The organism is Enterococcus sp. ZQ21 (genome assembly GCF_030053755.1).
Taxonomy (GTDB): domain Bacteria; phylum Bacillota; class Bacilli; order Lactobacillales; family Enterococcaceae; genus Enterococcus_B; species Enterococcus_B lactis.
In genome coordinates, this window is sequence record NZ_CP125658.1 from 1,622,916 (window position 1) to 1,680,586 (window position 57,671).

Annotated in this window: 57 protein-coding genes and 1 pseudogene (2 of these 58 cut by a window edge); 9 read left to right on the forward strand and 49 right to left on the reverse strand. The window is 38.6% G+C overall.

Annotated elements, in window-relative coordinates:
• Positions 1-102, forward strand: partial view of a YitT family protein gene (locus QK255_RS07835; RefSeq protein ID WP_002290249.1) — the 3' end only. 567 nt of this gene lie to the left of the window's left edge; 102 of the gene's 669 nt are visible here — the last part of the coding sequence; its start codon lies beyond the left edge, outside the window; the stop codon is at positions 100-102.
• A gap of 290 nt (positions 103-392) precedes the next feature.
• Here the strand turns inward: QK255_RS07835 and QK255_RS07840 are convergent, their stop codons facing one another.
• The 4 genes from QK255_RS07840 to QK255_RS07855 form a co-directional block, all read right to left on the reverse strand.
• A complete protein-coding gene (locus QK255_RS07840; protein WP_002329107.1) occupies positions 393-1,133 on the reverse strand; it encodes a hypothetical protein in 741 nt (246 codons plus the stop codon).
• Positions 1,134-1,262: 129 nt separating this feature from the next.
• A complete protein-coding gene (locus tag QK255_RS07845) occupies positions 1,263-2,210 on the reverse strand; it encodes a LacI family DNA-binding transcriptional regulator (RefSeq protein WP_002290245.1) in 948 nt (315 codons plus the stop codon).
• A 135-nt stretch (positions 2,211-2,345) separates the two neighbouring features.
• The gene (locus QK255_RS07850; protein ID WP_002290243.1) at positions 2,346-3,104 is read right to left on the reverse strand and encodes an alpha/beta fold hydrolase; all 759 of its coding nucleotides are present in this window, start codon (positions 3,102-3,104) and stop codon (positions 2,346-2,348) included.
• Between the two features lie 3 nt (positions 3,105-3,107).
• A complete protein-coding gene (locus tag QK255_RS07855) occupies positions 3,108-3,497 on the reverse strand; it encodes a hypothetical protein (protein WP_002290241.1) in 390 nt (129 codons plus the stop codon).
• A gap of 134 nt (positions 3,498-3,631) precedes the next feature.
• Between QK255_RS07855 and QK255_RS07860 the strand changes: the two genes are divergently transcribed.
• Entirely contained in the window at positions 3,632-4,174 is a 543-nt protein-coding gene (locus QK255_RS07860; protein WP_002289260.1) for a DUF2179 domain-containing protein, read from the forward strand.
• A 147-nt stretch (positions 4,175-4,321) separates the two neighbouring features.
• Positions 4,322-4,954, forward strand: a complete 633-nt coding sequence (locus QK255_RS07865) for a hypothetical protein (RefSeq protein ID WP_002290239.1) — start codon at positions 4,322-4,324, stop codon at positions 4,952-4,954.
• A 137-nt stretch (positions 4,955-5,091) separates the two neighbouring features.
• On the opposite strand, the pseudogene QK255_RS07870 reads toward QK255_RS07865, so the two are convergent.
• From QK255_RS07870 to QK255_RS07905, 8 genes and pseudogenes are all read right to left on the reverse strand, one after another.
• Positions 5,092-5,301, reverse strand: a pseudogene (locus QK255_RS07870) (GNAT family N-acetyltransferase); the annotation flags it as partial.
• A gap of 84 nt (positions 5,302-5,385) precedes the next feature.
• The gene (locus tag QK255_RS07875; RefSeq protein ID WP_002290237.1) at positions 5,386-6,267 is read right to left on the reverse strand and encodes a DUF1803 domain-containing protein; all 882 of its coding nucleotides are present in this window, start codon (positions 6,265-6,267) and stop codon (positions 5,386-5,388) included.
• A 181-nt stretch (positions 6,268-6,448) separates the two neighbouring features.
• The gene (locus QK255_RS07880; RefSeq protein ID WP_002290236.1) at positions 6,449-7,375 is read right to left on the reverse strand and encodes a manganese-dependent inorganic pyrophosphatase; all 927 of its coding nucleotides are present in this window, start codon (positions 7,373-7,375) and stop codon (positions 6,449-6,451) included.
• Between the two features lie 84 nt (positions 7,376-7,459).
• A complete protein-coding gene (gene pflA, locus QK255_RS07885; RefSeq protein ID WP_002290235.1) occupies positions 7,460-8,221 on the reverse strand; it encodes a pyruvate formate-lyase-activating protein in 762 nt (253 codons plus the stop codon).
• A 243-nt stretch (positions 8,222-8,464) separates the two neighbouring features.
• A complete protein-coding gene (gene pflB / locus QK255_RS07890; RefSeq protein WP_002290234.1) occupies positions 8,465-10,696 on the reverse strand; it encodes a formate C-acetyltransferase in 2,232 nt (743 codons plus the stop codon).
• A 276-nt stretch (positions 10,697-10,972) separates the two neighbouring features.
• Entirely contained in the window at positions 10,973-13,423 is a 2,451-nt protein-coding gene (parC, locus tag QK255_RS07895) for a DNA topoisomerase IV subunit A (protein WP_002290233.1), read from the reverse strand.
• 11 nt (positions 13,424-13,434) lie between these two features.
• Positions 13,435-15,480, reverse strand: a complete 2,046-nt coding sequence (gene parE / locus QK255_RS07900) for a DNA topoisomerase IV subunit B (RefSeq protein ID WP_002329105.1) — start codon at positions 15,478-15,480, stop codon at positions 13,435-13,437.
• A gap of 165 nt (positions 15,481-15,645) precedes the next feature.
• Positions 15,646-16,080: a CoA-binding protein gene (locus tag QK255_RS07905; protein ID WP_002329104.1), complete on the reverse strand. Its 435-nt coding sequence runs from the start codon at positions 16,078-16,080 to the stop codon at positions 15,646-15,648.
• Positions 16,081-16,206: 126 nt separating this feature from the next.
• On the opposite strand from QK255_RS07905, the gene plsY reads away from it, so the two are divergent.
• A complete protein-coding gene (gene plsY / locus QK255_RS07910; protein WP_002290229.1) occupies positions 16,207-16,845 on the forward strand; it encodes a glycerol-3-phosphate 1-O-acyltransferase PlsY in 639 nt (212 codons plus the stop codon).
• Between the two features lie 144 nt (positions 16,846-16,989).
• Here the strand turns inward: plsY and QK255_RS07915 are convergent, their stop codons facing one another.
• The 10 genes from QK255_RS07915 to ylqF form a co-directional block, all read right to left on the reverse strand.
• Positions 16,990-17,865 carry an aldose 1-epimerase family protein gene (locus QK255_RS07915; protein WP_002290227.1) on the reverse strand — a complete coding sequence of 292 codons (876 nt, stop codon included), beginning with the start codon at positions 17,863-17,865 and terminating at the stop codon, positions 16,990-16,992.
• Positions 17,866-17,946: 81 nt separating this feature from the next.
• Positions 17,947-18,738, reverse strand: coding sequence for a GTP-sensing pleiotropic transcriptional regulator CodY (gene codY, locus QK255_RS07920; RefSeq protein WP_002290223.1), 792 nt, complete (start codon positions 18,736-18,738; stop codon positions 17,947-17,949).
• Positions 18,739-18,753: 15 nt separating this feature from the next.
• Entirely contained in the window at positions 18,754-20,154 is a 1,401-nt protein-coding gene (gene hslU, locus QK255_RS07925; protein ID WP_002290222.1) for an ATP-dependent protease ATPase subunit HslU, read from the reverse strand.
• Between the two features lie 13 nt (positions 20,155-20,167).
• Positions 20,168-20,716: an HslVU peptidase proteolytic subunit gene (gene hslV, locus QK255_RS07930; RefSeq protein WP_002290221.1), complete on the reverse strand. Its 549-nt coding sequence runs from the start codon at positions 20,714-20,716 to the stop codon at positions 20,168-20,170.
• A 35-nt stretch (positions 20,717-20,751) separates the two neighbouring features.
• Positions 20,752-21,657, reverse strand: coding sequence for a tyrosine recombinase XerC (gene xerC / locus QK255_RS07935; RefSeq protein WP_002290220.1), 906 nt, complete (start codon positions 21,655-21,657; stop codon positions 20,752-20,754).
• A gap of 197 nt (positions 21,658-21,854) precedes the next feature.
• A complete protein-coding gene (trmFO, locus tag QK255_RS07940) occupies positions 21,855-23,231 on the reverse strand; it encodes an FADH(2)-oxidizing methylenetetrahydrofolate--tRNA-(uracil(54)-C(5))-methyltransferase TrmFO (RefSeq protein ID WP_002372288.1) in 1,377 nt (458 codons plus the stop codon).
• Positions 23,200-25,278, reverse strand: a complete 2,079-nt coding sequence (gene topA, locus QK255_RS07945) for a type I DNA topoisomerase (RefSeq protein WP_002290218.1) — start codon at positions 25,276-25,278, stop codon at positions 23,200-23,202. The genes trmFO and topA overlap by 32 nt, the downstream gene beginning before the upstream one ends.
• A 121-nt stretch (positions 25,279-25,399) precedes the next feature.
• Positions 25,400-26,257 carry a DNA-processing protein DprA gene (gene dprA, locus QK255_RS07950; protein ID WP_002329103.1) on the reverse strand — a complete coding sequence of 286 codons (858 nt, stop codon included), beginning with the start codon at positions 26,255-26,257 and terminating at the stop codon, positions 25,400-25,402.
• Positions 26,258-26,312: 55 nt separating this feature from the next.
• The gene (rnhB, locus tag QK255_RS07955; protein ID WP_002290214.1) at positions 26,313-27,080 is read right to left on the reverse strand and encodes a ribonuclease HII; all 768 of its coding nucleotides are present in this window, start codon (positions 27,078-27,080) and stop codon (positions 26,313-26,315) included.
• On the reverse strand, positions 27,073-27,933 hold the full coding sequence (gene ylqF / locus QK255_RS07960) for a ribosome biogenesis GTPase YlqF (RefSeq protein ID WP_002309567.1): 861 nt from the start codon (positions 27,931-27,933) through the stop codon (positions 27,073-27,075). The genes rnhB and ylqF overlap by 8 nt, the downstream gene beginning before the upstream one ends.
• Before the next feature lie 260 nt (positions 27,934-28,193).
• Here ylqF and QK255_RS07965 point away from each other — a divergent pair, with 260 nt between their 5' ends.
• Positions 28,194-28,592: a VOC family protein gene (locus QK255_RS07965; protein WP_002290207.1), complete on the forward strand. Its 399-nt coding sequence runs from the start codon at positions 28,194-28,196 to the stop codon at positions 28,590-28,592.
• Between the two features lie 237 nt (positions 28,593-28,829).
• A complete protein-coding gene (locus tag QK255_RS07970) occupies positions 28,830-29,372 on the forward strand; it encodes a folate family ECF transporter S component (RefSeq protein ID WP_002329101.1) in 543 nt (180 codons plus the stop codon).
• Between the two features lie 87 nt (positions 29,373-29,459).
• Here the strand turns inward: QK255_RS07970 and lepB are convergent, their stop codons facing one another.
• The 6 genes from lepB to QK255_RS08000 all read right to left on the reverse strand — a co-directional run bounded on the left by lepB (position 29,460) and on the right by QK255_RS08000 (position 33,534).
• Positions 29,460-30,011 carry a signal peptidase I gene (gene lepB, locus QK255_RS07975; RefSeq protein WP_002290203.1) on the reverse strand — a complete coding sequence of 184 codons (552 nt, stop codon included), beginning with the start codon at positions 30,009-30,011 and terminating at the stop codon, positions 29,460-29,462.
• 149 nt (positions 30,012-30,160) lie between these two features.
• On the reverse strand, positions 30,161-30,388 hold the full coding sequence (locus tag QK255_RS07980) for a YozE family protein (protein WP_002290200.1): 228 nt from the start codon (positions 30,386-30,388) through the stop codon (positions 30,161-30,163).
• Positions 30,385-30,903 (reverse strand): peptide-methionine (S)-S-oxide reductase MsrA, encoded by a 519-nt coding sequence (msrA, locus tag QK255_RS07985; RefSeq protein ID WP_002288397.1) that lies wholly within the window; start codon positions 30,901-30,903, stop codon positions 30,385-30,387. The genes QK255_RS07980 and msrA overlap by 4 nt, the downstream gene beginning before the upstream one ends.
• Positions 30,904-30,922: 19 nt before the next feature.
• Positions 30,923-31,636 (reverse strand): YpmS family protein, encoded by a 714-nt coding sequence (locus tag QK255_RS07990; protein WP_002290198.1) that lies wholly within the window; start codon positions 31,634-31,636, stop codon positions 30,923-30,925.
• Between the two features lie 2 nt (positions 31,637-31,638).
• The gene (locus tag QK255_RS07995) at positions 31,639-32,535 is read right to left on the reverse strand and encodes an SGNH/GDSL hydrolase family protein (protein ID WP_002288395.1); all 897 of its coding nucleotides are present in this window, start codon (positions 32,533-32,535) and stop codon (positions 31,639-31,641) included.
• A gap of 156 nt (positions 32,536-32,691) precedes the next feature.
• Positions 32,692-33,534: a DegV family protein gene (locus QK255_RS08000; RefSeq protein WP_002290196.1), complete on the reverse strand. Its 843-nt coding sequence runs from the start codon at positions 33,532-33,534 to the stop codon at positions 32,692-32,694.
• Between the two features lie 129 nt (positions 33,535-33,663).
• On the opposite strand from QK255_RS08000, the gene trhA reads away from it, so the two are divergent.
• A complete protein-coding gene (gene trhA, locus QK255_RS08005) occupies positions 33,664-34,317 on the forward strand; it encodes a PAQR family membrane homeostasis protein TrhA (protein WP_002290194.1) in 654 nt (217 codons plus the stop codon).
• 63 nt (positions 34,318-34,380) lie between these two features.
• Here trhA and QK255_RS08010 read toward each other — a convergent pair whose 3' ends face one another.
• The 8 genes from QK255_RS08010 to QK255_RS08045 all read right to left on the reverse strand — a co-directional run bounded on the left by QK255_RS08010 (position 34,381) and on the right by QK255_RS08045 (position 43,011).
• A complete protein-coding gene (locus tag QK255_RS08010; protein WP_002290193.1) occupies positions 34,381-34,899 on the reverse strand; it encodes a dihydrofolate reductase in 519 nt (172 codons plus the stop codon).
• A 19-nt stretch (positions 34,900-34,918) separates the two neighbouring features.
• Complete coding sequence (locus QK255_RS08015; RefSeq protein WP_002290192.1) at positions 34,919-35,866, reverse strand: thymidylate synthase; 948 nt, start codon at positions 35,864-35,866, stop codon at positions 34,919-34,921.
• A gap of 11 nt (positions 35,867-35,877) precedes the next feature.
• Positions 35,878-37,761 carry an ABC-F family ATP-binding cassette domain-containing protein gene (locus QK255_RS08020; RefSeq protein ID WP_002290190.1) on the reverse strand — a complete coding sequence of 628 codons (1,884 nt, stop codon included), beginning with the start codon at positions 37,759-37,761 and terminating at the stop codon, positions 35,878-35,880.
• A gap of 158 nt (positions 37,762-37,919) precedes the next feature.
• A complete protein-coding gene (locus tag QK255_RS08025; RefSeq protein WP_002290189.1) occupies positions 37,920-39,998 on the reverse strand; it encodes a cation:proton antiporter in 2,079 nt (692 codons plus the stop codon).
• A gap of 12 nt (positions 39,999-40,010) precedes the next feature.
• Positions 40,011-40,286: a hypothetical protein gene (locus QK255_RS08030; protein ID WP_002290188.1), complete on the reverse strand. Its 276-nt coding sequence runs from the start codon at positions 40,284-40,286 to the stop codon at positions 40,011-40,013.
• Positions 40,287-40,749: 463 nt separating this feature from the next.
• Entirely contained in the window at positions 40,750-41,205 is a 456-nt protein-coding gene (locus tag QK255_RS08035; protein ID WP_002290187.1) for a hypothetical protein, read from the reverse strand.
• Between the two features lie 153 nt (positions 41,206-41,358).
• Positions 41,359-42,567 (reverse strand): CCA tRNA nucleotidyltransferase, encoded by a 1,209-nt coding sequence (locus QK255_RS08040; protein ID WP_002290186.1) that lies wholly within the window; start codon positions 42,565-42,567, stop codon positions 41,359-41,361.
• A 111-nt stretch (positions 42,568-42,678) separates the two neighbouring features.
• Positions 42,679-43,011, reverse strand: a complete 333-nt coding sequence (locus QK255_RS08045) for a nucleotide pyrophosphohydrolase (RefSeq protein WP_002290184.1) — start codon at positions 43,009-43,011, stop codon at positions 42,679-42,681.
• 147 nt (positions 43,012-43,158) lie between these two features.
• Here QK255_RS08045 and QK255_RS08050 point away from each other — a divergent pair, with 147 nt between their 5' ends.
• Positions 43,159-44,034 (forward strand): YitT family protein, encoded by an 876-nt coding sequence (locus QK255_RS08050; RefSeq protein ID WP_002290183.1) that lies wholly within the window; start codon positions 43,159-43,161, stop codon positions 44,032-44,034.
• Between the two features lie 77 nt (positions 44,035-44,111).
• Here QK255_RS08050 and QK255_RS08055 read toward each other — a convergent pair whose 3' ends face one another.
• From QK255_RS08055 to QK255_RS08100, 10 genes are all read right to left on the reverse strand, one after another.
• Entirely contained in the window at positions 44,112-44,693 is a 582-nt protein-coding gene (locus QK255_RS08055; RefSeq protein WP_002290182.1) for a ReoY family proteolytic degradation factor, read from the reverse strand.
• Between the two features lie 5 nt (positions 44,694-44,698).
• Positions 44,699-45,958 (reverse strand): tetratricopeptide repeat protein, encoded by a 1,260-nt coding sequence (locus QK255_RS08060; RefSeq protein WP_002290180.1) that lies wholly within the window; start codon positions 45,956-45,958, stop codon positions 44,699-44,701.
• A gap of 1 nt (position 45,959) precedes the next feature.
• Positions 45,960-47,006 carry a hypothetical protein gene (locus QK255_RS08065; RefSeq protein ID WP_002329100.1) on the reverse strand — a complete coding sequence of 349 codons (1,047 nt, stop codon included), beginning with the start codon at positions 47,004-47,006 and terminating at the stop codon, positions 45,960-45,962.
• A gap of 233 nt (positions 47,007-47,239) precedes the next feature.
• Positions 47,240-47,515 (reverse strand): non-specific DNA-binding protein Hbs, encoded by a 276-nt coding sequence (gene hbs, locus QK255_RS08070; RefSeq protein ID WP_002290178.1) that lies wholly within the window; start codon positions 47,513-47,515, stop codon positions 47,240-47,242.
• Between the two features lie 242 nt (positions 47,516-47,757).
• Positions 47,758-49,068, reverse strand: coding sequence for a ribosome biogenesis GTPase Der (gene der / locus QK255_RS08075; protein ID WP_002290177.1), 1,311 nt, complete (start codon positions 49,066-49,068; stop codon positions 47,758-47,760).
• 181 nt (positions 49,069-49,249) lie between these two features.
• Positions 49,250-50,479, reverse strand: a complete 1,230-nt coding sequence (rpsA, locus tag QK255_RS08080) for a 30S ribosomal protein S1 (RefSeq protein ID WP_002290176.1) — start codon at positions 50,477-50,479, stop codon at positions 49,250-49,252.
• A gap of 134 nt (positions 50,480-50,613) precedes the next feature.
• A complete protein-coding gene (cmk, locus tag QK255_RS08085; RefSeq protein ID WP_002290175.1) occupies positions 50,614-51,294 on the reverse strand; it encodes a (d)CMP kinase in 681 nt (226 codons plus the stop codon).
• Positions 51,295-51,342: 48 nt separating this feature from the next.
• Positions 51,343-51,978: an SAG1386/EF1546 family surface-associated protein gene (locus tag QK255_RS08090; protein WP_002290174.1), complete on the reverse strand. Its 636-nt coding sequence runs from the start codon at positions 51,976-51,978 to the stop codon at positions 51,343-51,345.
• A 65-nt stretch (positions 51,979-52,043) separates the two neighbouring features.
• Positions 52,044-53,447: a RecQ family ATP-dependent DNA helicase gene (locus QK255_RS08095; protein ID WP_002290173.1), complete on the reverse strand. Its 1,404-nt coding sequence runs from the start codon at positions 53,445-53,447 to the stop codon at positions 52,044-52,046.
• Positions 53,434-54,465, reverse strand: coding sequence for a helix-turn-helix domain-containing protein (locus tag QK255_RS08100; protein WP_002290172.1), 1,032 nt, complete (start codon positions 54,463-54,465; stop codon positions 53,434-53,436). The genes QK255_RS08095 and QK255_RS08100 overlap by 14 nt, the downstream gene beginning before the upstream one ends.
• A gap of 30 nt (positions 54,466-54,495) precedes the next feature.
• Here QK255_RS08100 and QK255_RS08105 point away from each other — a divergent pair, with 30 nt between their 5' ends.
• The gene (locus QK255_RS08105) at positions 54,496-54,717 is read left to right on the forward strand and encodes a ferredoxin (RefSeq protein WP_002290171.1); all 222 of its coding nucleotides are present in this window, start codon (positions 54,496-54,498) and stop codon (positions 54,715-54,717) included.
• Between the two features lie 162 nt (positions 54,718-54,879).
• On the opposite strand, the gene QK255_RS08110 is transcribed toward QK255_RS08105, so the two are convergent.
• From QK255_RS08110 to QK255_RS08120, 3 genes are all read right to left on the reverse strand, one after another.
• On the reverse strand, positions 54,880-55,617 hold the full coding sequence (locus tag QK255_RS08110) for an alpha/beta hydrolase (protein ID WP_283341523.1): 738 nt from the start codon (positions 55,615-55,617) through the stop codon (positions 54,880-54,882).
• Between the two features lie 154 nt (positions 55,618-55,771).
• The gene (locus QK255_RS08115; RefSeq protein ID WP_002329098.1) at positions 55,772-57,112 is read right to left on the reverse strand and encodes a M20 family metallopeptidase; all 1,341 of its coding nucleotides are present in this window, start codon (positions 57,110-57,112) and stop codon (positions 55,772-55,774) included.
• A gap of 232 nt (positions 57,113-57,344) precedes the next feature.
• A protein-coding gene (locus QK255_RS08120; protein ID WP_002290168.1) for a YfcC family protein crosses the window boundary here: on the reverse strand, positions 57,345-57,671 show its 3' portion. Its footprint extends 1,197 nt past the window's final position; 327 of the gene's 1,524 nt are visible here — the last part of the coding sequence; the start codon falls outside the window, past its right edge — the gene reads right to left on this strand; its stop codon occupies positions 57,345-57,347.

A 57,671-nucleotide genomic window follows, 5' to 3' on the forward strand; every position in this document is an offset into this window, starting at 1 on the left:
GTGAAGTATCTGGAAATTGGATCTGTTTTACCCCAATTGGAAGCAAAACAGACTACAGAAACATTTGAACCACTTGATCCTCTTGAACAGTTAGAGCACTGATTCTTATTTTTACTATTTTATTTACTTTACTAAAAGATCATTATGTAAACTACGACGTATATTCTTTCAATAAAATTTTTTATAAAATATGAAAACAAACTATTTTTGCAGACAATCTGTGAAAATAGTTTGTTTTTTACTCTTCACCCTTTCTCCTCTTGCTCACGGCAGAAAACATCAGCTAAGAAAAAAAGATTAGGTTACGATATAATCATTCGAGTAGAGTATAAAAAAAGAAACGCCGCAGCGTTTCCTTCCCCACTATAACATAATACAAGGTTGTATTTGACTTATTTAAAATAGCTATTCTCTCCTAAAGAATTTCCCTGATCGTCAATCAGCCCTTGCAGTGAACGTTCTAAGATACTATGGCTTTTTTTCGATTTTTTTTCTTCTGACTGCTTTGTTTCCTCTAATGTTTTTGTTCGATTGAACGTGCGTACAGAAGGCTCATCATTTCTTTTTTCTTGATAAGGCGTTGGTTCTGTATCAAACAACAGATAAGAGTCATCTGTTTTTTTCATTGATTCGATCAAATGCTCTTCAGAAATTTTACTTTCTCTAGGGTCTGGAATAATAGATGCAGGTACATATTTAGGAACAAAATAAGAACGTTCCCGTACCTTTGTGTCCACAGATGAACTTCTCATAGTATTTCGAGACTCTGTCCTCGTTTCACTTTGCCTGACAGGACGAGAAGACTCACCAAAAAGTTTTTTTCGTCCAGTCGACGTGAGTTCTGAGTGATGATGTCCAGTATAATCCGGTAATTTTTCTTTATGTTTTTCCAAATTTTCCTTACGCGGAGCTGACTTCAATCCATTTGTTGCACGGCGCTTGCGTCGGACCTGTTCAGTGTTTGTGTTCGTGAAATGGAATTCTTTCATTTGTTCAAACGGGTGCTGATTCTGTTCAGTCAAAAGATCTTCCTGTCCGTCAAATAATACCCGCTTCTTCTCGCTGGTTAATTTTACGCCTAACTCGTCATCGTACGCAGGAAAACGGAAATGTTTTCGTCTGATTTCTTTCATTCAAACCATCCTTCTCAAAAATGGAACTTTTCTCAATAATAGCACAGATTTTTTGTTTTCAGTAGCAATGCGCTGATTATTTTAAGAAAATAGCGATGAATTTCATAAATATATAAAAAGTAATGAGGCTTAATTTGTCGTTTCTCTGATGACTAGTTCAGGGAAAAAACGACGATAACCTTGACTTGCCCCTTTCTCTTCTATTTTTTTCAGCAACATTTCCCCGCATACTTCCCCCATACGGATAATATCTTGCTTGATCGTTGTCAATTTAGGCGAACTGATTTGGTCTAAAAACACGCCATCAAAGCCGATCACACCAAATTCTTCCGGCAAGTGCCCACCAGCATTTACAATTCCTCTTACCGCTCCTAGTGCCAGTCGATCTGAGCTGCATACAAAACAAGTTTTATCGGTGAAACCTGCCCAGTTTTCTATCATATATCTTTCTACTTCTGTCGAATGATTTGGAAATCGCAAGATTTTACTTGGAAGATCAGCTTCCTTCATCACAGATAAGTAACCAGCTTCCCTTGAAAGCTCAAAAGATTCGTCCACTTCGATCCCGATATAAATAATTGTTTGGTAATCTCTTTCTAAGGCATATTGCGTTGCTTTTGCTGTACCATATTCATTATCGCTGTCTACATAGTCATATCCTTCACAATTTTCTCCAAACAAAACAACTGGTTTTTCCAAGCGGTCAATCCAATCGAAGTCTTTTTTTCTGACACCTGTGATGATGTATCCATCACAAGAACCGACATCGAATGCGTCATTTGTAACTAGTTGGAGAGAATAATGCGCTTTTCCGATCCGTTTAGCGATCCCCATCAGCAAATTCATGTAATAGGGCTCGGTTGTGTCGATTTCTTCCAGTATAAATAATTTGATGATCTGTGACCGATTCGTGACAAGTGCTTTTGCAGCAATATTTGGGCGGTAATCCAATTCAGCCATTGCTGAGAAAACTAACTCTTTCAATTCATCCGTCACCTGTTCCGGATGATTGATGACTCGAGAAACCGTCATTTTTGAAACATTGGCACGTTTTGCAACATCTGCTAAAGTGGGCATGCTCTCTTCCTTTCTAACATGTTGTCGTTCTTATTACCAATTATACCAAATTTTCCTAACAGGGTTCATTATAGCCCAAAAGAAAAATCAGAAAATCTCCTATCCTCCTTAAGTGATTTTCCGATTCAGCTATTTCTATTTTTTTATCAAATTCTTTGCTAAAAAAGCGGAAGCTTCCTCCATCAGTGGTATTTGTACCATGTGTCGCTGTGTTTTGGAGGAACGAAAAACAATTTCTTTTCCGTAAGGCTCATGCCGGTTTTTCTCTACAAATCTTTCCGTTTGTATATAAGGGATCTTTTCATCTGCTTGTCCATGCCAAAAGAACAGAGGGCGTCCAGCTAGCTTTTTCGGCTGCAATGATAAATCATAACTCTTGACCCACGAGATCAGATCAAAATAGTCTTTTGGCAAGATATAGTTGTATTCTGACGCTCGTCTTGCAATTTCTTTCCCATATTCCAGAGGCGCAGGAGATCCCATCAAACATACACCTGCTGCTATATGAGGATGCTTGGCTAACAACGCGCATGTTGTCATTCCGCCCATCGAAACCCCGCCAACTGCAAGCCGATCATGTAAAAGATCTCTTTTTTCTAAATGCTTGATAAGCGTGTCAAACTCAAACAAGTTCCCGTAGATACTATCCCAAAATGTATAGGATGGAATAGAAGAAACTGGCTGTTTTCGTTCCCCATGATTCATCGCATCTGGCAGGATCACTCGAATACCTTGCTGTGCAATTTTCCTTCCTTGTGTCAAAACTAACTCCTTACTTGTCTGCCATCCGTGATAATAGATGACAACGGGAATCCGTTCTTCTCTTAATTCTTTCAGGACAACTTCTAGCACTGGAATTTGATTGACAGAACGTTTCAATATAATTGGATTCAATGGTTACTCACCTATTTTCATTAAATTTCCTGATCGCCATAGCAACCATGATCCGACAGTCGTCTGGAACAGGTTCAGTATACCAAATAATATAAATGCAGGACTGAATGGCTCAGGAAATAAGAATAGGGAACAAAGCCCCACCACTCCTAATGCTAGCGAAAGGAGAGGATAAATAGAGAAATTCAAAAAACTGGCAACGCTACCGAAAATATTACCAATAAATAGTATCAAAAAGAAAAAAACGCTTAGAATCAAACCATCTGTCAGCGACATCTGAAAAACAATGTTCTCTACATCAATTGGCTGTTGAATCGCATAGACACCTAAGTATATACTGAGAAGGAGACTGAGCACGTGGCTGGCACAAAACACTCGATTGACCGTTTTCATTTTAATCACCTAACCTATCTTTATAATTCTATTATAATCATTTTATCATTTTTTGGTACCAATAAAGTTTCAATTTTTCTTCACTTGCGATTTTTTTTGATATTGTTGTTATACAAATGAAAGGAGTTTTACAAATGATTGATCCTAAAATGTTGGGGATGATCTTCCTCATCAATTTTGCTTATATCACTTTGAACACGTTACGTTTTATGCTGACAATGAAAGGCTACCGGCTGATTGCTCCCCTTGTCAGTATGGTTGAGATCACGATATATATCGTAGGGCTATCTCTTGTATTGGATCGTTTAGATAATCCGCTGAATTTATTTGTCTATGCGCTAGGTTACGCAGTAGGTATCAGTGTTGGGATTTTGATTGAAGACAAGCTGGCATTAGGATACATCATGGTCACAACGATTTTGCCAGCAAATAGCGCGGAAGATAAAAGTTTGCCTGGTATACTGAGAGAACACGGTTACGGTGTGACACAAACTTCTGCAATGGGTCTAGAAGGCGAGCGACTGGTCTTGGAAATACTTTCTCCTAGAAAAAGCGAACGTGAACTGTATCGTCTGATCAAAGAAATTGAAGAGCGTGCTTTCATCATCTCATATGAACCAAAATATATTTCAGGTGGTTTTTGGACTAAAAAAGTAAGAAAAAGACAAGGAAAATAACTCACAAATTAAAAAACTGTCGAACATATAAATTAAATTTTAGATGTTCGACAGTTTTTATTTATAATTTTGATTAAAAAATATCGACATATACTCATTGATTTGTTATTATACTTTATATACTTATCAATTTAATTTGGAGATATTATGGAAATTCAACGTAAAACAACTAATTTTTTACATTTAGGCTCTTTTTTTGCAACTTTGACGATTTTATTTTTTCTATGTTATTCGTACGTTAAGACCTCACATGCGCCTTCTAGTGCATTAGGCTGGTTGCTTTTGGATCATTCTGATATTACAGAAACCGAAGAAAATCCGTTTTTTTTGATTCTATCTTCTCTATGCGGCTTGATGTTTTCTGTGTATTTCGGTGCCTATTTTTTTCATCGACATCCTGGTACGTTAAATGAAGCTTCAGGTGTATTGATTGCATTTAAAACGTTTTCTTTTTTAGCTATCCTTTTTTATTCGTTTAATCACAATACGCTTTTCTTCTTTATCATGAATGGTTTAGTCGTGATTTTATCTATTTTCACTTATTTTATTTTTTCACTCATTTTTAGCCAAATGAGATGTCCGCTCTTCTTTCGATTAGTTCCTGTCACATGTTTTATCTACAGCTTGTTTTCTTTTTTTGTCCTTGCTTTGATACCATTGGCCAACCCTTCGACGATCCAAGTCGCAGGAAATCTGTTGGATATGCTCTTCATCGTCAGTCTAGATGTATTTATGTGGCAAAGAAAAAAGAAACAAAATAAAAAGCATTTTGAAGCCTGACTATGACGACTTCATAAATGCTTTTTTAATTTTAAACACTTCAATCTAAAAGAATATCCCAAGATTGGATAGATGATTAATAATGACTTACCATTCGTTTCTGAGTGATTCTGGATCACCAAATGGACTTCCTTAATCTAATCGGCTAGTTCTTCCCTTAGAATGCCATACTTGATTGAATCATAATATTGATTATTTAAAAATCTAACTTTTCTTATGACTCCTTCCTTTGTCATTCCACATTTCTCACCAATTTTTTGCATTCCTTTGTTTCCAGACCATGTAGTGAATCCAATATGTGGTAGATAGGCAAAATACTCGAATAATTCTTTTAACCATAAAAGAAGAGAAAGACTTCTCTTGCAAGAATCAGCATAATTTTTTCTTACTGCTCTCTTAGATTCTACTCACCAAAGCTGCTCTATATTGTTCTATATTGCTCCATATTCTTTGATATAAGAAAATGCATGCGGCATAAATTTTTTGCTCAGCTCAGAAAAGATTTGTCGTTTAAGAAAGGCCGTTTCCTCCATTGTCAATGAAGGATCCAATGTTGGAAATTCGATCTCAAGATTGTTTTTTTCGACAATAGGCAATGCTAGTGTAAATGATTCTTCTTCCTTTATGGTATTCGTCACAAGTAATGACTGATGGAAAATACTAGGCCGACGATTTTTATATTTATTCTTACGTATCCTGTCAACGATAACTTCTATTTGATCAAAAAAGTACGCTTCATTTACATCTCCAATAAGTTCGGCTAATTCTTTAAATGCCTTCGTTACAGGAAGCTGATTCTTTTGTATAAAAAAATAATTAGCCAACGTAAGCGGGAAGTGTTCTTTAGAGGAAAGTGTAATAAAACGGTACTTCTGATTTCCTGCAGTCGTTCTCAGCAATTCTGTCTCTGGGCTGTTTCTTACTCCATAAAAATATGCTTCTTTTCGTTCATCTTCAAAACAATACGCCCAAATAACTTCTCCCATCGTTAATTTTTGTTCAGCCACAGAGAGTCTCTTCAATTGATCGGCTATGATTTCAGCAGCCGAAGTGGCTTGTTGCAAGTAATCGTTGGGATCAAATACTGGAAAGTTCAAATGATATCTTCGTTCTTCTCTCTTGATTAATCCTGCATCGATCAATAAATCAAGAAAATGAGAAAATTTGTTTTGCGGAAATTCTTTTTTCAATTCTCTTAGAATCGTTTCTTTTTCTCGATGTTCATATAGATAATCGGTCAATAAAGAAAAAAGCGGATCACCGGTCAGTTTTTGATAAAAGTTTTCCTTATTTTTTGAATAATAATAGTCCATATATGTTCTCTTTTCTATCCATTTTATTTTACTTAAAAGGCTTTTACATAAAAAGGAGGAAGAACAAGAGTCATGTTTGACTGTTATTCTCCTCCATTTCTTAGACTTTTAGTATGTTCTGTGTTTCTTTTTATTCAATCGCTTATCCCATTCATTTTGAATGCTTCATCCTACCATTTGACTAGCTGAATACAGCCGTCAAATGAGGTACGACTTGTTTTTTACGTGAAACGACACCTTTAAGCAAAGCTCGGTTGTTGGTCAAAGTTGTTTGGAAAGCTTCTTCTACTTTTTCTTTTCCTTTACCAGCAACAAGTAATTCTGAATCGCTGTCTAAGATATTTGTGACAACTAATACGAATAAATCGTAGCCATTTGCTTTCATTTCTTCTTCCATCGCTGCTTCTAGTTCTGCCTGTCGATCCATCACTTCATTCAGATCCACTGTATTGACTTGAGCGATACGCACATTGGAACTGCCCATTGGGAAACTTTTTGCATCCAAATCAAGAAGAACCGCAGCTGATTTATCACTTAGATTCGTTCCGGCTTTCAACATTTCAAGACCATAGGCAGTTAGATCTACTTCAGCGATTGCTGCAAGTTCTTTTGCAGCTGCTTCGTCTTCAGGCGTACATGTTGGCGATTTGAACAACAATGTATCTGAAATGATAGCTGAAAGCATGATCCCAGCAATTTCTTTAGGGATCGTTACTTGGTTTTCTTTATATAGTTTTAAAATGATCGTACTTGTACATCCAACTGGTTCTGCACGATAGTACAATGGATTAGCTGTTTCAAAGTTTGCAATACGATGGTGGTCTACTACAGCCAAAATATTTACTTCGCTGATATCTGAAATACTTTGTTGGAATTCATTATGATCCACAAGCATGACATCTGCATTTTCTGCTTTAGCTGACTCTACTACTCGTGGTGCAGATAATTGAAAGTGGTCTAATGCGTATTGTGTTTCTTCATTAGGTGTACCTAGAGCAACTGCTTCTGTTTCGTTACCTAATTCATTTTGCAAGTGTGAAAAGGCAATGGCTGCCCCAATTGCATCTGTATCTGGATTTTGGTGACCAAAAACTAAAATTTTTGACATGTCATTCGCTCCTTTGTGATTTCTCCTATTTAATAATAGCAAAAAAACGGAAAGAAGCAATACTTAACTTCTTTCCGATGCGTTCTATCGCGTTAAATATTTTGTATACTCTTCTGTATGAAGCAATCGTTTAGCATTTTCGACACGTTCTTTTGTAGGTGGTTCGATTCCTTCCAATGGATATTTCAAACCAAGTGTTTCCCACTTGTATTTTCCCATCGTATGGTAAGGAAGGATCTCTACTCTGTCTACATTTGACAAGGTTTGGATAAAGTTGTCTAGTCGGATCAAATATTCATCATAATCACTTCGCTCAGGAACTAGTACATGGCGAATCCAAACCGGTTTGTTGATTTTTGACAAATATTGAGCCATTTCTAGAATATTTTCATTGTCCCAATGCGTTAGTTTTTTATGCTCTTCATTATCGATGTGTTTGATATCAAATAACAGTAAGTCTGTATACTTCATCAATTCTTGAAAACGAGAGAAGAAGGGTTCTTCATACGTAAAAGGTTTTCCGCATGTATCCAATGTAGTATGCATTTCCCGCTCTTTTGCTTTTTTAAATAGTTCGATCAAAAAATCGATCTGCAATAGAGGCTCTCCGCCACTAACAGTAATCCCACCTTTATCTCCCCAGTAAGGTCTGAAGCGTTCCGCTTTATCTAAAAGTTCATCTGCTGAGTACTCTTTCCCTCCGCCAATATTCCAAGTATCAGGATTGTGACAGAATTGGCAACGCATGCGGCATCCTTGCATAAACACGACAAAGCGCAGTCCAGGGCCGTCTACTGAACCGAAAGTTTCGATAGAATGAACATATCCGATTGTTTTTTCTTCCATTTAAATTCACATCTTTTCTTTGATTTCATTTTAAGTACAAGTTAGCTGTCGAAGCGAAGCTTTCTGAACAAAATTTTTCGCAATCACCGCTTCGTTATGTGTAAAATTTACAGGGACGGAACATACTTGTCCTGCCCCTGTAAATCGTGTCTTTCAAATAAGCATACTGATCATTCGATTATGATGCGAAGGATATCTAACGATCTTTCGGCACTGAGTCGAAAGGCTGTTTCCTAAACTTTTTTACATTCTGTCGTGTGAAGTTCTCATCAAGACATCTAGTTGTTGTTCTCTTGTCAAGTCACGGAATTTAACTGCATAACCAGATACCCGGATCGTCAAGTTCGGATATTTCATTGGATTTTCCATTGCATCACGCAATAGATCATTACTGAATACATTGACATTCAAATGATAAGCCCCTTTTGAGAAGTATCCGTCTAAGACATTACGCAAGTTTTCGATTCTTGTATCTTGTTCTTTTCCAAGACCAGAAGGATTGATTGTTTGGGTATTTGAAATTCCATCCAATGCACAGCCGTAATTCATTTTAGCTGTTGAGTTCAGGCTGGCCAATAACCCACTTTGTTCTGCATTGTAACTTGGGTTTGCTCCTGGCGCAAGTGGTTTTCCAGCTTCACGGCCATCAGGAGTATTTCCTGTATTTTTACCGTAAACAACATTTGAAGTAATCGTCAATAATGAAGTTGTTGGTTTTGAGTTGCGGTAAGTTTTATGACGTTTGATTTGTCCCATGAAGTATTCCAAGATCCATGAAACTAATTCATCTGCACGGTCATCATCATTTCCGTATTTAGGGAAGTCGCCATCTACTTCAAAATCAACTGCTATTCCTTTTTCATTACGGATTGCTTTTACTTTTGCATATTTGATGGCTGACAAGCTGTCTGCCGCATGAGAGATTCCAGCAATACCTGTAGCAAATGTGCGCTGCAAGTCAGAATCCATCAAGGCAAGCTGAGCTGCTTCATAAGAATACTTATCATGCATGTAATGAATGATGTTCAACGTATTGACATATAGTTCTGCTAACCAATCCATCATATTCATGAAGTTATGTTTCACTTCTTCAAAATCTAGTACTTCTGATGTGATTGGACGATATTCTGGTCCAACTTGGGCGCCAGTCACTTCATCGACCCCACCATTGATAGCATATAATAGTGTTTTAGCCAAGTTAGCACGAGCACCAAAGAACTGCATGTCTTTTCCAACAACTGTTCCTGATACACAGCAAGCAATCGCACAATCATCAGAACCCCATTGTTCACGAAGCTGATTGTCATTCTCAAACTGAATCGAAGAACTTTCAATAGCGATTCGGCTCGCATATGTTCTGAATCCTTCTGGAAGGTGTTCAGAGTACAAAACAGTCAAGTTTGGTTCTGGTGAAGGTCCCATATTTGTCAATGTGTGAAGCAGACGGAAATCATTCTTCGTCACTAATGAACGACCATCTAAGCCCATACCAGCAATGGATAAAGTAGCCCAGATAGGGAAACCTGAGAATAATTGGTTGTATTCAGGTGTACGCGCGAATTTGACCATACGTAATTTCATTACTAAGTGATCGATCAATTCTTGCGCTTCTTTTTCTGTGATTACTCCATTATCCAAATCACGTTGGATATAGATATCAAGGAATGCTGAGATACGTCCGATTGACATCGCAGCGCCATTTTGTGATTTGATTGCTGCTAAATAACCGAAGTATAACCATTGGACAGCTTCTTTTGCATTTGCAGCTGGTTTAGAGATATCATAGCCGTATTTTGCAGCCATTTCTTTCATTTGTGCTAATGCACGATATTGTTCAGTGATTTCTTCACGTAAACGAATCACTTCTTCACTCATCGTATGATAACCAGTCATATCATGATCTTTTTTCTTTTGTTCCATCAAATAGTCGATTCCATACAATGCCACACGACGATAGTCGCCGATGATACGTCCGCGACCGTAAGCGTCTGGAAGCCCTGTAATGATTTTGTTTTTACGAGCTGCACGCATTTCGGCAGTATAAGCATCAAACACCCCTTGATTATGTGTTTTGCGCCAGTCAGTGAAAATATGTGTTAATTCATCGTTTGGTGTATAGCCATTGCTTTTCAGCGCATTGTTAGCCATATTGATTCCACCGAACGGCATGAATGCTTGTTTCAAAGGTTTGTCTGTCTGTAGACCGACGATTTTTTCCAAATCTTTATCCAAATAGCCTGCATCGTGGGAAGTAATGGTTGATACGATTTCTGTGTCCATATCATAGACACCGTTACGTTCGAATTGGATATCATTCATCTTTTGCAATTCATCCCATAATTTTTCTGTTGCTTCTGTTGGGCCTTCCAAAAAGCTGTCATCACCGCGATATTCAGTGTAGTTGTTTTGAATAAAGTCTCTAGTGTCTACGCCTTCTTTCCATTTGGTACCTTTAAATCCATTCCATTGCTCCATTGTATGGACCTCCTAAATTTCTGTTTTATGTAACAGTTTTTACGTGATTAGTATAACACAGCACCTTATCTTTGCAAGGGTTTTCTTGTTTTTTATTTAACAATTTTTATGTTTTATCTATGTATATTGAAAGTAACGTTGATATACCAATATTTAAGCATTGTGAACACTTTCATCTTTTTTTGCAAACGTATAAGGATTTATTAAAAATGAATGAAAAAGAGGGGCCATCTGTATTAATACAGATGGCCCCTCTTCACTAAAATACCATAACAGTTATGATTCGATGAAAATCTCAGGAGCATCGATAACTTCGATGACTTCTCCACCTTTTTTCTCGTCCATAGCAAACGAACCATTCGATGTTCGATCACCTATAGGAAAATCCGTTGGATCAATCGTTATCTGTTGTCCTTTTTGATTCATCAAGGTTATTTCTTTTGATCTTCCTTCCGACATATAGATAATGCGGTGCGGATTTTTTTTCAGCTCACGCATGACCGTCACTCCCCGCTTCGCACGTGAAGTTTGGCTGATTTCTTGAGCAAGCATGCGTTTCACAGCTCCTCGCTGAGTAACGATTACGATCGGCGTATCTCCGTCTGCTAACACAAGCAGTCCATTGACAATCCTATCTCCATCTTTCAAATTCATAGACTTCACTCCAGCTGCCTTTGCTCCAACAACGGGAACATCTGTTAAAGGATAGCGCAAGCCCATTCCTTGATGCGTTACTAAGAACACATCTAAGCCTGGCTGATCTTCTTTCAGATATACAGCAATAAGTTCATCTTCTTCCGCCTTTAGCTTCATACAGCTGAGCGGACGGCTCTTGTAGGTGCGCCATGGTTCGAACTCTGTCATTCGTGTTTGCTTGATCAATCCATTCTTGCTGATGAATACAAATGTTTTCTCTGCTTGGATTTTTTGATATGGGAAAACAGCTAAGATCGATTCATCTACAGACAGATTGGAGATTGTTTGAGAAATGTGTTCGCCAGCATCTTTCCATTTCAAATCGGGTAGTTCATGAACAGGACGGTAGATCACATTTGCTTTATTCGTAATCAGAAGAACATGGTCCAATGTGCTCAATTCACCTGAGTACAGCAAGTAGTCGCCTTCTCGCATCCCGATTTCTTCTGGTTTCGAAGCACTATAAGAACGAAGGCTTGTTCGCTTCACATAGCCTTCTCGTGTCACACTGACGATTACGTCTTCTTGCGCCACTAAAACTTGCGTATCGATTTTGATTTCTTCGATTTCGTCTTCGATTGTCGTCAGACGAGCGGAAGAGTAATTTTTTTTCACTTCTCGCAATTCTTTTTTCATAACAGAGAAAAGCTCTTTGTCGTTTGAAAGGATTTTATTTAACTCTGTGATTTGTGCAATCAAGCTTTCGGATTCCTTTTGAAGCTCTGTGATATCTGTGTTCGTCAAACGATATAGTTGCAATGTGACGATTGCTTCTGCTTGTTCTTCTGTAAATTGGAAAACGTCGACTAAATTCTTTTTGGCGTCTTTTTTGTCTTTACTTTCACGAATCGTTGCGATTACTTCATCCAGAATCGATAAAGCTTTCATCAGGCCTTCCACGATATGCTGTCTTTTTTGAGCTTTGGCTAAATCGAATTGGCTGCGTTTTGTTATGACTTGCTTTCGATGCTCGATATAACTTCTTAAAATGTCTTTCAGTCCAACTTGATGCGGAGTCATATGATCGATAGCGACCATATTGAAATTGTAATTGATCTGTAGCTCAGTGTTTTTGAACAAATAATTCAAAATTCCTTGAGCATTGGCGTCTTTTTTCAATTCAACGACAATTTGCAGACCAGTTCGATCACTTTCATCTCGCACTTCAGCTATTCCGTCGATTTTCTTATTCAAACGGATCTCATCCATTTTTTTCACCAATGTCGCTTTATTTACTTCATATGGGATTTCAGTGATCACGATTTGCTGTTTATTGCCCTTCATTGCTTCTATCTTTGTTTTCGAACGAAGAATAACTTTTCCTCGCCCTGTTTCATAAGCTTTTTTGATTTCATCTTTTCCTTGCAAGATCCCTCCTGTTGGGAAGTCAGGTCCAGGAATATATTCCATCAATTTTTCAAGGCTCGCTTGTGGATGATCGATCATATAGATTGTGCCGTCGATCACTTCAGCTAAGTTATGAGTCGGGATTTCTGTCGCATATCCAGCAGATATACCTGTCGATCCATTGACTAGAAGGTTTGGGTATCGAGCTGGAAGGACTGTTGGTTCTTTTTCTGTATCATCAAAATTCCACACGAGATCGACTGTTTCTTTTTCGATATCTGCTAGCATCTCTCCACTTAACTTGGATAATCTGGCTTCAGTATAACGCATCGCAGCAGGTGGATCACCGTCCATACTCCCGTTATTTCCGTGCATCTCGATCAGTACTTCCCGCAACTTCCAATCTTGGCTCATGCGGACCATCGCTTCATAAATACTGCTGTCACCATGAGGATGATAATTCCCCATGATATTTCCGACAGATTTTGCTGATTTACGGAATCCTTTGTCATACGTATTGCCATCTTTGTTCATGGCAAATAATATCCGGCGTTGTACTGGTTTCAATCCATCACGGATATCAGGCAGTGCACGTTCTTGGATAATATATTTGGAATAACGTCCGAAGCGGTCACCCATCACTTCTTCTAAAGTTAATTCTTGTACTTCTTGTCGATTTTCCATCAGGTGACCTCCTATTCTACTTCAAATAACTGATTGTCTTCGTTTTTATCTGCTCGTTCTTCATCTAACAATTCATTAGAAACCGAAGGAGAGATTTCAGCATCCTCTTTTTTATCTAAGATACTGCCATCTTCTTCCAACGTAAATTGTACGTGATTTTCGATCCATTTTCTTCGAGGTTCTACTTTGTCACCCATTAGTGTGGTTACTCGACGCTCAGCTTGCGCAGCATCGTCGATACGGACGCGGATCAACGTACGGGAAGTTGGATCCATCGTTGTTTCCCACAATTGTTCCGCATTCATCTCTCCAAGTCCTTTATATCGCTGTAGCATATATCCTTTGCCGACTTTTTTAATCATTGCTGCCAATTCGTCATCTGTCCACGCATATTCAATGACTTGCTTCTTCCCTTGTCCTTTGGATACTTTATATAAAGGCGGTAACGCGATATATACTTTCCCAGCTTCAATCAGCGGTTTCATATAACGATAAAAGAAAGTAAGCAGTAATACTTGAATATGAGCGCCGTCAGTATCTGCATCGGTCATGATAATTACTTTGTCGTAATTACAGTCTTCGATAGAAAATTCAGGGCCGACTCCTGCACCAATCGTATAGATCATCGTATTGATTTCTTCATTTTTCAAGATATCTTGCATTTTAGCTTTTTCGGTATTAATGACTTTTCCTCGTAAAGGTAGAATTGCTTGGAACTTTCTGTCTCTTCCTTGTTTAGCAGATCCGCCGGCAGAATCCCCTTCGACTAAATACAATTCATTTTTCTTAGGGTTTCGGGATTGTGCGGGTGTCAATTTTCCTGAAAGAAGAGATTCGCCTTTTTTACGCTTCTTCCCATTTCGGCTTTCTTCTCTGGCTTTACGTGCTGCTTCTCTCGCTTCTCTCGCTTTGATTGCTTTACGGACCAACATCTGGCTCATTTCGCTATTTTCCTGCAAATAAAAGCCCATTTGTTCACTGATGACGTTATCTACTACGGTACGAGCAACTGGCGTACCAAGTTTTTCTTTCGTTTGGCCTTCAAATTGCAGAAGATTTTCAGGTACACGGATAGAGAGAACAGCAGCTAATCCTTCTCTGAAATCACTACCTTCCAGATTCTTGTCCCGTTCTTTCAGCAAGCCGACTTTTCTCGCATATTCGTTATAAGATTTCGTCATTGCCGCTTTCATTCCAGCTTCATGGGTTCCACCATCTTTTGTTCGAACGTTATTGACAAACGATAAGACATTTTCTGAATACCCGTCATTGTATTGATAAGCGACCTCTACTTCGATGCCTTCTTTTTCTCCTGAAAAATAAACGACCGGTGTCAATGTATCTTTTTCTTCATTCAGGTAATCAACAAATTCTTTGATTCCTTCTTCATAATGGAAAACTTCCTTGACTGGTTCTTCTCCCCGAAGATCAGAAAGTGAGATTTTAACGCCTTTTAGAAGAAAGGCAGATTCTCTTAACCGTTCGGCTAAAATTTCATATGAAAATTTTGTTGTACTGAATATTGTATCGTCTGGTAAAAAATGGACAATCGTCCCGTTTGCTTTTTTTGTTTTTCCTATCTTTTTCAACGTACCGTCAGGTTTACCGCCGTTTTTAAATTTCTGCTGATACTCTACGCCATCTCTAACGATTGTTACAGTCAGCCATTTCGATAAGGCATTTACCACACTGGCTCCTACACCGTGAAGTCCACCAGAAGTTTTGTACCCTCCTTGGCCAAACTTTCCGCCAGCATGCAGCACAGTAAAAATCACTTCAACTGTTGGGATTCCGGAAGCATGCATCCCTACAGGCATCCCGCGTCCGCTATCTGCAACAGTTATACTATTGTCTTCATGGATGGTCACATCAATCTCACTGCCATATCCTGATAATGCTTCATCAACTGCATTATCGACGATTTCATAGACTAAATGATGCAAGCCTCGGCTGTCAGTGGATCCAATGTACATCCCTGGTCTTTTTCTAACTGCCTCTAATCCTTCCAATACTTGGATGGACGAGTCATTATATTCGTTGTTTACTTTTTTTGCCAAGGCAAACGCTCCTTCAATAATACTTTGCGGCAAAACCGCACCACGATTATCATACTAGAAAAGGTCGTGAAAAAAAAGAGGTTAGATGAGAAATCAATTTTAATTATCTCCTAACCGCTTTTTCGACATTCCTCTCTATTGATCATCTCTTCTTTGTGGTCATTTTTATTTTTGGTTTTCTTTCAACTTACCAAGTTCAATCTTGATACAGCGATCCATTACGATGTCTGTGCGTCCTGCTTTTCTTAGCATCTCATCTGCTTCTTCGTTTTCGATCCCTAGTTGTGCCCAAAACACTTTAGCATCGGTTTTCAAAAAATCAGCTGCTACTTCAGGTAAAAATTCGCTCCGTCTAAATACATCTACGATATCGATTGGATCATCGATTTCTGTTACATTCGCATAGACTTTCTCTCCTAGAATTTCTTCACCAGCCAATAATGGATTTACTGGTATGATTTTATATCCATTGTCTTGCAATACCTGTGCAACCATGTAACTTGTTCGCTCTGGTTTATTGCTCAAGCCTACGACGGCAATATTTTTTGCTTCTTTCAAATAGTTAAAAATCGTTTCTTGTGTTGGATTTTTTATAGACATTTCTGTCACCCCTTGCTTTTCTTTTTATTTCATCTATTATACTTGTATCTTTCATTTTTTCAATTGTTCCTGTTACCTATTCATGCTAAAATAAAGGATAGTTTTTAACTTGAGAGAGGGTAAAAAATGAAATTGATCTTATTACTTATTTTAGCATATCTTTTAGGTTCTATTCCTTCCGGTGTCTGGATCGGCAAATTGTTTTTCAAAAAAGATATCCGGCAACATGGGAGCGGTAATACTGGAACCACCAATACATTTCGGGTATTAGGCAAAACCGCCGGGATCGTTGTCCTTCTTATGGATATTTTAAAGGGTACATTGGCTACTTGTCTGCCGATGATTTTTCACCTTTCTGGGACTAACCCTCTTTGGTTTGGGGTATGTGCGATTCTTGGTCATACATTTCCGATATTTGCTGGGTTTAAAGGAGGAAAAGCTGTTGCGACAAGTGCAGGAATGCTTTTAGGATTCAATCCTGTATTTTTTGTTTATTCCTGTATCATTTTTATCGTTAGTCTATTTTGTACAAGTATGGTAAGTTTGAGCAGTATGATCAGTGCAGCGTTGATCACTTTATCCACGATTGTCCTTCCTTATGTAGCTCCTGTGATTTTGGCTAAGCCCAATTGGTTGCTGACGATCATTGCCTTTTTAGTCTCTTCCTTTATCTTCTATCGTCACAAAGACAATATCAAGCGTATCAGAAACCATACGGAAAGTCGAATCCCATTTGGTTTGAACAGCAGCAAGAAAAAATCCTGACACTTTTTCAGTCCAAAGAGATAAAACAGGAGTGTGACAAATCCATGTCACACTCCCTTTTTTCGAACAAACGATGTTCCAGAAGCTGACCACTTCTGCCACAACCTCTTATTACTTGATGTAGAATAGCTTTTTTACACCCTCTTACTTCACTGTGATCGAATATTTTGTCTTGAAGATTTCATGGGCACCTAGTTGATTGATTCCTACTTTTTCCATCAAGTTTCCACTGCTATTCACCGTGTCAGCAATTCCACACCATGGTTCGATACACACGAAAGGGGCTTCTTTTGGATAAGGAGACCAGATTCCTACATAAGGCATATCTTTATAGCTTAAAGTTATGCTATGGTAAGATTTTTCACTCCGAATGGCGTACGCATTTAATCCTCTTGTTTCAAAAACCAATGCATCTTGATCAAAAAGCTCCCGATTCAAAGCCAAATTCGTATTTGTTTGTCCTAACGTCTTTTGATCCATATCAATGAATGGGCCTTTCAAAGGCAGGCGTAATCTTGATTTCAATGGAGAAAATGCTAGATAAAAGTCTTCGAATGACAATCCTTCTTCAAGAGGTACATTGAAAGCAGGATGTCCACCGATAGAAAAGAACATTTCTTCTTCACCTGTATTTGCTACTTGGTAATGGACCGTGATACCGTCTCCTCCTAATTCATAACTAATCACTAATTCAAAATCAAAAGGATATTTTTCTAATGTCTCCGGTGTACTCCGCAAGATGAAACTAGCCATTTCTTGTCCATGTTCAATGACTTCAAAATCCATATCTCGGGCAAATCCATGTTGTCCCATTTGATATGTTTTCCCTTGGTAAACATACTGGTCATCTTTTAAGCGTCCAACAAAAGGGAATAAAACTGGTGCATGTCTACCCCAATACGCTGGATCACCTTGCCAGATATACTCTAAACCGTGTTCTTTTGATTTTAAACTGATCAATTCCGCACCGTGTTCAGCGATTTCAGCGATCAGCTGGTCATTTTGAATAATAACAGTCATTGCCATTCCTCCAACTTCGACTTACTTTTTAAAATGGGAAGGCTGGAGCAAACATCTATATCCGCCCCAGTCCCCTTGTTTCTAATAACTATGTTTTGCCAATTCGTCTTTAAAACGGGAATTCAATACTTTTAAATAAGTTCCCTTCATGCCTAACGAGCGAGATTCAATGATTCCAGCTGATTCCAATTTTCGTAAAGCATTGACGATCACAGAACGAGTGATTCCGATGCTATCGGCGATATTAGAAGCAGTCAAACGTCCTTCATCTCCATCCAATGCTTCAAAAATGGCTTGTACAGCCTTTAACTCGCTGTAAGACAATGTGTTGATTGCCATTTGAACAGCCGTTGCACTCCGTACATCAGCTTCGATACTTCGAGACTTCTGATAAAGGATCTGCATACCGACAACCGTAGCTCCATATTCTGCTAAGACGAGATCGTCATCTGCAAACGATTGTTCCATGCGAGATAAAATGATCGTCCCCAGACGTTCGCCAGCTCCAAAGATTGGAACGACAGTCGTCAAACCAAATGGGTATTTTTCTCTTGACTCTACCGGAAACGCAGTAATATCACTTGTAATCGGGATATTAGCTTCAGTTTTCATCAGCTGTGCCACTGTATCAGTGTAAGATTCAGGAAATTGTTTCTCAACAAACATTGTTTTGATTCGTTCATTATTCACATCGTGGCGTTCATTATAACCTAGTAATACTCCGTCACTTCCTATGATATAGGTGTTGCTGTCAAGAATACCACCTAATGTGACAGCCATTTTATCGTAAGGCAAATCTGCTTGCATGTCAAAAGTATTCTTTTGCTGCAAAAGTGTGTTTATCTTGCGGGTTTTCGTTAGCAAGTCTGTCATTGTCGTCCTCCGATTTTATAAAATATAGCGACTTAAATCTTCATTTGCCGCAATTGAGCCAAGTTTGTCATCAACGTATGCTTCTGTGATCGTTATTTCACCCATTTGCATATCTGGTGCTTCAAATAATAGGTCTTCTAATAGTTTTTCCAAAATAGTATGCAGTCTACGTGCACCGATATTATCTGTGTCACGATTGACATCGAAAGCAATTTGAGCGATCCGTTCAATTGCTTCTTTTGTAAATGTAACTGACACATTTTCTGTACCAATCAATGCTACATATTGTTTTATTAAAGCATTATTCGGTTCAGTCAGGATTTTCACAAAATCTTCAGCTGTCAAATCATCTAATTCTACCCGTATTGGGAAGCGTCCTTGAAGTTCTGGAATTAGATCACTTGGTTTAGACAAATGGAAAGCTCCTGAAGCAATGAATAGGACGTGATCTGTTTGGATGATCCCATATTTTGTGTTTACTTGTGAACCTTCGACAATTGGCAATATGTCTCTTTGGACGCCTTCTCTGGATACTTCTCCAGATTGCTGTGATTTAGAAGTAATCTTATCGATTTCGTCGATAAAGATAATCCCGCTTTCTTCTGCTAATTTGATTGCCTCGCTGTGGATATCAGCATCCTTGACTAGTTTTGCTGATTCTTCTTTGATTAATAACTCTAAAGCTTCTTTGACCGTTACCGTCCGTTCCACTTTTTTCTTCGGTGTTAAAGCACCTAACGTTTCATTTAGGTCGATCCCCATTTGCTCCAATCCATTGTTCATCATTGGTGCAGGTTTCTTTTGATCTTCGACTTCAATGGTTACTTCACGATTGTCCAGTAATCCCTTTTGTAGTTGTTCCAAAACTGTACGGCGGTTGATCCGAATATCTTCTGTCACTTCTTCTTGTGGTTCAGCGTTGTTTTGCTGACTAGCATTAAAAAGATTCATCATTTGTTCAAATTGATTAGTGGATTGTTTCTGTTCTTTTTTTATACCAGGCACTAAGATTTTTACCAAACGTTTTTCAGCATTTTTTTTAGCACTTGTGTATACACGGCTGTATTGCTCTTTTTCTACGATTTGGATCGCATTTTCTACTAAATCCCGGACCATTGATTCTACATCTCTTCCGACATAACCGACTTCAGTAAATTTTGTTGCTTCGACTTTGACAAATGGTGCATTGACGATTTTGGCCAAACGTCGCGCGATTTCTGTTTTACCGACCCCTGTAGGTCCGATCATCAGCATATTTTTGGGTGTAATATCTTGTTGCATTTTTTCATCTAACTGCAAACGGCGGTAGCGGTTACGCAAAGCGACGGCAACAGATTTTTTTGCTGCATGCTGTCCTACGATGTACTCGTCTAATTCACTTACGATTTGTCTTGGTGTTTGTTTCAATTCATACATATTTACTCACCTCTTACAGTTCTTCTACGATAATATTATGATTAGTAAAGATACAGATGTCTGCGGCAATATTTAACGCATTTTCTGCAATTTCTTTCGCACTCATGTCATTTTGAGCATAATTTTTCATTGCTCGGGCTGCGGCCAACGCAAAATTCCCGCCTGATCCGATAGCTAAGATGCCATCATCTGGCGTAATCACTTCTCCTGTACCTGAAACAAGAAGCATTTCTTTCTCATTCATTACGATCAGCATCGCTTCAAGTTTTTGCATAGATTGCTGTGTCCGCCATTCTTGAGCTAATTCAACAGCTGCACGTTGCAGATTTCCATTGTATTCGTTCAGTTTGCCTTCAAATTTTTCTTCTAAAGTAAATGCATCTGCGACACTTCCGGCGAAACCTACAACGACTTCGCCATTGTAGATACGTCGTACTTTCTTTGCTGTGCCTTTCATGACAACAGATTCACCCATTGTTACTTGGCCATCTCCAGCCATGGCAAATTTTCCGTCTTTTTCGACAGCACAGATTGTGGTTGAATGAAATGGTGATTCGACCATGTTTGTTTCCTCCTAAATTTGTTCTTTTCCTTATTTTACGCTCTTGGATGGAATGAACGATAGTTTTTTTGTAAACTTTCTTTTGTTACATGGGCATAGATCTGGGTAGTTGATAAATTGGCATGTCCTAACAATTCTTGGACTGTCCGCAAATCTGCCCCATTATTTAATAAATGAGTGGCGAATGTATGGCGCAGCATGTGGGGATGGATATCGCTATCCAAACTGCTTTTTTTGATCATCTGATTCAAGACATATTCAATACCAGTAGGCGTGATTGGTTTTCCATGATGATTCACAAAAACAATATCATGCTCTTCGTGATATTTTGTCATCAATACCTGACGGCCTTCTGTGAAATATTCTTGTAGAGCATCTTGGGCAAAAGAACCTAGAGGCGCGTATCTCTCCTTGTTTCCTTTACCATGAATCAACATGACCTCTGAATCAAAATCAATGTCTGATACCAACAGATTGCTACACTCGCTTAAACGGATACCAGATCCGTAAAGGACTTCCAGCAAAGCGCGGTTCCTCAAATCTAGAGGACTATCTCCTGCTACGCTGTCAAAAAGTGCTTGCATTTCATTTTCATAAAAAAAGCGTGGCAATCTCAAATTTTTCTTTTTGAGATGAACGTAAGAAAATGGATTTTCTTTTATCACTTCTTCTTTGAGAAGGTACTGATAAAACGAACGTAGGCTAGCTATCTTGCGACTGATAGAGTTTCTGCTATAGCTGGGGCGATGATCAGCTAATGCACTCAAATAGACACGAACCGTAAAGTATTCCGCCTTCAGCAGATCAGCGTCTCCAGATTCCTCCAAGAAATGTTTAAAATGGAGAATATCTTCTTCATATGCTTCTTTCGTTTTTTCTGAATATCCTCTTTCGACAATCAAATAACGCAAAAATTTTTGTTCCCACGTGGCTTCCGTCATTTTCTCACCTTCCTTTTGTCCCAGAGAATAATTTAGCACAGCGTCTACAAAAAGACAAATAAATTGTCAGAATTTAACCAATATTTCTAAGTTTGTTCACAATTAATGCAATTCCCCACATTTTGTTTGAGAAATCCTTAAGAAAAACGCAAGAAAAAGAGCGAGACTATCCGTCTCACCCTCTTCATCGAGTTTGCTCACTCATTTGGGACTGCTGTTTTTTCTAATTCTTTTTTTATTGTCTCATTAGCTTTTAAAGCGCGTTGGGCAATTGCTTCATATCTTGCTTTTTTGTCCCGAATGCGTTCCGGCAATTCAGGAAACAGACCGTAGTTGGCATTCATTGGTTGGAAATGTTTTCCTTCCGCATGAGTAATGTAATAAGCCATGCTTCCAATAGCTGTTTCTTGTGGAAACTCGACTGGTTCCATTTCTTTTGCTAAGCGTGCGGCATTGATTCCAGCAAGTAATCCGCTTGCTGCACTTTCAACATAGCCTTCTACACCAGTCATCTGACCTGCAAAGAACAAATCTTCGCGTTTCGTTGATTGATACGTCGGTTTCAGTAATTCTGGCGAATTCATAAAGCTATTTCGGTGCATAACACCATAGCGAACGAATTCAGCATTTTCCAATCCAGGAATCATCCGGAAAACACGTTTTTGCTCGCCCCATTTCAAGTGAGTTTGGAAGCCCACGATGTTGTATAAAGAAGCTGCAGCATTGTCTTGACGTAGCTGGATAACAGCATAAGGGCGTTTGCCAGTTTTAGGATCTTCCAATCCAACTGGTTTCATAGGACCAAAAAGCATTGTTTTGAATCCACGCTGTGCCATTACTTCGATTGGCATACATCCTTCAAAATATTTTTCTTTTTCAAAAGATTTAAGTTCTGCCACTTCGGCATTGATTAGTGCCTCATGGAAAGCTTTGAATTCCTCTTCTGTCATCGGACAGTTCAAGTAAGCTGCTTCTCCTTTGTCATAGCGGGACTTCAAATATACTTTATCCATATCGATCGTAGCTTTGTCTACGATCGGTGCAGCTGCGTCGTAGAAATAAAAACCATCTGAACCATTGAATGCTTTGATGCTTTCTGCCAATGGATGAGAAGTCAACGGTCCTGTTGCTACTACGGTGATTCCTTCTGGTATTTCAGTAATTTCTTCGTTTATCACTGTTACTAATGGATGCTCTTTGACTTTTCGGGTAATCGTTTCAGAAAAAGAATCTCGGTCAACAGCTAAAGCACCACCAGCTGGCACTGCTGTTTCATCTGCCGAAGTGATTACTACTGAATTCAATCGTCGCATTTCTTCTTTCAATAATCCTACTGCGTTAGCCAAACTGTTTCCTCTTAGTGAATTGGAACATACTAGTTCAGCAAAATTACTTGTGTGATGCGCCTCAGTCGATTTGACTGGACGCATTTCATATAAACGGACAGGTACTCCTGCTTGTGCGATCTGCCAAGCAGCTTCACTTCCGGCAAGTCCTGCTCCAACAACATTTACCATTTTCAATGAAAGAACCTCTTTTCTATTATTTTTGGATGTCTTCTTCGTAGTCTCCATTTACACAGACTACTTGTTTGCCACCTTTGACTTTCTTTTCGACCAGATATCCGTCACATTTTGGACAATTTCTGCCCACTGGTTTATCCCAAGAAGTGAATTCACATTCTGGGAAACGAGAACAACCGTAGAACAGTCTGTTTTTCTTAGATTTTCGTTCGATGACTTGCCCTTCATGACATACTGGACAAGTCACACCGATTTCTTTTACGATCGGTTTGGTATTCCGACAATCAGGAAAATTGCTACAAGCATAAAACTTCCCGTATTTCCCTAATTTTATCACCATCGGATGTCCACAGACATCACAATCGAATCCTGCTGGTTCATCTTTGATTTGGATTTTTTCGATTTTTTCTTCCGCATTCGTCAGTTCTTTTTCAAACGGTTTATAGAAACGATCGACTACTTTGACCCACGCTTCCGTGCCTTCTTCGATTTTATCCAAATCTCCTTCCATTTCTGCTGTGAAATGGATATCGACGATTTGAGGGAAGAATTCACAGATCAGCGAATTGACAATCTCTCCTAATTCTGTCGGCTCAAATCTTTTTTGTGTCAATTTTACATAGTAGCGTCTTTGGATCGTATCAAGTGTTGGTGCATAAGTGGAAGGTCGCCCTACCCCGTTTTCTTCTAGTGCACGAATCAACGTAGCCTCACTGAAACGTGCAGGTGGTTGAGTAAAATGCTGTTTTGGTTCAATATCAACAGATTGGACGACATCGCCTTCTTCAAGTTCTGGAAGAATATTTTCTTTCTCTTCTTTGCCGTCGTCTCTACCTTCCACATACACTTGCATGAATCCTTTGAATTTGATTTTTGAACCGTTCGCAATGAAGATCACACCATTTTGTTCTAATGTTACTTTCATTGTATCTAAAATAGCCGGCGTCATCTGACTAGCCACAAAACGTGACCAGATCAATGTATAAAGTTTCAATTGATCTTTATCTAAATATTGTTTGAGTTCTTCTGGTGTACGAAGCACACTCGTTGGACGCACAGCTTCATGGGCATCTTGTGCGCCTTGAGCATTTTTGATCTTTCGGTGATCATGTCTAGAAAATTCTTTTCCATACGTATCTTCAATAAATGCTGCGGCCTCTGCTTTTGCTGTATCGGCAATCCGGGTAGAATCAGTACGCATGTATGTAATCAAGCCGACTGTTCCTTGTTTACCCAAAGTGATTCCTTCATATAATTGTTGTGCTACCATCATGGTTTTTCTTGTTCGAAAGTTTAATTTACGGGCAGCTTCCTGTTGCAGGCTACTTGTAGTGAAAGGATTCGCAGGGTTTCTTTTGCGCTCTTTCTTTTCTACTTTTTTAACTTCGAAGTCTGTTCCATCAATTCTAGCAGTGACTTCTTTTACACTTTGTGCATCTGGTAATTTCTTTTTCTTACCGTCGATTCCCCAGAAATTTGCTTTGAATTTCTTGCGAGCTTTTTTAAAATTACCGTCGATGCTCCAATATTCTTCTGGAACAAATTCTCGGATCTCTTTTTCACGGTCAATAATAATTTTTAAAGCGACAGATTGGACACGTCCTGCACTTAACCCTTTCTTGACTTTGCGCCAAAGAATAGGGCTGATCGAATAACCAACGATTCTGTCTAAGGTACGACGTGCTTGCTGTGCATCTACTAAATCTACATCGATCGTTCTTGGTTCCTTAAAGGCTGCTTTGACTGCATCTTTTGTGATTTCATTGAAGACCACCCGATTTTTTTCTTTCAGATCCAACCCAAGTAGGTACGCTAAATGCCAAGCAATCGCTTCTCCTTCTCTATCCGGGTCACTTGCCAAGTAAACTTTTTGAGCTTTTTTTGCTGCGGCTTTCAGGCTTTTGATGACATCGCCTTTTCCGCGTATAGAAATATAATGGGGTTCATAATTGTTTTCAAAATCGATACCCATTTTACTTTTCGGTAAATCTCTTATATGGCCAACACTGGCCATTACTTTATAGTTTCGTCCAAGATATTTCTCAATCGTCTTGGCTTTTGCAGGTGATTCTACAATCACTAAATATTTATACGCCATTACTGAATGGACTCCTTTCCATTGTCGTGTTCCTACTATTAAAAGAGGATTCATACAAATCGTAGCTAATCATATCCATTCAGAAAACGTTTGTCAAGAAAAGCAAATGAAAAGTATGGTGTTATTCTTTAAATTCTGCCAAGATATCTTCACCCGAAACCGTGCAAACTGCACCGTCTTGGATCAAATGATGACATCCGGTAGAATGTTCTGTTAAAATATTTCCTGGAACAGAAAAAACTGTTCTTCCAAGATCCAATGCTTGCTGTGCTGTTATCAGAGAGCCGCTTTTTTTCTTGGCTTCAAAGACACATGTTCCTTTAGACAAAGCTGCGATAATACGATTTCTCATTGGAAAACGATGCTTTTTCGGGCCGGATTGAGGAGGATATTCACTCAAAAGAAGATGATCATTTGCAATCACCTCTTGCAGGTCACGATTTTCAGCAGGATAAACTTGCTCTATCCCTGTTCCAATGACCGCGATTGTCCGTCCACCATGAGAGATTGCTGCTTGGTGACTGTAGGTATCTATCCCTTTCGCGCAGCCGCTGACGATCACATATCCAGCTTCTACCACTGGTTTTAGTAAATAATACACTGTTTTTTTGGCTAAAGCAGAAGTACGTCTTCCACCAACAACGCTCAACATATTACAAGAAAGTAAAGACAAGTCACCACTGTAAAACAGGACAATTGGCGGATAGGTCAAGTGAAGCAACTGAGGGGGATAGTTGGGATCAAAGCAAGTAACAAACGACTGTTTCGATTGGATATTGTCCCAATTATTGTGAATTTCTTGCCAACTTGTACGGAACAGCTCCCGATGTGCGGTGATTTTTCCTATCTTAACGATGTCTTCAAATCCAATTTCTTTGTAAGGATACTGCATCATCCAGTTAGCAAGTGCCCATTTCCCTTGGCTACTGATTCCTTTTGCATAAGCAAGTTTCAATAAATTCTCTTCTATTTGATACATCATAAAACCGCCTTTCGTCTCTCTTTCTAATAAGATACGTAAAAGCGGCTGTTTTTTATTGTAAATATTTTTTTACAGGTGCAAAACTTTTGCGATGGATTGGCGTAATCCCTTGTCTTTCAAGTCCTTCTAAGTGTTCCTTTGTTCCATAGCCTGCATTATGCGAGAAACCATACCCAGGATAAAGCACGTCATATTCTTTCATCAATTGGTCTCGATATACTTTAGCAATGATACTTGCAGCCGCAATCGACACAGATCGTGCATCCCCTTTGATTATTTTTTCCTGCTGTATAGGCAAATCCAAGGTCATCGCATCGATCAACAAATAGCTTGGTGCAATAGACAAGTTTTCTACTGCTTGGATCATCGCCAATTTACTTGCTTCATAAATATTCACTTCATCGATTGCCTGCTGATCAATGATTCCGATCCCGATGGCCAAAGCTTTTTCTTGAATTTGTTGAGAAAGAAGTTCTCGTTTTTTCTCTGATAACTGTTTTGAATCATTCAGCCCTAATATGATCTCATTTTTCGGCAAGATAACTGCAGCTGCCACGACAGGTCCAGCTAACGGTCCTCTTCCTACTTCATCAATGCCGGCAATCCATTGGTGACCTTGTGCGTACCCTTGTTTTTCAAAGCAAAACATTTCTTCATATTTTTCCTTGATCAATGCCTCTTTTTTCAATCGTCGTTCAAAAGAAACTAGCGCTTGCTGTACGCCTTTGCGTGGATCGTTTCTCAATGATTCTAGTGTAGGATCATCTATTCTCTGTATGCTTTTCAATCGTTCTTTGATACTTTGGATGGATTCAGTCATCGCTTTTTTGCTCCATTTCTTCGCAACGATCCAATGTGTATCGACCAAGTTTTCCTTGACGGATATCATGCACGACTAGTTCGCTGCCGCGATCATAGTCTTCTTTATACCCACGTTTTGCTGTGATATCCATCAGCAATTCCGGTGCCAATTTTTCTTCTTGCTCGATTGGCAAACCATAACGATCGCTGATTCTTCCTGAATAATATCGGGCAAAAAAGTCCAATCCGTAAATCGCCAAATCATCTAAATGGACAAGTTGGTCTTTGATGGCGCCTGTCAGCGCTAGTTTTTTGCCGATTTCTTCATCTTCAAATTTAGGCCATAAAATCCCTGGTGTGTCTAACAATTCCAACTCGTTACCCAAACGAAGCCACTGCTGACCTTTTGTTACACCTGGTTTATTTCCTGTCTGAGCAATTTTTTTGCCTACTAGTCGATTCATCAACGTAGACTTTCCAACATTCGGAATACCCAACACCATTGCCCGAATAGCGCGAGGCTTGATCCCACGAGCAGCGTCTCTTGCTCGTTTTTCTTTCAACGCTTCTTTAGCTGCAGGTACTAGCCCTTTGATTCCTTTACTTTCTTGTGCCGTGATAGCTAACGCAAGGTGGCCTTGCTTACGAAAATATTCTTGCCACAGCTTTGTCTGTTGTGGATCTGCCAGATCCGCTTTATTCAACAAAACAAGCCGAGGCTTTTGCTGAATGATCTGATCTAGCATTGGATTACGAGAAGATAAAGGTAAACGTGCATCTACCAATTCAAATACGATGTCCACATATTTCATTTTTTCAGAAACTTCTCGTCGGGCTTTTGCCATGTGTCCTGGAAACCATTGGATGGTCATTGTTCTCTCCATTCCTTTCATATCGGAATATTCTCCAACTTTACTTGTTTTTTATTTTTCAATACATATTCACTTTTTCTATTATAAAAAAATCCTATCTATTAGTTAAGTGAAAGTGAACCAGTCCTCATTCTATCACATCTTCTCTTTTTTGATGATGTAAATTTTTTATTTTGATTTCTGTATACGAGCCTGATTTTTTGACAGCGTTTCCTAAATAAGAGATGATAGACGAACAAAGCAGAAAGTAGACGAAACAAATGAATAGTATGGTTTTTGTTAATTTTCCTGTTGCCGATGTCAATCGTTCCGTTGCTTTTTATGAAAAGCTTGGGTTTAAAAAAAATGAAGAATTCTCTACTGAAGAAGCTAGTTCAATGGTGTGGGATGACACTTTTTGGGTGATGCTCCTCTCTCATGATTTTTATAAAAAATTTATAAAAGATAAAGAAATAGCCGATAATAAAAAAACAAGTGGCGCTTTGATTTCGTTTAGCATGGACAACGCGGACAAAGTAAAAAAATTCGCTCAAATTGCAAAAGAAAATGGTGGTACTTTCCACGAAGTCGATATGGGAATACCTGAAGAAGAAATGTTTTCATTAGAAGTCCAAGATTTGGATGGAAACACATTAGAACCCGTATGGATGAAGATGTAAGCAGATAACGAAACTGACGTTTTTGTAACAAAAAAAATAGAGATGGGTGATACGATAAGTATTCTCCACCTCTATTTTTTTCGATCGTACAATTGCCTTTTTTACAGTTTATAAAAGCAGTCTTCTTCTCCTTTTATTAGTCGTTGGATGGTTACTTGTGTAAATCGCCAATGTGTCATGACACATTGGCGATTTTATGGTATCCTTTTCTTATTAACTGACAAAGGAGAGAATATTTTGAACACTTTGATTGCAAAAGACGTTTTTAGATTGCCTGAAATGAATGCAAGATTGTTATCGACCTCTGCCCTTTTATTAGGCCTTGATGTCATCTTATACAAGATAGCGATTGGTCCTGCTTATTTTCAAGTCACATTCGGATTTTTAAGTATGGCGCTTATGGGTTATCTATATGGGCCGATCTGGGCTGGTTTGCTTGAAATGTTGTCGAACACTTTGAATTTCACAATATTTGGTTCAGATACGTTTCAAGCTGCTTTTCTTATCACAGCATTCCTTGGTGGGTTTATCAATGGCTTATTTTTATATCATAAAAAGATAAATCTGCTTTCCGTCATCGCCGCCCAACTATTGATTATGATTCCAGTTAGCCTTTTTATCAATTCTTGGCTGATGTCTGTTTTGTTTGGTGCAGATTTCAAAGTGATTTTTCTAGGTAGGGTTATCAGGAATATGATCCAGATTCCTATTCAAGTAACAGTCGTTTATTCATTTATCAAAGCTTTAGAGGCTAGAAAAATGTTTAAACGAGCTGTTTGATTTTATGTACTAAGGTAATATGCTGATTTTGGACCAAACGATAAAGAGGTTGTGACAAAAGAATGGTCACAACCTCTTTATTATTTCTCACTGGATCCATTTTATTTCATCAAGCGGATAATACACGAATCTTGCTTTACCTAAAATATCCGTTTTATTGATCGTACCAAATGAGCGGCTATCTTTTGAAACTCTTCGATTATCTCCAAGTACAAAGTAACTATCTTCGGGAAGCTTCGATTGTCCCGTCAGTTCTTGTAGTGTGAAGTCCGTCGTATAGGACGCATTTGCATGATCTGACTTCATGTTTTTAGTTAGATAAGGCTCCTTCACTACTTTTCCATTGATCTTCAATTGATCATTTTGGTAGCTAACATTTTCTCCTGGAAGCCCGATTACTCGTTTGATATAAATCGTCCCATCTGCTAATTGAAAAACAACAATATCAAATCGTCTGATCTCCGAAAATTTTTCCATCACAACCATGTCGCCTTGTTTCAAGACATTTTCCATTGAATTGCCTTCTACTGGTACAGGGATGAACAAAAATCCCCGCAACATGAACGCAATGAATACAGAAACAAGTAAGTATTTGAATATAAGCCAGAAGCGATCAATATAGCGTTGTTTTTTTGTCAATCTCTATCAATCCATCCCTTGTTTTTTCATTCTTTCTTTATTATAAGAAAAATAGCAAAAAAATGCGACTAGATAGCTGAAATAAAAATAATTCTTTCTATCAAACTGTTGGACAAAAAGCGCTTGGATCATAAATGGAAAGCCAATTTTTATAAGTCATGATTGTTCTCTAAATATTTTTCCCAGGCTTCGTCAAAAATATCCATGGATGGCAAATAGTCGACATTCAATTCTAGATAACTAGAAATTTCTTCGTAGCTAGAGCTGTGCTTAGGGAATTGGATATCTTTACCGGCTTCTGTAGCAAAAATAGATAAAGTATCGTGTACACCACCGCCTCGCAGTGTCATTAAATAGTGAAAAAAGCTTCGATTCACCCTTCGTTCCTCCAATTTTCTTCAATAAAGGCAGCCCGGCGTGCATGGTTTCTTTTAAAATTTTCAGGATGCTTTTTATAATACTCTTGATGGTCTTCTTCTGCTAGATAAAATGGTTGGGCTGGTTCGATTTTCGTAACGATTGGCTGTTCGAAACGTCCACTTTCAGCTAGCTGTTTCTTACTTTTTTCAGCAATGATCCGTTGTTCTTCTGTCAAATAAAAGATGACCGGACGGTAATTGTCGCCGCGATCCTCAAATTGTCCAAAAGCATCAGTCGGATCCGTTTGCTGCCAGTAAAGTTCTACTAACTGTTCATATGAAATCAATGTTGGATCATAGATAATCTCCACTGCTTCCGTATGTCCAGTCGTTTGGCTTTTTACTTGTTCATAAGTTGGATCTGGTACGTGTCCTCCAGTATATCCTGACATCACTGTATGAATACCAGGAAGCGTATCGAAAGGTTGGATCATACACCAGAAGCAGCCTCCTGCAAATATTGCTCGTTCCATTATTATTCCTCCTCTAATACTACTCATTTGATGTTTTATTGTTCTCTTTTGTTTTGCTTTCAGTACTGCTGTTGCTAGTTTTGTTTGTATTTGAGTTGTTTGAAGCATCAGAGGTATCTTTTGGCAAATATAGACTAAATCGGATGTCATCATTTACTAAGTCGATTTTATCTGCTTTAATATACATCCCGTTTTGCATTCGGAATTGATCCAATCTAAGCATGATAGTCAAATCATCTGTATTAACTTCGATCCAATCTGGCAATTTATAGTTTCTCTTGATCATATTCATCACATCTTTGATTGGCAAACTTAATGTTCCAATAGAAAGACTTCTAGCTTTTAGTTGGACATTTCCATTTTCCATCACATAAGGATCAAAATATAAATAGAAATTGATAGGAAAACCTAATACTTCGAAAGTACCATTGAGCAGTGCTTCATTTTCCAAATAGAATTTATATTCGATATCACTATCTTTTTGATACTCACTAAGGAAAAAACTAATGATTTGATTGACTTTTTCTTTATTTGAATTGATCGTGAGGACAGGATCGCCTTGCCTTTCCGTGAGGGCAGGTATTTCTGGGAGTTCTGGTTCCCGATTAGCAAAAATACGGCTACCTAAAAATACTGTCGAACCGAGTACTACCCCAAGAAGGATAAGAAAGGCGACTTTCCAGTAATTCGTTTTCTTTGCTTTGTTTGAAGTTGCTCCAGATCTTGTTTTCATATTTATTGATCGTCCTCCTTCTCTAGCCATTGGTTTTGTGTCTCGATCAGCTGATCTCTCACTGCATTTGCCATCAATTGATAACCTAAATTATTCGGATGGAAATGATCTTCTTCGTAAAGCACATTGTTTTTGATACCATTTAGATTTTCTGTCGTGCTAGTTGTTTGATCTGTGCCTTCTTCCGTGACACCTACTTCCTGATTCAATCCTTGATAAAGCAAATCGTTGATTGGGATAAAGTAGCAGTTCGGCATTTTTTTCGTTACCGTTTCTGTTCCTTTGTTCCAATTATTAACGATGGTCTGCATGTCAGTGATTTCAGGAAAGTTCAAATAAAATGGATTGTAGATGCCTAAAATATAAATTGGCGCGGTTTTATTGAGGGATCGAAATTCTTCCAATAGTTCTGTGACATTTTCCTGATAGTTTTTCAGCGGTTTTTTAAAGGAATTGACCGTTAACCCGAACAAATTATTTTGGATAACTTTCATCAAATCATTTCCGCCAACAGTCAGCGTGATAAAATCAGCTGTTTTGATATTGTTTCGAATTTCTTCTTTTGTTTTTACTCGCTTTAAGATCTGGTCACTTCGTTCACCATTTACACCATAATTTTCTGTTTCAACCGCAGTCAAATTATAACGGTCTTTTAGATCATTTGCGACAAGGGGAACGAAGCCTCCTTGTTTGGTTTGATCTCCTACTCCTTCAGTCAGCGAATCTCCGATAGCTATGTAGTGAAGTTTTTCTTTTTTATTTGGATCTTCTCTCACAGTAGTTACTGGTTTCATTAGAGGGCCAGCTTTCGGTATGGAAGCAGCTAGACCTGCATAGATGATGATCGCAATTAATAATGGGAACAAAACGAGGATCAAATGTCGTTTCGTTAATTTCATCTTTTCACCTCTTGTATTCGATTGGTCTAATGTTATCAAAAATTTTATCAAAAAGGTAGTCTTTATGAAAAAAGAAAATAATTATTTTCCTATTTTTACAAAGAAAAAGAGAATAAGCTAAAAGCCTTGCAGGCTGAGGGCTTATCCTCTTTTTGACTAGTCTACGTAATACATGATTGCAAACGCGTCTTTCCCAGTATGCGTAGCAATAACCGGATTCGTATGCAGTACAGGGATATGCATATCAGGAAACAATTCTTGCAGACCTTCTTTGAATTCTTGTGCCAATTCTTTTGCATCCGCATGTGAGATGCCGATTTGCCGCACATTTGGCAATTCTTTCAGTTCGTTTTTCAAATTATTGAACCATTTGTCAAACGTTTTCTTTCCTCGCCCCTTCGTTACAGGAATCAATTCAGAGTGGGCGAAATTCATCACCACGCGTATGTTCAAAACACTAGACAGTAAACCAGTCGTTCGGCTAATTCTTCCACCTTTTACCAAGTTGTCTAGTGTGGAAATTCCGATGTATAATTTTGTATGATCTTGTACTTTTTTGACTTCTTCAAGGATTTCCTCTACTGATTTACCTTCTTTTGCTAATTCAGCTGCTCGAATTACCTGAAACGATAATCCTTGGTCAGTGGTATCACTGTCGATAACCGTTACTTTCGTTTTTGTTAAATTACTAGCTTGTCTTGCTGCTTCTACTGTTCCACTCAAGCCTTTTGTCATGTGGATCGAAATCACTTCACTGCCGTCTTCTCCTAACTCATCATACATTGAGATGAATTCTCCAATCGGTGGTTGGCTGGTTTTTGGCAGATTTTTTGCTTTCGCCATCATTTCCATAAATCTTTCACCGTCTAATTGGTCATCATCCGGATATACTGTTCCATCGATCATGATGGATAGCGGCATGACACGAATGCCTAAAGCGTCGCGTATGTTTTTTTCCATCGTACATGAAGAATCTGTTACGATTTTTACGTTTGTCATTATTTTCTCTCTCTTTCTTTAACAAGATGCCTTATTCATGTTAAACTACATGTAAGACAATTTCTATTTTTAGTATAACAGACAAATAATGATTTTTCATTAATTACACCTAGTAAAGGAGCCGTTTTCATGGAAAAAACGAAATTTAATCGAACGTATGAAATATTAAATGAAGTGTTTAATGCAATCACCCATGGAATTGGGACTGGATTGAGTATCGCAGGACTAGTGATTCTTTTGATAAAGGGTGCCCACTTGCATTCCTCTCTCCATATTGTCTCTTATGCTATCTATGGATCGATGATGATTCTTTTATTTTTAACGTCTACGTTGTTTCATTCATTGATTTTTACAAAAGCAAAAAAGGTGTTCCAAGTATTCGATCATAGTTCGATTTTTCTTTTGATTGCAGGAAGTTATACTCCTTTTTGTTTGCTGAGTATCCGAGGATGGCTAGGTTGGACTTTATTTGTATTGATCTGGTTGTTTGCGATTCTTGGCATTATATATAAAGCGTTGACGTTGCATAAACGCGAGAGAGTATCAAAAGTATCTACGATCATCTATATTTTTATGGGGTGGCTCTGTGTCGTGGCTGCTGTTCCTCTTTATCATTCTCTTGGAATGACTGGTGTTATTTTGATGGTGGCAGGCGGCCTTTCTTACACGATAGGCGCATTCTTTTATAGTTTGAATTCTATCCGCTATATGCATGTTGTTTGGCATTTGTTTGTTATGTTAGGTGCAGGTTTTATGTACTTCTCTGTTTTATTCTTTACTTAATAAAAAAGCTATTGATGGGTCAGCTCTAATAAAAGCTGTTCCATCAATAGTTTTTTTTATCGTCTATTCGCCTGTCCCTTTTTTTAAAGGATTCTCATTACGCTGATAGGTTTCAAATTGATGCGGGTAACGATTTTTTTCATCTATTTCTCCTTGACTCGTATTGATCAATGACCAATCAGACCAGTCAACAGGTGGAAAATAAGCATCTCCATCAAATACATGATGGATGACTGTCCGGTATAATATCGTACAAAATGGTAGAAATTCTTGATAAACAGCTGAACCTCCAGCGATGAAAAAAATACCGTCTGTTTCTTTTTCCAAGGCAAGCACTTCTTCTACACTATGCATAACATGCACGCCTTCTGCTGTATAGGAAGGATCTCTAGTCAAAACAATCGTTTGACGATTCGGCAACGGACGGCTGCCCATCCCTTCGAAAGTTTTACGTCCCATCACTAATGTATTTGCTTCTGTCATTTGTTTAAAGAATTTCAGATCATTTGGCAAACGCCAAGGAAGACGGTCTTCTTTTCCAATCAATCCGTTTTCGTCCTGTGCCCAAATTGCAGCTAACATTTTCTCATCCTTTCTGATTTTAAACAGCGATAGGCGCTTTGATCGTTGGATGTGGGTCATATCCTTCTAACTGGATATCTTCCATCTCAAAATCAAATACTGACTGCTTTTCCTGATTCAAAGCTAAAGTTGGAAATGCGCGTACTTCTCGGCTTAATTGTTCTTTCATTTGTTCGATATGGTTGATATAAAGATGAGCATCTCCTAATGTATGAACAAATTCTCCCACCTCTAAACCTGTTTCATGTGCAATCAAGTGAGTCAGCAACGCATAACTTGCAATATTGAACGGAACACCTAGAAAGACATCCCCGCTACGTTGATACAATTGGCAGCTTAACCGTCCCTCTTGCACATAAAATTGAAACATCGTATGGCAAGGAGGCAAAGCCATGCTAGGAACATCTTCTGGATTCCATGCAGAGACAATCAATCTTCTAGAATCAGGTGTCTTTTTGATTGCTTCAATCACTTCTTTGATTTGATCGATAAAACCGCCGTCTTTTGTCTCCCAATGCCGCCATTGATAACCGTAGATGTGACCAAGATCACCGTATTTCTCAGCAAAGGAATCATCTGTTAGGATCTTTTCGCAAAAAAGTTTGCTCTGCTTTTTGTATTCTTCATTGAATTCAGGATCTGCCAAACTTCTATGTCCAAAATCAGTCATATCTGGTCCGTTATAATCTGTACTTTTGATATAGCGTTCAAATGCCCACTCATCCCAAATATGGTTTTTATTTTGTAATAGATAGCGGATGTTCGTATCTCCTTTTAAAAACCAAAGCAGTTCGCTTTTGATCAAGCCAAAAGGTACTCGTTTCGTTGTTAACAAAGGAAACCCTTTTTGCAGATCAAACCGCATTTGGTACCCGAATAAACTTAACGTACCCGTTCCCGTTCTGTCTTCTTTACGATGTCCTTCTTCCAACAATTTTCTTCCTAAGTCAAGATACGCTTGTTCCATCCCTTTTCCTCCTAATCTTCTGCCCATTCACTCAAATATTCCCAACGTGCCATTTTTTCTTCAAGTTGTGCTTCTGTCTCAGATACGTCGTTTTGCAATTCCTGTAACCGAGTGAAATCATCACCTTGATGATTCATCTCTTCTTGGAGCAATGAGATTTTTTCTTCAAGTTCTGCAATATCCTCTTCAATCGTTTCCCATTCTTTTTGCTCCATATAAGATAATTTTTTCTTTCCAGCAGGTTCCTTGCTCTGTGTTTTTGGCTTCACTTTTTCAGCAGGCTGCTGGAGTTCTTTTTGCTTCAGCAAATAACTGGACATGTTTCCATAATAAAGTTCTTGTTTTCCGTTTCCTTGGAATACCAATAGCTTATCTGCTACCTTATCCAAGAAATAACGGTCATGGGAAACAGTGATCACAGCACCTGGGAAACTTCTGAAATAGTCTTCCAAAATCGTCAATGTTGCTATGTCCAAATCATTGGTCGGTTCATCCAATAATAACACATTGGGTTGTTGGATCAGCAGTTTCAACAAAAACAATCGCCGTTTTTCTCCGCCTGAAAGTTTGCCAATCAGTGTCCCATGCATAAATCTCGGAAATAAAAATCGTTCAAGTAATTCTGCTACCCCGATTTGACTGCCATCAGCCGTTTTTGCTTCTTCAGCAGCTTCTTGCAAGTAAGCAATCATCCGTTTATCTGGTGCCATTTCTTCATTTTCTTGTGTATAATACGCAAGCCGAACCGTTTCACCGATAGAAATTGTACCGCTATCCAGAGGAATTCTGCCAGCTAGAATATTAAGCAATGTCGATTTCCCTGCCCCATTTTTACCAGTAATTCCTAGCCTTTCCCGAGATTGGATCAGCAAATCTAAATGTTCTAGCAGTGTTTGGTCATTTATACGGTAACTGCCATCTTTGATTTCCAGTACTTTTTTTCCTAAACGTTGTGTCGCTAGATTCAATTCTAAGTCATCTTCTTGGTTTACTTGATATAAATTCTCCTTTAGATCTTCGAAACGGTTGATTCGTGCTTGCTGCTTGGTACCGCGAGCCTGCACTCCTGCCCTCATCCATGCTAGTTCTTGCTTATAAAGCCGCTTGCGCTTTTCTTCTTGTTCTACTTCTACACGATCACGTTCTGCTTTTTCTAAGACGTAAGCTTCATAATTTCCTTTGTACTCGTATAATTTCCCAAATGAAAGTTCGAAGATCCGGTTTGCTACTCTATCTAGAAAATACCGATCGTGGGTAACCATCAATAGGGCGCCACGGTATTGTTTCAAATAGTTTTCCAACCACTCGATCGCTTGATAATCCAAATGGTTTGTTGGCTCGTCTAGTAATAGTAAATCGGGTTCATCAATCAGCACTTGAGCTAAACTAACTCGTTTTTTCTGTCCACCCGATAGCGTATTTATTTTTTTATCTAATTCACTGATTCCTAATTTTTGCAAAATAATCTTCGCATTGGTATCTGTGGTCCAAGCATCTTCTTTATTCATTTGTTCTTCTGCTTTAGCATAACGTTTTTGCACATTAGGGTCTTCTCCATTTTCCCCTAGTTCGATCAATGCTTCCTCATATGCTCGAACAGTTTGGATCAAGGGACTGTTTCCCTGAAAGACTGCTTGGAGAACAGTTAGTTCATCAGAAAATTCAGCTGCTTGAGAAAGATAACCTATACGGTAATCAGTTGGATAAAACACTGTTTGCCGATCGCCATCGCCGCTATCGATACCAGCAATAATATTTAAGAGACTTGTTTTACCCGTCCCGTTCGTCCCAATCAACCCGATACGGTCTTTTTCGTGGATCAAAAAAGAAATCTGGTCAAACAAATCTTTTTCACCATAAGTTTTTTTGAGGTCAGTTACTTTTAATTCTTTCAACGTGTTCCCTCCTTATCTTGGATATTGTATCATAAAAATAGTGAACTTCAGGAAAATTTTTTTCGAATTTGTTCTTTTTGTGTTCCAAAAAAAGAACAGGACCGATCCGATCCTGTTCTGACATGTTTTGTTTTTATCGTTCTTGAAAATCTATTTTTTTATTTCGTTGCGCTCGATTTTTTTGACTTTGCTCGAAACGCAAATCGGAAAGAAAAGTTATCTGACGGTTTGTTCATCGTATAAGATTCTAACAAATTGATATTCCTACGGTAGCTATTCGCAGAAAACGTCGTGATTTTCTCAGCAACTTCGTATTCATCAATGATTTTTCTTTCAAGATAATAACCTCTCAGCATTTTTTTCGTAAACAGGCTATCTTGCTGGATCATCCACGAAGAAATCAAATTCCCCGAGCTCATTTTTATTCCCTCAAGTTTGCGTTGCTGGATAAAAAATTGAAGCATCGTTTCATCATAAATATCAGTCAAGTTATCTAAACTTTCAATAATCAATTGGGTATTTTTTTGATATGTCTCCCTGATTTCTTGGATATCTTCATCACTAATAAATGTCTGACGATCCGCATACCTTCTTTGCCAAAACATTTTGGGGTGGAGAACGATTCGCATCAACCTACGGACAACAATGAACCAAAAGCCGATAAAAGATAAAAATTGACTGGTGATCGAATGTTCGAACCGGGAAAGAAAACGGGAATAAAAGCGATAACCATTAGAAGAAAGTTTACCCGAGCGATAACTTTCATCTAATCCGTCGCGTTCGATCGACAAAATCAGCGCTTGTATTTCTTGTACTTCTTGCTTTTCATCATCGGTTAAATCTTCCAAGTACAGATCACGTATCCGTTCCTGGTAATTTTCTATCACTGCTTCAGTGGCTAAAAATTCTTTTGTATCACGATCAATTTCCTTTATTTCTTTTCGCAAAACTTCAACGACCTCTTCTAAGATCATCAAAGCATTCAAATCCGTACTTTTCGCTTCCTCTGTTTCCGTCAGCATAGGCAAGACAATGATCCCTATGACCAAAGTCACTAAGATGACACCGGCCGTCAGAAACAAAAGTAAAGATCGCTGGTAAAACATCATATTATTGATCGAAAAGGGCAAAATAAAGATCGTAGCCAAACTGACTGTTCCCTTTACACCGCCAAATGTCAAAATCAAGATCTCGTTCAACTGTTTTTTGAACTTTTTACTGCCATCTTTGAATACATAAAAAAGACTGATGGAAATGAATCTAATCACAAAAAGCATAATAGAGATCAATACGATAATTGCTAACAAAAGACCGTTTGGATATAAACCGTCGCCCCATACCGGCGAGAATACTTGTGTCAGTTCGATTCCTAAGAATATAAACACTAATGCATTCAGTGTAAAAGCAATAGTTGTCCATGTACTGTGGGACAAACTCGATAACTCTGCATCAAACACGGTGATTCTCCTAAAACCAGAAGCTTGGAGAATACCTGCTGCTACTGCAGCAATGATCCCAGATACATCAAATGCCTCTGCCAATACATAGGCTAGAAAAGGAAGCAAAAGTTCGATCAGCAGATACCCTGTGACATCTTGTGCCGATGCTTTTTCAATCAAATGGATTATTTTTTGTTTGAACCAGACAAGCAAAAAACCGATCAAAGCTCCACCAATACTGGAGACCACTAAACTCATCCCAGCATTTACTGCGGAAAAAGAACCGGTGATCAGCGCACCAAGAGCAAACTGGAAGGCAGTAACACCAGATGCGTCATTCAACAGGCCTTCTCCTTCTAAAATATGCATTGCTTTTTTAGGGATATTCACCCGTCCAGAAAGCGAACTGACTGCTACCGCATCTGTCGGACCTAACGCTGCTCCAAAAGCAAAGCAGGCAGCAAGAGGGACACTTGGCAACAGGAATGACAACGTCGCACCTACGCCGACAAGGGTCAAAATGACTCCGCCAAATGCCAAGAACAGGATCGTCCCGAAATTTTTGAGAATCGAAGAAATATCTGCTTTTTCTCCTTCTCTAAATAACAATGGTGCAATGATCATAACCAAGAACAATTCAGGTTCAAAATCAACTGATTGTCCCCACTCTGTCAGACCTAATACCACTCCAAGGAAAATTTGGATCAGTGGAGCTGGGATCATTGGCAAAATGCGGCTAGCTATGTTCGATAAGGTGATCGTTACTGCAAATACAATAACTAACTCAGCAAATTCCATCGTCCATCCCCTTTATTTTTTATTTTGTGTAAGCATTTTTAAAAATTGTTCTTTTTTCTTTAAAATTTTGGTTTCAACTACTTCAACTTGTGTTTGATTTCCCTCTAATTCACACTGTACACGTTTTGACTCCAAACGAAGCAGATCATGTTTCAGACGTTCCAACTGACGATACATCAATATATTTCTTTTACGCAATTTACAAAGTATTTGACGGCGGTCATCCATCGAAAGGGCGCCATAGCGATCATGCAACAGTTTTTTTTGTTGTTCAAAACTTTCTCTCATTTTCTAGATCTCCTATACACAAACTTCCATCATTATAGCAAAGTTCTCTTTGAATGAAAAATATTTCATTGTTTCATCGTTTATTGCTAGTTAGAAATTTCCATAAATTTTTCAACGCCTCATTCTATTCCAAATAGTCTCAGATATCAAGTAAAACTTAAGAAAGATAAAAGTTTCTAACAAAAATAATATTCGTTTTTTTATCATATCCTCCTTGTTCCTTTGTCATAACAAAAAAAAGACTGTGACAAAAATCTTGTCACAGCCCCTTATTCTGAATAAATGGTGTTCTAGAGACAGCCTATCAGCCATAAGGCACGATTTTGTAAAATATGAGAAGCTATTTTTCAACATCACTTCTTATCGCTCCTGCGGTTACTCGTCGCAATTTTTTTGTTAGAGTTTTCATCATCGCTCAAGGCTGAATGTCTCTTTCACAACCTCATTTTTGCGTAAAATCAATTTATTCGAAAAATTCTCCGTATACATCTTCTACACGTTGGTCTGGGTTGATTACGATGTACAAGTTACCTGTTTTTTCGCTGATTTTTGTAGATTGGTATTGGTTGTCTAATCCTTCTGTTCCTTTATCTAGATATGGGAAGTATACAAGATCAGGTGTTCCATTGCGATAAAGGATTTCCATTCGTTCGATATCTTCGTATTTCAATGCACGATTAAACATGCCCATTTCCAGTCCACCTAAGTTGATATCATGTGTCGCAACTGCGTCCCCTTCATGGAAGATTTCGATTTTAAATCCGGCACATGGATGGATTTCAACAAATTCACTGCCGTTGATCCGTCCAAAACTTGTTGTGATTTGTTTGATCCAAAGATCGCCGATGTGGCGGCGGTTAATCGTCCATGTTTCTCCATTTCTAAAATAAAATTTTAGCGCTGTCATTTCTTTACTCATTAAAAAGACTCCTTTATGATGTAATTTATTCTTGTACTTCCTCAGTTTAGCACAAATTTATGTAAGTGGTCACATTTTATGTTTTTTCTTCTAATGACGTATCTGCCCAGTTTAAGTAGCTAGCCAAGCTGAGCAGATACAGTCTAGCGTTTTTTAAATCAATTTTTCTTTCGATAAAAAATCCAAAACCTGTTTTTTATCATTTTCTATTCTTTGTTCTACGACAGCTTTTTCAGCTGATTGCAAAGCTTCACTAACCCACTTGCCAGGTTTTTTTCCACTTTCTTCCAGCAAGATTTTACCATCTACAGCTAATTCGCTTAATGACTTGATAGGTAAACGATCATAGGATTCTTCTACGACATCCATCTGTGGTGTTTCATCAAAATAAGTCATCAATTCTTCTACTTGCAATGCATGCTCTTTGCCTAAGAAGTATAATTCAAACGGTTCTAAAACTCCAGTTTCTCGTTGACGCAGTCCTTGAACAAGTGCTTGGACATCCTTGATCATTTGATTGGAACACTTCCACGATTTCAAAAAGGAGCGGATTTCATTTTCTTTTAGATCCAGTTGACTGATTAATAATGTCCATGCTTGACTCTCTTCTTTCAATGGAACGGAAGGTAATTCAGCAAAACGTAAAAGTGCTTCACCTTCTTCTCTCAAACCAGGGCAGCAAATATAACATTCTGTTTCAATGAATGCATGGATTCCTGCAGACCGTTCATTTCCCAAAAGCATCTTGATGAATTCCACATTTATACGTTCTACAGATATTTTGCTTAATAGCTCGTGGTTTTCTTTGATGGCGTAGAAGGTTTCTTCCTCTAATTTGAATCCTAATTGACTGACAAAACGCAACCCGCGCATCATTCGCAAGGCATCTTCATGGAACCGCTCATGAGGATTGCCTACAGCTCGCAAGATTTGTTCTTCTAAATCTTGCAGACCATCGAACAAATCGATGATTTCGCCGTCTTCTTTCAAAGCAAAGGCATTGATTGTGAAATCTCTTCGTTTTAAGTCTTCTTCCAACGAACGAACGAATTCTACATGATCTGGTCTGCGGTAGTCCTGATAAGTTGATTCCGTCCGAAATGTGGTGATTTCATATTGTTCATCGTTTTCTAATACCAATACAGTCCCGTGTTCGATCCCGATATCTATCGTTTTTGGAAAAAGCTGTTTGATTTCTTCTGGAAATGCGCTTGTTGCGATATCCACATCATGGATCGGCTGGTTCAGCAAGATATCACGAACACTTCCACCTACAAAATAAGCTTCATATCCTGCATTTTCTAATTTTTTCAGAACTGGAATTGCCTTTTGGTATTCCAGAGGTAATTGTTTTAATTTCATTTTTCCAACCTTTCCTGTGTGTTTCTTGTACTGAGATAAGTACTCAGTTGCATGATGCCTGATTGATACGTCCGTTTTAGCGGCTTCAAAGCACAACCCACTTCATCTTTTTTACTTATCCTTCCGTTCAAAGCGGTTATGGTCTCTGTGATTGAATTTTTCCATATTTTTTTCAAAAACATCAGTTAAGTCGATATTCAATGAATTAGCCATGATCATCGTAACGAATAAAACATCTCCAAGTTCTTCTGCTACCGAGTTATCTGGTTCCGAAGCTTTTTTGCTTTTTTCTCCATAAGTGTGGTTGACTTCTCTGGCCAATTCACCTACTTCTTCCGTTAATCGAGCCAGCTGAGCTAATGGAGAGAAATACCCGACCTTGAATTGTTGGATATATCCATCTACTTCCTGCTGCATACTGTATAAAGAACGTTTTTCATCCATCTTTTTCCCTCCAAAACTATCTTACCAAAACTTTAACGCAAATCCTAGATAAGAGCAATTGAGAAAATCGAATTTCCATGCTACATTTAGGAAGGATTTTCTAAATAGAGATTCTGTGAAAATACATAATTGAAAGCTGGGATTCATATGGCCACACGGAAAACAGTAAAAGAAGTACTTTTTATTATTATAGGAACGAGTATTTACGCATTTGGACTTGTTTATTTGAACATCGCTAATCACTTAGCAGAAGGGGGCGTCTCAGGGATCACCTTGATCTTGAGAGCTTTATTCGGAATTGATCCAGCTTATACGACTTTATTAATCAATATCCCGTTGATTTTACTAGGGGGAAAGATCCTCGGAAAACGTTCTTTAGCCTACACTGTTCTAGGTACACTCTCTTTGTCATTCTTTTTATGGATCTGGCAACGGGTTCCGCTAGAAATCAATTTACAGCATGATCTACTGATCGTTTCTCTACTTGCGGGTTTGGTTGCAGGGGTAGGAAGCGGGATCGTCTATCGGATGGGTGGAACAACAGGCGGAAGCGATATTATCGCTCGGATTTTAGAACAAAATTACGGCATCTCCATGGGGCGTTCTCTATTGGCATTCGATATCATCGTCTTGCTTGCTTCCTTAACCTATATCGACTTGAAACGCATGATGTATACATTGATCGTTTCCTATGTTTTCAGTCGCGTAATTGATTCAATCTTGGATGGTGGGTATTCTGCAAAAGGTCTGCTTGTCGTCTCTAACAAAAGCGAAGAAATTGCACCGCTGCTGATGACCGGTCTGCAAAGAGGTGTCACCTTCCTCTCTGGCGAAGGCGCATTCTCTGGAAATTCAAAAAAGATCATCTACATGGTCGTTAGTTCTAGTGAATTAACGGAAGCCAAGAGAATTGTCCACGAGATTGACGAAAAAGCTTTTCTGTCGATCATTAATGTGCATGAAGTTGAAGGGCAAGGGTTTACCTATTTGAAGCCACAAACAAGATTACTGAAAAAACGATAAAAAAGACAAGGGGTAGCTGTGAGGAAAGATTCCAAATCCAGCTGCCCCTTGTCTTTTTTGGTATGATTCATTTTTAGCTAATTATTATGTTCACTTACTCGATTATTTTTCTTTTGCGTCTGCAAAAGGATTTTTCGGTTGACTTCATCAGACAATTTCAAAAATGCATCCCTGTCTCCATCTTCTAGCGCTTGATCGATTTGAGCATAAAGCATATTTAGTTTTGCTGCTTCTTCTTTTTCTTGAAAATATCGCTCGATCAATTCAGTATCTTCTTCACTGACAGAAGCATCCCAAGAAGAAAATGGATTATCTTCTAAGATCGATAGATATTCTCTTGTCTGCCAAGCATTCTCAAATAGACATTCCACATATAAGGGTTTCTTCCAATTCAATCGGATCTCATGAAAAATCTGATCTGTATCCGTAAATTCTTTTCCCTGCAAAAACAATTTCATTGGTTCCCCTTCAACAGATAGATCACTGATTTGCAGACCTCGATCCGCAAAATTTGCCCCTTCTACAAAGTGGACATTACTTAAAATCGCTTCATGATTGGCAAGATAATTCAAGACCCAAAAAACTTCTCTTCGGCTAAAAGATACATGATTGACCATCCACGTTAAAAAATTCTTCTTTTCCCGTACATCAATTAGCATTTTTCTCACCTCTCTGTTAGATCATCTAATAATGACAGTGCCTCCATATCTCCTGGTTCAAGTTTTAAATAATGAGTCAATAATTCTTGCGCTCTTTTTAGCTGTCCTTCTTCTCTTAAGAAAAAGGCATATTCTTTCAAGAAATCTGGTTCATGAGATAGTTCATGATAAGCTTGTTCATAGTGTACAGCTGCAACTGTGAAGTCTTCTAATTCATTATAAGCATGCGCTAGATTCCATTCTGCATACGGATTAGCAGTTTCTTCCATCTGATTGATCACTTGTATCACATCTTCATATCTTTCATCATCCAAGTAAAGATTGCTTAAAGTAAGTAATGTTTCATCTTGTTTGTCTCCTACTTCTAAAGCTTTCAGCAAGAGTTCCTCTGCTCGCTGTTTGTCGTGGAGACGAAAAGCATTTTCAGAGGCTAGATGATAAAGTTCAACTTGGTAAGGATTTTCTTTGATTCCTTCTTCTAACACTGTTTGCGCTTCTTCAACCATTTCTTCTTCTTGAAGAGCTTGTCCTAGATATAGATATAACGATTGATAATGCGGATTGACTTCTCGAAGTTCTTCCAGATAGTTGATTGCCTGCTGATTTTCTTTTAATTGGAGATTCGTAAAGGCTAGCTGAAACAGTCGATCATCTGTCTTTTCTTCTTTCAATGCTTCTTCTAAAGGTGCGATAGCTGCTTCAAATTCACCTTGCATGCTTAAGGATTGCCCTAAACGTTCTTGCATCGAGATTCCTGACATCTCGTTTATCCCACTTGCCAACAATGTTTCATAAATCACTGCTGCCTCTTTGAAACGATCGACTGAAAAATACAATTCAGCTAGTGCAAACTGGATCAACGGTTCATCCGGTAGCAACCCTGCCGCTTCTTTCAATTTTGCTTCACTTACTTCAGGAATCCCGATGACTTGGTACAAATCAGCTATCGCCAATAAGCTTTGCGGATAGTAATCACTTTCCTTATCCACTTTTTCCAAGTATTCAAAAGCTAGGTCAATCTCATTGTCTTCGATTGCAATTTCTGCTAGGGGGATGTTTAGTCCGTCATTTTCTGGATATTGGTTGATTAATTGTTCAAAAATCTGTTTTGCTTCGATCAAAAAGCCAATAGCTAGCAATTCTTCCCCTAGTTCAGCTAATATATCTGCTGGATCTTCTTTTAATGCTTTTTCTAAAAAGAGTTGTGCTTGTGCCAGATCTTCATCTGATAAAGCTTGCAACATTTTTTCGCTATTTGTATTCATTTCAATTCCCTCTTATCTCGCTGACGATTTGTTGAAATACCGTCATTGTTCTCAACAATTCTTTTTCGTTTGGTCGTTGGTATCCGTCTATTATACCTATTTTTTCTAAAACAAGTATTTTTTTGCTTTTTCCTGCCAAGAAAAGGACTTTTTCCAAATACTCCATCTTTGAAATCTGTTCTAACCATTGGATAGGATAGCCAAGCAAGTCTAGCCATACAAAAAAATTTTTTAGTTGGAAATCAAAAGGATAGGCTTGGAGATTCCACACGAAATGAAACATCATCCCTAAAAATTTTTTCATACTAGCAGAAAGCAAGTGCCCATTTTCAGTCAGATAAAAAGCTTGTTCAAACAGTTTACCATAATTTGACAGATTTTCTGCCTCTAATTGATAAAAATAAATCATTTCTTCGATCATCCCGGCAAATGGCCGGGTCGTTAATTGCTTTTTATTTGGATAGTTTTTATACAAATTTTGTAAAAAACGGTGATCACAAATCATTCCGCAACAGATAAAAGTCAAAAAGTCAATCTGTTTTCCGTCCACTTGCCGCTCGCTGATCGTTTGATCATAAACGATGCGTTCTGGCATGTTGATGGTTTGCAGCACGACACGATTCGGTAGCTGCAAAATCGTTCGCTGTGGAGTTAATGCTCGGCTCAGCGAACGGATCGACACAGGAATCAGCCAAAGTGATGAATCAAGGATTGTATGTTTTTGAAAAAAACCTGCCAGATCCATGATCCCTTCATTTCCAAATCCGATAACAAACATGGATTGATTTTCGGGATAGCGTTTGGTGAAATCAAGCAAATTCTTCAATTCTGTTAAATGATTGCATTGAGTATTGGCACAAATGTACCAGTCATTATTTGCCTGATTTGCAAATAATGGGTTAATCTTATCTGCAAACAAATCATAATAACGCTGATTTGTTAAAAACAAGATGGGTTGATCGATTGAAAGTGCTCTTAGTTGATTGACAAGCGTTTCTCCGTAGAACACTTTCGTCAATGCTTCTTCTACTTGATAATCAAGTTCCATGCGCATCCCTCCTCTTCTTATTTTTATTTTACCATTAGTAAGCAAAATCTAGAAAAGATAAGGGCAAAGTCCACCTCTTAACTTGGAAATAAATAAAAATTAAATAAAATACACGTGTTTTTTTATGTATGACATGCGGATTCGAAATCTTTGTCTCTTAATTGACTTTTTCTGCTAGGAAATAAAAAGAAAAGCACTTGTAGCCCTAGAGCCACAAGCGCTTTTTTACTGTCTTATTTAACAGCGTCTTTTAATGCTTTACCTGGTTTGAATGCAGGTACTTTGCTAGCTGGAATTTCGATTTCTTCACCAGTTTGTGGGTTGCGACCTTTGCGAGCTGCGCGTTCGCGAACTTCAAAGTTACCAAAACCGATTAATTGAACTTTTTCGCCGTTAGCTAAAGCATCTTGAATAGTTGAAAATACAGCATCTACTGCTGCAGTTGCATCTTTTTTAGTTAAATCAGTAGCTGAAGCAACTTTTTCGATTAATTCTGCTTTGTTTGCCATGGATAGATTCACCTCCTCCACAAGAGATATGATAGAAATATCATTTAGTTAAAACTTTCTGAGTGGTCCAGAAGTTTAAAAAGAAATATTGATTAACTTCAATATTCTGTTATCACGATATCATATGAACCGCTTAATAGCAAGGTTTTTACCAATTTTCATATGCTTTTTTTAGTCATAGAAACGTAACAAACAAAACTGTCTTTTTCTTTTGAAAAAAAAACGTTGATATGGTAAAATGCCTATTTTCTTCTACGAGGGATGATTCGAATGGATGTCCCTTCAAAAGTAAATGCTTTTCTGATTTGATTTTCTAAGAAACGCTCATAAGAAAAGTGCATCAATTCCTCTTCATTGACAAAAACAACAAATGTAGGCGGTTTGACAGCAACTTGTGTGGCATAAAAAATCTTCAGCCGTTTTCCTTTATCTGTCGGTGTTGGATTGATGGCTACAGCATCCATAATGATATCATTCAAAACAGCAGAAGAGATACGAAGATTCTGGTTCATACTTACTTGTTCGATCATTTCAGGAAGACGTTCCAACCGTTGTTTAGTCACTGCAGAAACAAAGACGATCGGTGCGTAATCTAAATATCGGAATTCATCACGGATTTCTTGTTCGAAATCACGCATCGTATTGGTTTCTTTCTTCACAAGATCCCATTTATTCACAACGATAATGACACCACGACCAGCTTCATGAGCGTAACCCGCTACTCGCTTGTCTTGTTCTCGAATCCCTTCTTCCGCGTTCAGTACCATCAAAACGATGTCAGAACGGTCGATCGCACGCATCGCACGCATCACGCTGTATTTCTCAGTATTTTCATATACTTTTCCGCGTTTACGCATGCCGGCTGTATCGATCATCAAGAATTTCTGTCCACTTTCAGAAACAAAGTGAGTATCGATTGCATCCCTTGTCGTTCCTTCAATATCCGAAACAATCACACGTTCTTCTCCTAAAATCGCGTTGATCAAAGAAGATTTACCAACATTTGGGCGACCAATCAAACTAAACTTGATTGTGTCGTCATCCTCTTCTTCAGTCTCTTCAGAGAAATACTTCACTGCTTCATCTAAAATATCGCCAATTCCTAGTCCGTGGCTTCCTGAAACAGGATAAGGATCGCCTAGTCCTAAAGAATAAAATTCATAGATATCATTTCTCATTTCCGGATTATCTACTTTATTGACTGCTAAAATCACTGGTTTATTACTTCTGTATAAAATTTTCGCAACCATCTCATCTGCGTCTGTCACGCCTTCGCGTCCGCTGACGACACAGATGATCACATCTGCTTCTTCAATCGCGATTTCTGCTTGATGTTTGATCTGATCCATAAAAGGTTCATCACCAAGATCAATTCCGCCTGTGTCGATCACGCTAAATTCTCGACCTAACCATTCGCCTTTTGCATAAATACGATCACGAGTTACTCCAGGAGTATCTTCGACAATCGAGATACGCTCACCAGCGATGCGGTTAAAAATCGTAGACTTACCGACGTTCGGGCGGCCAACGATTGCAATTGTTGGATTTGCCATATTATTTCCTCCTCACAAGTTTCCAATCTCACTTAGTTTAACGAATGCAATGCCAACTTTCAAGCATAGATTGTCAATTAAACGAAGTATTTTTATTCCTTAATGAAATACTCACCGCTTTTCAAAAGAAAAACTGAGACAAAAGCAGCTGCTTTCATCTCAGTCACAGATACAAAATCAATTATTTTTCAGAATCATCGGTTGCTTTTTCTTCTACTTCTTCTTTCAACGCATCCCCTAAAATGTCTCCCATAGTGAATCCAGTATTTTCTTCTGGTAATTCATAAGACTCCACATTTTTTGGTTCTTCTTCTGAAGCTGGTTTTTCTTCTAAAGCTTTGATGCTCAATGCAATACGATGTTCTTCTGGATGGATCTCCAGTACTTTCACTTTCACTTCGTCGCCTTCATGAAGTACTTCGTGAGGTGTGGCGATATGTTTATGTGAGATTTGAGAGATATGGACTAGTCCTTCTACTCCAGGGAATACTTCAACAAAGGCACCGAAACTTGTTAGACGTTTAACAGTTCCGTCCAATACTGCTCCAACTGGGGCTTTTGTATCGATTTCTGACCAAGGTCCAGGCTGTGTATCTTTGATTGACAAGGAAACACGTTCTTGTTCAGGGTTGATAGACAACACTTTGACGTTTACTTCGTCATTAACAGCTAACACATCACTTGGTTTTGCTACATGACTATGAGAAATCTCTGAGACATGGACTAGACCGTCAATTCCGCCTAGGTCGACAAATGCCCCGAAATCAGTAAGACGTGCGACACGTCCGCTGAGAACATCTCCCTCATGAATCGTTGAAAGGATTTCTTTTTTCTTTTCTTCTCTTTCATTTTCAACTACCGCTTTGTGCGATAAGATCAAACGATTTTCTGATGGTTCGATTTCAATGATTTTAAAGCTCAATGTTTTGCCTTTATAATCTGAAAAATCCGCAACAAAATGATCTTCCACCATTGATGCAGGGACAAAGCCACGCACACCGACGTCAACGACTAAACCGCCTTTGACAACATTTGTAACAGGTGCTTCAATTACCTTGCCGTCTTGGAAATCTCTTTCAATGTCTTCCCAAACTTTTTTAGCATCTAAACGGCGTTTTGAAAGAAGATAGCTGCCGTTTTCTTTATCTTTGCCAATCGTACTGATAACGACTAAGTCTAATACATCGCCGACTTTCACTACTTCGTTGATATCTTCTACTGGTAAAGTTGATAATTCTTTTGCCGGAACGACGCCTTCAACTCCGGCCCCTTCGATTCCGACAATTACTTGTTTGTCTTCGATAACCAAAACTTCGCCCTTAACAACATCGCCAACTTTTACTTCTTGGACGCTTTTCATTGCGTCTTCCATTGACTGGTTGTTCTCTTGATTTTGATCAAATTCTGTCATAACACTTGTCCTCCTAACCAACATTCTGCCGTAAGTACGGTACTGTTTTTAGTTTAATTGATTATTCAAAAAAAATAAAGCGATTTCGTTCGTTTTCCTTGAAAAAACAATTGTTTTTCAGTTTTTTTCTTCATTTAAAAAAGAAGATATCCCTTTTCTAAAACGACGGCTTTTATCGCTGCAACGACTTCTGGAATGGATTTGCCGGTAGTATCGATACGAACAGCGTCCTCTGCTTGCTGCAGCGGAGAAACTTCCCTTGTTGAATCATAATGGTCTCTTGCCTGTATCTCTTTTGTTAGTGTTTCAAGATCAGTCGGAATCCCCTTTTCTTGGTTCTCTTTGAATCGTCTTTCTGCACGCTCACTTACGCTTGCTACTAAAAAGATTTTTACTTCTGCATTCGGCAATACAGCTGTCCCGATGTCTCTTCCGTCCATCACAACGCCACCGCGTTCGCCTATTTTCCGCTGGATAGCAACTAGTTCTTCTCTGACTTTCCCATGAGCAGAGACTTCTGAAACAGCTTTTGTGACATCTGGCTGACGGATTTCTTGTGTGACGTCTTTTGATGCTGTGAATACATGCTGCCCATCTTCTTGTTGTGAAAAAGAGATAGGATACTTTTTGATCAGTGAAACTAGTCCTTCCTCATCTGAAAAAGATACATTATTCGTAATAGCTAGATAAGTCACTGCGCGATACATGGCACCGGTATCCGTATAAATATAATTTAATTCTTTTGCTAAGATTTTGGCAACGGTGCTTTTTCCAGATGAAGCAGGTCCGTCGATCGCAATACTGATTTGTGTCATGATATAACTCCTTTTTCTCAAAAAAAAAGCCGCAAAGCGCGGCTATTATTATTTAATTCTTAATTCTTGACCAGGGTAAAGCATAAAGTTGTTTGGATCTAAGCCATTCAATTCAAACAATTGGTCAGTGGTGATTCCTGCACGCTCAGCCACTTGTTTTGGACCTTCGCCTGCTTGAACAGTCGTTGTCGTACCGGCTACAGCTGAGGAAGAAGGTGTTGTTTCTGCTGCATTGCTGCTTGAATCCCCTGCTTGATAAGTTGTGTCACTTGAAGAAGAAGGTGTTGTCTCTGCTGCAATACTGCTTTCTGACGTTACCCCTGTATCTTGAGAAACAGTAGATTCTTCCGCCATTGTACTAGATTCTACTGTTGAAGTCTCAGTTGACTCCTCTTTTGTTGTACTTGTGGAACTTTCTACTACTGATGTCGAAGTTTCAGAAGAAGATGCTGCTGTTGCATTGTTGCTTGATCCGTTTCTGATCCAGAAATAAGCACCTGCTGGAATAGCGATACATAAGACTAGTAAAATCAAAAATAGCGAAAGAAATAATGTATTTCCTTTCTTTTGTTGTCTCTGAGAACTTCTTGATGAAACCTCATCCTCTGTATCATAGATTGGTTGTTCCCATGGTTCTTGTGTTTCGTTATTTTCTGTAGATTGATGTCTATCTTTTCTGCTCACTGTTTTACCTCCTAAACTCTATCGTGTGTATTATACCATAGGAAAAAGTGTCTTGTCCTAAAAAATCAATGTTCCATGTTTTTTTTAAATAAATTTAGTAAAATCGATTCCCAATGAAGCGGTTCAGTCTTAGAAAAAGCCTTTTTCTTTGGTAGAAGTTCTACTTTTGCGCCATCAATATCACAACAATTCTGCGGCTTTTTGGAAAGTTCTTCCCCAAAATAAGCCAAGATGAATTTTCTGCGGCAGTCTTCTTCATGGATATAACGAAGCATCTGCTGCAGGCGGAATTCTTTTTCTTTTTCCTGACGTTTGAGCCGTTCCACCCAATTTTCTGGTTTTTCAGACTGCTGGATCAACTCCATCCATTTTTTTTGCAGCTCATCAAATGGCGCTTGCTCTGCTGCATATTCCAAATAAAGCTCAAAACTTTGTCTCTGTTCTCTAGAAAGTTGATTAAAGAAATAATGAATACGTTCATCTCCACTTTGATATAAAAGGATTGCTGCACTTTCTTCCTGATCTCTGCCTGCTCGACCGATTTCTTGTACATAGTTTTCCAGACTGTCTGGCAAATCGTAATGGATCACATAACGAATATCAGATTTATCGATCCCCATACCAAATGCGTTCGTAGCAATGAGAAACTGCAGCTGATTTTTTACAAACTGTTGCTGAAGCTGTCTTCTTTGAGCTGTGTCAAGGCCACCGTGATAATATCCAACTGAAAAACGCTCCCTGAATAAATGATACAAACGTTCGACTTCTTTTTTTGTTGCACAATAAATAATTGCCGCACCATGTGCACTTTCCATGAATTGTTCAAGTTCTTGTTCTTTTTGCTGCGTTTTTCGAACAAAAAGCGAGATGTTTTGTCGATTGACTGATTGTCTAACCTCTTTTGGCTGTCGATCAAATAGCACCTGACGTATATCTTTCGCTACTAAATCTGTCGCTGTCGCGGTTAGAGCCAATGTGACCGGGTTTCCTAAATGCTCGCGGATTTTTCCTAACTGTTGATATTCTGGCCGAAAATCAACTCCCCATTGTGATACACAATGTGCCTCATCCACTACATATAGCGCTATATCCTGTTTTTTCAGCTGCTCTAAAAGAGAAGGGTTAGTCAACATTTCCGGACTCAAAAATAAAAATTTATATTGCGACAGATGACGGAGAACGTATCCTCTTTCAGCTCGCGAAAGCAAGCTATTGAAAGCAGCTACTCGTTTTTCCCCTCGTTTTTGCAGTTGTGTCACTTGATCTTCCATGAGAGAAAGTAGCGGTGACACGATGAGAACCATCCCATCCGTTAAATACCCTGTTAATTGATAGCACAGGCTTTTCCCCGTTCCTGTAGGCAAAATAGCGAGAGTATCTTCTCCATCAAGCAACGCCTGAATAATTTCTTCTTGGCCGGGTCGAAATGAATCGAATCCAAAATATTTTTTTAATTCATTTATTAACATTCTGTATCGCTTCCTTTCTCAATAGATAGATTTGATACAAACGAAATTCTCCATAATCTAATTGTCCATCTACATTCCATTCGCTGAAGCGCCACTCTCGCACGGAATCCTTATTTGGTTCCAATCGTTCGACCGTTTCTTGAGAGAGAACCCGCTCGTATGGAAAATCATCAAAAAACAAGGCCCACTCAATAAGATGATCTGTTACCGTCCCTTTTTTTAAATGACGGATTGCCATGATCTGGTCAATTGTCTGACCATTCATAAACATCTGCTTGGTGATCATCATGCTTTGATTGAAATTTTGCTGTAATAACGGATCAATCAACACATACCATAGCGAATCTGGCCGTTCTTCTATTTGTGCGAGCAAAAGATGGATACATCTGCTTTGTTGTAAATAAACAGCTGCCTCATCATTGGTTTTTGCTAGCTGATACGGCAGAAGTCCTGTTCGATCATTTCCAGAGAATTGGTTAGCTAAAAAATTGGCTGCTCCTTCTGGTATCTCCGAAAACAGCTGCGCTAAACTTTCATACGCGCTATCAATCAAAATTCCACGTGGCAATCTGCTTCCACTAAGCCATTTTTTCAGTTGGAAAGTATAAAAAGGACTTGTCTCTGCTGGAAGATAATCTTGGTTCCCAGATGCCAGATTAGAAATCACTTGAACAGCAAATTTGATGAGCCGCCAACTAGTTTCCCCAGTTCGTCCATATCGGTCAAAACGCAAACCAGTATATTCTGTGTGAAGTTCAGACAACCTATCTGCTCCTGCAGACGTTAGTTTTGCTTCATTTTCATTTATTTCGATCCATCCTTGCTGTGCAAGTTTTTGCATAATCTGATAAAACTTGTCTTGCTTCAAATCTGGAAAACTGTTATGAGCAAATAAAAGTTCGTGAGTAAATCCGAAAATAAGTACTGAAGTCGTTCGTTTTCCCACAAGGAGCTGGTAAAGAGAGCTGACTCGCAGCTTGTTTCTTGATGAAAATAGCGATAAAATAAAAACAATCATATTATTCTCCTTAAGTTAGGATGGTTAGAAATGTCACTACTATGTAAACTTGTACCTGAACGCTGTATTGCATGCGGTCTTTGCCAAATCGAAGCGCCGGATATTTTCGATTATGATGAAGAAGGAATCGTTTTATTTGCCCAAGAACCAGAGGCTCATCAACAGTTCGTCATGCCGGAAGAAGAAGCGTATGTAAGAAAAGCGTATCAGAAGTGTCCAGTCCGGGCGATTTTATTAGAAAATAAAATGTAAGTCAAACTAAGCTTTAAAAATGGATACTAGATTTTCTAAACTTAAAGATAAGCCGGGATCTGTTTCTCCCGTTCTGTGAAATCCCGACTTATTTTGAAGGTTATATTTACTATCTATTTATTTGACTTGTTTTTTTCATAGACCCTATAGGTCCCATTTCGGTTATTTCAACTTTTTCAGCCAGTTTTCCAATGTATTGACAATCACAGTTTGCTGATCTGCGTTAGAAATTTCTGCTTCTCCATCTCCTTTTTGCTCACCATAGCTACCAAAACCTCCATGGTTCCCGCCGTTGATTGATACATACTCTGTTCTTTCTGGTAAGTACTGCTTGGCTTCTTCATAAGCTTTCTGATTCAATACTTTATCTTTAGTTGCTGTAATGGATAAAACTGGGACAGCTGATTCTTTCAATGTTCCTTTTTTATCGGGATAGCTTGCCATGAAGAATACCCCTTTTAAATGACTGTCTGAATGATTCTTATTCGCATATCGACTTGCCATGACACCGCCTAAAGAGTGACCACCGATCGCATAATCGGAATCTGGAAAATCTTCTTTGATCTTATCCGCTTTGTTTCCACCTATCACTGCTAGATCAAGAGGCATTTTGACAATAGCAACTGAGTAGCCGTTTTTTGCTAAATCTTGCGCCCAAATACTATAACTTTCTGGTTCTATGAGAGCACCAGGATAAAAAATAAGTAATGGAGACTTTGCCTGATTCTTTTTCTCTCCTTCAAAAAACAAGTAATCTTCTTTGTTTCTTCCTTCTTTTACCACCTTTTGTGCTTCTGACGATGGTTCGTACGTATTTTGCTGTATATAGTAATAACCGCCTCCGCCAAGTAATCCTAAAATAATGACTAAGCCAATTAGTATTCGTCTAAATATTTTCAATTTCTCCCACCTTTTCTATCTGAGTTTATACCTTCTTCTCAATCAAGTATGATTATACCTTAAAAAAAATAAGAGAAAAATGCAAACTTTCCAGCACTAAATAAAAAAGACGGAATATCCATTCGAACATCCGCCTTTTTTATATGATTATTTTTTATTTAGCGCACAAACGATACACTGCTTCTGCATAAATTTCCATTGCTTTATACATACTGCTTAATTCCCATCGTTCATTTGCCTGATGCATGAAGTCAGGAGTATCAGGGAACATCGCACCGAATGCCACACACTGGTTCATCGTACGGGCAAACGTAGCGCCACCTGATACAAATGGTTCAGTCATGTCTCCAGTAATCTCGCGATATGTCCCCAATAGGTTTTTCACTAACTCACTGTCCAATGGCACGTATAATGAATCTAGGAAGTCAAACTCTTCATAAGACAACTCATATTTTTCTACTGTTTTAGTTAATTTAGCTACTAAATCCTCTTTTTTGAATGTCACAGGAATTCTCATATCTACACCGATTTTTGTTTGTTCTGGTGTGATTTCCAAACTTGCAAAGTTCATCGTTAACTCACCAGATTGTTCATCTTCTGTCTTGCCCACGACTGCTTCACCAGTTGCATTTTCTTGAACTAATTTTCCTAAGAAATTGATTGGGCCAAAATCGAATACTTCTGAAAGAGCGATTGCCAGACGAGAAATAGCATTCACTCCTTGTGCGGCATCTTTCGCGTGGATACTTTTACCAAGAACGACGATTCCTTCGCCTTGTTCTTCGAAATCGAATCCGTGTTTTTTCAATGCTTCTTTTACTTCAGAAATCTTTTCACCAGAATAAGGAGCTGCATCAGGAACAACATTCAGCGCTCCGCCAGCTTTTACAGAAAAATCGTTCGTTCCAGGACCTGTCAAGTAAGCTTGTAGTAAGCCTTTTTCCGCATAAATTAAAGGGAATTCAGCGTCTGGCGCAAATCCTTGCGTAATGCCTTCTTCTTTCTCGTTATATTTTTCTAAACAACGCCACAAATTTTCTTCATCTGTACCAAAGATAAAACGAATACGTGTTTTGAATTCCACACCAGCGTCCATCAAAGCTTTTACAGCGTACATTGCTGCAATGGAAGGACCTTTGTCATCTTGAGAGCCGCGACCAACTAACCAGCCCTCTTTTACGGTTGGATCGAATGGTTTCGTTTCCCAATTGTTTTCGTCGCCTGCCGGAACAACGTCCATATGACACAAGATACCGAATAATTCATCTCCTGAGCCAATCTCTGAATAACCGTAATAGCCTTCTGGATCTTTAAATGTTCTAAATCCTAGCTTTTCACTGATTTCCAATACTTTGTCCAAAGCTTCAATCACTTTTTTACCGAAGGGGTGTCCTTGCCCTGAATCTGCTTCATCTAGTACGGAAGGGATTCGGATCAATTCGCTCAATGATTCTAATGCTTGTTCATGATGTTGTTCTGTCACAAATTGTTTCATGATTTTAACCTCCTAATATGTTAAAAAGGGTTATGTCAAATGCCTCCGACACAACCTCTTCATCTCTAATAATGACGTTTTAAGCCTGCTCCATCAGCAAGCAGAATGTTCTTAATGATGAAAGAAAAAACACTCACTGAATGGAGCAATCGACTTATCCACGTGCTTATTGATAGCCGTATATCGGTTTCTTCACTCTTATGATAGACCTTGTACCTGTATTTGTCTAGGTTTAGAACATTGCTGCTACACCTAGGATCACACAGATGGCTACAAATAATATCGCAATTAATTTACCAGTAAATTTCCACCACACTGAAACATCGAAACGAGCAATCGCTACAGCACCCATTACGATAGCAGATGTTGGCGTAATCAAGTTTACTAAGCCAGACGCAGATTGATAAGCAGTGATAACTAAATCCTTCCCTACACCGGCAAATTCACCCATAGGTCCCATGATTCCCATTGTTGCAGCAGCTAAGCCAGAAGTTGAAGGAATCAAGAATGACATAGGAATATAGAAAATAAATGTAATGATGATAAATACGCTTGAAGA

Excerpts from the sequence above, each read along its gene's own strand:
- trhA (WP_002290194.1), top strand. The coding sequence starts at position 33,664 with ATGGAAAAAACGAAATTTAATCGAACGTATGAAATATTAAATGAAGTG.
- QK255_RS07990 (WP_002290198.1), bottom strand. The coding sequence starts at position 31,636 with ATGAAAACAAGATCTGGAGCAACTTCAAACAAAGCAAAGAAAACGAAT.
- pflB (WP_002290234.1), bottom strand. The coding sequence starts at position 10,696 with ATGGAGCAATGGAATGGATTTAAAGGTACCAAATGGAAAGAAGGCGTA.
- QK255_RS08010 (WP_002290193.1), bottom strand. The coding sequence starts at position 34,899 with ATGTTAGCTGCAATTTGGGCACAGGACGAAAACGGATTGATTGGAAAA.
- plsY (WP_002290229.1), top strand. The coding sequence starts at position 16,207 with ATGAAATTGATCTTATTACTTATTTTAGCATATCTTTTAGGTTCTATT.
- QK255_RS08115 (WP_002329098.1), bottom strand. The coding sequence starts at position 57,112 with ATGAAACAATTTGTGACAGAACAACATCATGAACAAGCATTAGAATCA.
- msrA (WP_002288397.1), bottom strand. The coding sequence starts at position 30,903 with ATGGAACGAGCAATATTTGCAGGAGGCTGCTTCTGGTGTATGATCCAA.
- rnhB (WP_002290214.1), bottom strand. The coding sequence starts at position 27,080 with ATGACTGAATCCATCCAAAGTATCAAAGAACGATTGAAAAGCATACAG.
- QK255_RS07860 (WP_002289260.1), top strand. The coding sequence starts at position 3,632 with ATGATTGATCCTAAAATGTTGGGGATGATCTTCCTCATCAATTTTGCT.
- ylqF (WP_002309567.1), bottom strand. The coding sequence starts at position 27,933 with ATGACCATCCAATGGTTTCCAGGACACATGGCAAAAGCCCGACGAGAA.
- xerC (WP_002290220.1), bottom strand. The coding sequence starts at position 21,657 with ATGACGGAAGCCACGTGGGAACAAAAATTTTTGCGTTATTTGATTGTC.
- pflA (WP_002290235.1), bottom strand. The coding sequence starts at position 8,221 with ATGGAAGAAAAAACAATCGGATATGTTCATTCTATCGAAACTTTCGGT.
- QK255_RS07915 (WP_002290227.1), bottom strand. The coding sequence starts at position 17,865 with ATGACTGTTATTATTCAAAATGACCAGCTGATCGCTGAAATCGCTGAA.
- QK255_RS08065 (WP_002329100.1), bottom strand. The coding sequence starts at position 47,006 with ATGGAACTTGATTATCAAGTAGAAGAAGCATTGACGAAAGTGTTCTAC.
- topA (WP_002290218.1), bottom strand. The coding sequence starts at position 25,278 with ATGGCGTATAAATATTTAGTGATTGTAGAATCACCTGCAAAAGCCAAG.
- QK255_RS07855 (WP_002290241.1), bottom strand. The coding sequence starts at position 3,497 with ATGAAAACGGTCAATCGAGTGTTTTGTGCCAGCCACGTGCTCAGTCTC.
- QK255_RS08030 (WP_002290188.1), bottom strand. The coding sequence starts at position 40,286 with ATGAGAGAAAGTTTTGAACAACAAAAAAAACTGTTGCATGATCGCTAT.
- QK255_RS08025 (WP_002290189.1), bottom strand. The coding sequence starts at position 39,998 with ATGGAATTTGCTGAGTTAGTTATTGTATTTGCAGTAACGATCACCTTA.
- QK255_RS07905 (WP_002329104.1), bottom strand. The coding sequence starts at position 16,080 with ATGTCTATAAAAAATCCAACACAAGAAACGATTTTTAACTATTTGAAA.
- QK255_RS08105 (WP_002290171.1), top strand. The coding sequence starts at position 54,496 with ATGTCACTACTATGTAAACTTGTACCTGAACGCTGTATTGCATGCGGT.
- QK255_RS07995 (WP_002288395.1), bottom strand. The coding sequence starts at position 32,535 with ATGAAATTAACGAAACGACATTTGATCCTCGTTTTGTTCCCATTATTA.
- der (WP_002290177.1), bottom strand. The coding sequence starts at position 49,068 with ATGGCAAATCCAACAATTGCAATCGTTGGCCGCCCGAACGTCGGTAAG.
- QK255_RS08100 (WP_002290172.1), bottom strand. The coding sequence starts at position 54,465 with ATGATTGTTTTTATTTTATCGCTATTTTCATCAAGAAACAAGCTGCGA.
- QK255_RS08015 (WP_002290192.1), bottom strand. The coding sequence starts at position 35,866 with ATGGAACAAGCGTATCTTGACTTAGGAAGAAAATTGTTGGAAGAAGGA.
- QK255_RS07965 (WP_002290207.1), top strand. The coding sequence starts at position 28,194 with ATGAATAGTATGGTTTTTGTTAATTTTCCTGTTGCCGATGTCAATCGT.
- parC (WP_002290233.1), bottom strand. The coding sequence starts at position 13,423 with ATGGAAAATCGACAAGAAGTACAAGAATTAACTTTAGAAGAAGTGATG.
- QK255_RS08095 (WP_002290173.1), bottom strand. The coding sequence starts at position 53,447 with ATGTTAATAAATGAATTAAAAAAATATTTTGGATTCGATTCATTTCGA.
- QK255_RS08045 (WP_002290184.1), bottom strand. The coding sequence starts at position 43,011 with ATGGATGAAAAACGTTCTTTATACAGTATGCAGCAGGAAGTAGATGGA.
- hslU (WP_002290222.1), bottom strand. The coding sequence starts at position 20,154 with ATGTATGAATTGAAACAAACACCAAGACAAATCGTAAGTGAATTAGAC.
- dprA (WP_002329103.1), bottom strand. The coding sequence starts at position 26,257 with ATGTATCAAATAGAAGAGAATTTATTGAAACTTGCTTATGCAAAAGGA.
- rpsA (WP_002290176.1), bottom strand. The coding sequence starts at position 50,479 with ATGACAGAATTTGATCAAAATCAAGAGAACAACCAGTCAATGGAAGAC.
- hbs (WP_002290178.1), bottom strand. The coding sequence starts at position 47,515 with ATGGCAAACAAAGCAGAATTAATCGAAAAAGTTGCTTCAGCTACTGAT.
- QK255_RS07880 (WP_002290236.1), bottom strand. The coding sequence starts at position 7,375 with ATGTCAAAAATTTTAGTTTTTGGTCACCAAAATCCAGATACAGATGCA.
- QK255_RS08040 (WP_002290186.1), bottom strand. The coding sequence starts at position 42,567 with ATGAAATTAAAACAATTACCTCTGGAATACCAAAAGGCAATTCCAGTT.
- QK255_RS07875 (WP_002290237.1), bottom strand. The coding sequence starts at position 6,267 with ATGGACTATTATTATTCAAAAAATAAGGAAAACTTTTATCAAAAACTG.
- QK255_RS08000 (WP_002290196.1), bottom strand. The coding sequence starts at position 33,534 with ATGACAAACGTAAAAATCGTAACAGATTCTTCATGTACGATGGAAAAA.
- QK255_RS07840 (WP_002329107.1), bottom strand. The coding sequence starts at position 1,133 with ATGAAAGAAATCAGACGAAAACATTTCCGTTTTCCTGCGTACGATGAC.
- hslV (WP_002290221.1), bottom strand. The coding sequence starts at position 20,716 with ATGGTCGAATCACCATTTCATTCAACCACAATCTGTGCTGTCGAAAAA.
- QK255_RS07865 (WP_002290239.1), top strand. The coding sequence starts at position 4,322 with ATGGAAATTCAACGTAAAACAACTAATTTTTTACATTTAGGCTCTTTT.
- QK255_RS08055 (WP_002290182.1), bottom strand. The coding sequence starts at position 44,693 with ATGCTAATTGATGTACGGGAAAAGAAGAATTTTTTAACGTGGATGGTC.
- QK255_RS08060 (WP_002290180.1), bottom strand. The coding sequence starts at position 45,958 with ATGAATACAAATAGCGAAAAAATGTTGCAAGCTTTATCAGATGAAGAT.
- codY (WP_002290223.1), bottom strand. The coding sequence starts at position 18,738 with ATGACAGACTTGCTAACGAAAACCCGCAAGATAAACACACTTTTGCAG.
- QK255_RS08050 (WP_002290183.1), top strand. The coding sequence starts at position 43,159 with ATGGCCACACGGAAAACAGTAAAAGAAGTACTTTTTATTATTATAGGA.
- trmFO (WP_002372288.1), bottom strand. The coding sequence starts at position 23,231 with ATGGAGACTACGAAGAAGACATCCAAAAATAATAGAAAAGAGGTTCTT.
- cmk (WP_002290175.1), bottom strand. The coding sequence starts at position 51,294 with ATGACACAAATCAGTATTGCGATCGACGGACCTGCTTCATCTGGAAAA.
- QK255_RS07845 (WP_002290245.1), bottom strand. The coding sequence starts at position 2,210 with ATGCCCACTTTAGCAGATGTTGCAAAACGTGCCAATGTTTCAAAAATG.
- QK255_RS08035 (WP_002290187.1), bottom strand. The coding sequence starts at position 41,205 with ATGAGTAAAGAAATGACAGCGCTAAAATTTTATTTTAGAAATGGAGAA.